Annotated in this window: 52 protein-coding genes; 35 read left to right on the forward strand and 17 right to left on the reverse strand. The window is 75.4% G+C overall.

The window, feature by feature from the left end; translation table 11 throughout:
* Positions 1–170: 170 nt before the first annotated feature.
* The 3 genes from ACFY61_RS31005 (at position 171) to ACFY61_RS31015 (ending at position 2,882) form a co-directional block, all read left to right on the forward strand.
* Positions 171–638: an SRPBCC family protein gene (locus ACFY61_RS31005; RefSeq protein ID WP_389477562.1), complete on the forward strand. Its 468-nt coding sequence runs from the start codon at positions 171–173 to the stop codon at positions 636–638.
* Positions 639–647: 9 nt separating this feature from the next.
* A complete protein-coding gene (locus ACFY61_RS31010) occupies positions 648–2,234 on the forward strand; it encodes a phytoene desaturase family protein (RefSeq protein WP_389477564.1) in 1,587 nt (528 codons plus the stop codon).
* A gap of 228 nt (positions 2,235–2,462) precedes the next feature.
* The gene (locus tag ACFY61_RS31015; RefSeq protein WP_389477728.1) at positions 2,463–2,882 is read left to right on the forward strand and encodes a DUF5133 domain-containing protein; all 420 of its coding nucleotides are present in this window, start codon (positions 2,463–2,465) and stop codon (positions 2,880–2,882) included.
* Positions 2,883–2,904: 22 nt separating this feature from the next.
* On the opposite strand, the gene ACFY61_RS31020 is transcribed toward ACFY61_RS31015, so the two are convergent.
* Positions 2,905–3,312 (reverse strand): ATP-binding protein, encoded by a 408-nt coding sequence (locus tag ACFY61_RS31020; RefSeq protein ID WP_389477566.1) that lies wholly within the window; start codon positions 3,310–3,312, stop codon positions 2,905–2,907.
* Positions 3,313–3,433: 121 nt separating this feature from the next.
* Here ACFY61_RS31020 and ACFY61_RS31025 point away from each other — a divergent pair, with 121 nt between their 5' ends.
* Together ACFY61_RS31025 and ACFY61_RS31030 are read left to right on the forward strand one after the other, a co-directional pair.
* Positions 3,434–3,787 carry an STAS domain-containing protein gene (locus tag ACFY61_RS31025; RefSeq protein ID WP_389477569.1) on the forward strand — a complete coding sequence of 118 codons (354 nt, stop codon included), beginning with the start codon at positions 3,434–3,436 and terminating at the stop codon, positions 3,785–3,787.
* A 45-nt stretch (positions 3,788–3,832) separates the two neighbouring features.
* Positions 3,833–6,232, forward strand: a complete 2,400-nt coding sequence (locus tag ACFY61_RS31030) for a SpoIIE family protein phosphatase (protein ID WP_389477571.1) — start codon at positions 3,833–3,835, stop codon at positions 6,230–6,232.
* On the opposite strand, the gene ACFY61_RS31035 is transcribed toward ACFY61_RS31030, so the two are convergent.
* Positions 6,174–6,635 carry an STAS domain-containing protein gene (locus ACFY61_RS31035; RefSeq protein WP_389477573.1) on the reverse strand — a complete coding sequence of 154 codons (462 nt, stop codon included), beginning with the start codon at positions 6,633–6,635 and terminating at the stop codon, positions 6,174–6,176. The two genes, ACFY61_RS31030 and ACFY61_RS31035, sit on opposite strands and share 59 nt — an antisense overlap.
* Before the next feature lie 138 nt (positions 6,636–6,773).
* Between ACFY61_RS31035 and ACFY61_RS31040 the strand changes: the two genes are divergently transcribed.
* Positions 6,774–7,001: a hypothetical protein gene (locus ACFY61_RS31040; protein WP_389477576.1), complete on the forward strand. Its 228-nt coding sequence runs from the start codon at positions 6,774–6,776 to the stop codon at positions 6,999–7,001.
* A gap of 60 nt (positions 7,002–7,061) precedes the next feature.
* Here the strand turns inward: ACFY61_RS31040 and ACFY61_RS31045 are convergent, their stop codons facing one another.
* Positions 7,062–7,235: a hypothetical protein gene (locus ACFY61_RS31045; protein WP_389477578.1), complete on the reverse strand. Its 174-nt coding sequence runs from the start codon at positions 7,233–7,235 to the stop codon at positions 7,062–7,064.
* A gap of 45 nt (positions 7,236–7,280) precedes the next feature.
* A complete protein-coding gene (locus ACFY61_RS31050) occupies positions 7,281–8,048 on the reverse strand; it encodes an ANTAR domain-containing protein (protein ID WP_389477581.1) in 768 nt (255 codons plus the stop codon).
* A gap of 296 nt (positions 8,049–8,344) precedes the next feature.
* On the opposite strand from ACFY61_RS31050, the gene ACFY61_RS31055 reads away from it, so the two are divergent.
* Genes ACFY61_RS31055 through ACFY61_RS31065 form a run of 3 tightly spaced genes read left to right on the forward strand, consistent with a single transcriptional unit; the run spans position 8,345 to position 11,942 of the window.
* Positions 8,345–10,144, forward strand: coding sequence for a thiamine pyrophosphate-requiring protein (locus tag ACFY61_RS31055; protein ID WP_389477584.1), 1,800 nt, complete (start codon positions 8,345–8,347; stop codon positions 10,142–10,144).
* 7 nt (positions 10,145–10,151) lie between these two features.
* On the forward strand, positions 10,152–11,195 hold the full coding sequence (locus tag ACFY61_RS31060; RefSeq protein WP_389477586.1) for a DNA topoisomerase IB: 1,044 nt from the start codon (positions 10,152–10,154) through the stop codon (positions 11,193–11,195).
* 36 nt (positions 11,196–11,231) lie between these two features.
* Entirely contained in the window at positions 11,232–11,942 is a 711-nt protein-coding gene (locus ACFY61_RS31065; protein ID WP_389477588.1) for a UdgX family uracil-DNA binding protein, read from the forward strand.
* 43 nt (positions 11,943–11,985) lie between these two features.
* Here ACFY61_RS31065 and ACFY61_RS31070 read toward each other — a convergent pair whose 3' ends face one another.
* Positions 11,986–13,080 (reverse strand): amidohydrolase family protein, encoded by a 1,095-nt coding sequence (locus tag ACFY61_RS31070; RefSeq protein ID WP_389477590.1) that lies wholly within the window; start codon positions 13,078–13,080, stop codon positions 11,986–11,988.
* Positions 13,081–13,110: 30 nt separating this feature from the next.
* Positions 13,111–14,433 (reverse strand): cytochrome P450, encoded by a 1,323-nt coding sequence (locus ACFY61_RS31075; RefSeq protein ID WP_389477592.1) that lies wholly within the window; start codon positions 14,431–14,433, stop codon positions 13,111–13,113.
* 231 nt (positions 14,434–14,664) lie between these two features.
* Between ACFY61_RS31075 and ACFY61_RS31080 the strand changes: the two genes are divergently transcribed.
* The 5 genes from ACFY61_RS31080 to ACFY61_RS31100 all read left to right on the forward strand — a co-directional run bounded on the left by ACFY61_RS31080 (position 14,665) and on the right by ACFY61_RS31100 (position 22,742).
* Positions 14,665–15,249: a hypothetical protein gene (locus ACFY61_RS31080; RefSeq protein ID WP_389477594.1), complete on the forward strand. Its 585-nt coding sequence runs from the start codon at positions 14,665–14,667 to the stop codon at positions 15,247–15,249.
* Between the two features lie 126 nt (positions 15,250–15,375).
* Positions 15,376–16,533: a serine hydrolase domain-containing protein gene (locus ACFY61_RS31085; protein WP_389477596.1), complete on the forward strand. Its 1,158-nt coding sequence runs from the start codon at positions 15,376–15,378 to the stop codon at positions 16,531–16,533.
* A gap of 165 nt (positions 16,534–16,698) precedes the next feature.
* The gene (locus tag ACFY61_RS31090) at positions 16,699–19,725 is read left to right on the forward strand and encodes a SpoIIE family protein phosphatase (protein ID WP_389477598.1); all 3,027 of its coding nucleotides are present in this window, start codon (positions 16,699–16,701) and stop codon (positions 19,723–19,725) included.
* Positions 19,722–22,118, forward strand: a complete 2,397-nt coding sequence (locus ACFY61_RS31095) for a SpoIIE family protein phosphatase (RefSeq protein ID WP_389477601.1) — start codon at positions 19,722–19,724, stop codon at positions 22,116–22,118. The genes ACFY61_RS31090 and ACFY61_RS31095 overlap by 4 nt, the downstream gene beginning before the upstream one ends.
* 69 nt (positions 22,119–22,187) lie before the next feature.
* On the forward strand, positions 22,188–22,742 hold the full coding sequence (locus ACFY61_RS31100; protein WP_389477603.1) for a DUF2087 domain-containing protein: 555 nt from the start codon (positions 22,188–22,190) through the stop codon (positions 22,740–22,742).
* 360 nt (positions 22,743–23,102) lie between these two features.
* Here the strand turns inward: ACFY61_RS31100 and ACFY61_RS31105 are convergent, their stop codons facing one another.
* Complete coding sequence (locus tag ACFY61_RS31105) at positions 23,103–24,365, reverse strand: cytochrome P450 (RefSeq protein ID WP_389477606.1); 1,263 nt, start codon at positions 24,363–24,365, stop codon at positions 23,103–23,105.
* A 152-nt stretch (positions 24,366–24,517) separates the two neighbouring features.
* On the opposite strand from ACFY61_RS31105, the gene ACFY61_RS31110 reads away from it, so the two are divergent.
* From ACFY61_RS31110 to ACFY61_RS31140, 7 genes are all read left to right on the forward strand, one after another.
* Positions 24,518–24,901, forward strand: coding sequence for a DUF3040 domain-containing protein (locus ACFY61_RS31110; protein WP_389477608.1), 384 nt, complete (start codon positions 24,518–24,520; stop codon positions 24,899–24,901).
* A 207-nt stretch (positions 24,902–25,108) separates the two neighbouring features.
* Complete coding sequence (locus tag ACFY61_RS31115; RefSeq protein ID WP_389477611.1) at positions 25,109–25,768, forward strand: nucleotidyltransferase family protein; 660 nt, start codon at positions 25,109–25,111, stop codon at positions 25,766–25,768.
* Positions 25,765–26,055, forward strand: a complete 291-nt coding sequence (locus ACFY61_RS31120; protein ID WP_389477613.1) for a hypothetical protein — start codon at positions 25,765–25,767, stop codon at positions 26,053–26,055. Before ACFY61_RS31115 ends, ACFY61_RS31120 begins: the two co-directional genes overlap by 4 nt.
* Entirely contained in the window at positions 26,052–26,804 is a 753-nt protein-coding gene (locus tag ACFY61_RS31125; RefSeq protein WP_389477615.1) for a metallophosphoesterase, read from the forward strand. Before ACFY61_RS31120 ends, ACFY61_RS31125 begins: the two co-directional genes overlap by 4 nt.
* Positions 26,805–26,810: 6 nt before the next feature.
* Entirely contained in the window at positions 26,811–27,344 is a 534-nt protein-coding gene (locus ACFY61_RS31130) for a type 1 glutamine amidotransferase domain-containing protein (protein WP_389477618.1), read from the forward strand.
* Between the two features lie 6 nt (positions 27,345–27,350).
* Positions 27,351–27,833, forward strand: a complete 483-nt coding sequence (locus tag ACFY61_RS31135; RefSeq protein WP_389477620.1) for a hypothetical protein — start codon at positions 27,351–27,353, stop codon at positions 27,831–27,833.
* A gap of 25 nt (positions 27,834–27,858) precedes the next feature.
* Positions 27,859–28,452 carry a DUF6328 family protein gene (locus ACFY61_RS31140; protein ID WP_389477622.1) on the forward strand — a complete coding sequence of 198 codons (594 nt, stop codon included), beginning with the start codon at positions 27,859–27,861 and terminating at the stop codon, positions 28,450–28,452.
* Positions 28,453–28,458: 6 nt separating this feature from the next.
* On the opposite strand, the gene ACFY61_RS31145 is transcribed toward ACFY61_RS31140, so the two are convergent.
* Entirely contained in the window at positions 28,459–28,614 is a 156-nt protein-coding gene (locus tag ACFY61_RS31145; RefSeq protein ID WP_389477624.1) for a hydrophobic protein, read from the reverse strand.
* Between the two features lie 142 nt (positions 28,615–28,756).
* The gene (locus tag ACFY61_RS31150; protein WP_389477627.1) at positions 28,757–29,863 is read right to left on the reverse strand and encodes a glutamate--cysteine ligase; all 1,107 of its coding nucleotides are present in this window, start codon (positions 29,861–29,863) and stop codon (positions 28,757–28,759) included.
* Positions 29,864–30,044: 181 nt separating this feature from the next.
* Between ACFY61_RS31150 and ACFY61_RS31155 the strand changes: the two genes are divergently transcribed.
* Complete coding sequence (locus tag ACFY61_RS31155; RefSeq protein ID WP_389477630.1) at positions 30,045–30,581, forward strand: hypothetical protein; 537 nt, start codon at positions 30,045–30,047, stop codon at positions 30,579–30,581.
* A 6-nt stretch (positions 30,582–30,587) separates the two neighbouring features.
* Positions 30,588–31,205: a hypothetical protein gene (locus ACFY61_RS31160; protein WP_389477632.1), complete on the forward strand. Its 618-nt coding sequence runs from the start codon at positions 30,588–30,590 to the stop codon at positions 31,203–31,205.
* On the opposite strand, the gene ACFY61_RS31165 is transcribed toward ACFY61_RS31160, so the two are convergent.
* On the reverse strand, positions 31,169–32,236 hold the full coding sequence (locus ACFY61_RS31165) for a PHP domain-containing protein (RefSeq protein WP_389477634.1): 1,068 nt from the start codon (positions 32,234–32,236) through the stop codon (positions 31,169–31,171). The genes ACFY61_RS31160 and ACFY61_RS31165 overlap by 37 nt on opposite strands.
* Positions 32,237–32,339: 103 nt before the next feature.
* On the reverse strand, positions 32,340–32,753 hold the full coding sequence (locus tag ACFY61_RS31170; protein ID WP_389477636.1) for a DUF3224 domain-containing protein: 414 nt from the start codon (positions 32,751–32,753) through the stop codon (positions 32,340–32,342).
* Between the two features lie 124 nt (positions 32,754–32,877).
* Between ACFY61_RS31170 and ACFY61_RS31175 the strand changes: the two genes are divergently transcribed.
* The 4 genes from ACFY61_RS31175 (at position 32,878) to ACFY61_RS31190 (ending at position 35,741) form a co-directional block, all read left to right on the forward strand.
* Complete coding sequence (locus tag ACFY61_RS31175; protein WP_389477639.1) at positions 32,878–33,852, forward strand: helix-turn-helix transcriptional regulator; 975 nt, start codon at positions 32,878–32,880, stop codon at positions 33,850–33,852.
* A 98-nt stretch (positions 33,853–33,950) separates the two neighbouring features.
* Complete coding sequence (locus ACFY61_RS31180; protein ID WP_389477641.1) at positions 33,951–34,406, forward strand: LPXTG cell wall anchor domain-containing protein; 456 nt, start codon at positions 33,951–33,953, stop codon at positions 34,404–34,406.
* A 22-nt stretch (positions 34,407–34,428) separates the two neighbouring features.
* The gene (locus tag ACFY61_RS31185; protein ID WP_389477643.1) at positions 34,429–35,160 is read left to right on the forward strand and encodes an RNA polymerase sigma factor; all 732 of its coding nucleotides are present in this window, start codon (positions 34,429–34,431) and stop codon (positions 35,158–35,160) included.
* Positions 35,157–35,741 carry a hypothetical protein gene (locus ACFY61_RS31190; protein ID WP_389477645.1) on the forward strand — a complete coding sequence of 195 codons (585 nt, stop codon included), beginning with the start codon at positions 35,157–35,159 and terminating at the stop codon, positions 35,739–35,741. The genes ACFY61_RS31185 and ACFY61_RS31190 overlap by 4 nt, the downstream gene beginning before the upstream one ends.
* Before the next feature lie 7 nt (positions 35,742–35,748).
* Here the strand turns inward: ACFY61_RS31190 and ACFY61_RS31195 are convergent, their stop codons facing one another.
* Complete coding sequence (locus tag ACFY61_RS31195) at positions 35,749–36,216, reverse strand: MarR family winged helix-turn-helix transcriptional regulator (protein ID WP_389477648.1); 468 nt, start codon at positions 36,214–36,216, stop codon at positions 35,749–35,751.
* A gap of 159 nt (positions 36,217–36,375) precedes the next feature.
* Between ACFY61_RS31195 and ACFY61_RS31200 the strand changes: the two genes are divergently transcribed.
* Positions 36,376–37,590, forward strand: a complete 1,215-nt coding sequence (locus tag ACFY61_RS31200) for an MFS transporter (protein ID WP_389477650.1) — start codon at positions 36,376–36,378, stop codon at positions 37,588–37,590.
* Positions 37,591–37,805: 215 nt separating this feature from the next.
* Complete coding sequence (locus ACFY61_RS31205; RefSeq protein ID WP_389477652.1) at positions 37,806–39,485, forward strand: glycoside hydrolase family 20 protein; 1,680 nt, start codon at positions 37,806–37,808, stop codon at positions 39,483–39,485.
* 30 nt (positions 39,486–39,515) lie between these two features.
* Here ACFY61_RS31205 and ACFY61_RS31210 read toward each other — a convergent pair whose 3' ends face one another.
* Entirely contained in the window at positions 39,516–40,328 is an 813-nt protein-coding gene (locus ACFY61_RS31210) for a glutamate ABC transporter substrate-binding protein (protein ID WP_389477731.1), read from the reverse strand.
* 144 nt (positions 40,329–40,472) lie between these two features.
* On the opposite strand from ACFY61_RS31210, the gene ACFY61_RS31215 reads away from it, so the two are divergent.
* The 4 genes from ACFY61_RS31215 to ACFY61_RS31230 all read left to right on the forward strand — a co-directional run bounded on the left by ACFY61_RS31215 (position 40,473) and on the right by ACFY61_RS31230 (position 45,055).
* Complete coding sequence (locus ACFY61_RS31215) at positions 40,473–41,543, forward strand: hypothetical protein (protein WP_389477655.1); 1,071 nt, start codon at positions 40,473–40,475, stop codon at positions 41,541–41,543.
* Positions 41,544–42,234: 691 nt separating this feature from the next.
* Entirely contained in the window at positions 42,235–43,842 is a 1,608-nt protein-coding gene (locus tag ACFY61_RS31220; RefSeq protein ID WP_389477657.1) for a peptide-N4-asparagine amidase, read from the forward strand.
* Between the two features lie 126 nt (positions 43,843–43,968).
* On the forward strand, positions 43,969–44,466 hold the full coding sequence (rraA, locus tag ACFY61_RS31225) for a ribonuclease E activity regulator RraA (protein ID WP_389477659.1): 498 nt from the start codon (positions 43,969–43,971) through the stop codon (positions 44,464–44,466).
* 55 nt (positions 44,467–44,521) lie between these two features.
* Positions 44,522–45,055: a TerD family protein gene (locus ACFY61_RS31230; protein WP_389477733.1), complete on the forward strand. Its 534-nt coding sequence runs from the start codon at positions 44,522–44,524 to the stop codon at positions 45,053–45,055.
* A gap of 87 nt (positions 45,056–45,142) precedes the next feature.
* On the opposite strand, the gene ACFY61_RS31235 is transcribed toward ACFY61_RS31230, so the two are convergent.
* From ACFY61_RS31235 to ACFY61_RS31250, 4 genes are all read right to left on the reverse strand, one after another.
* Complete coding sequence (locus ACFY61_RS31235) at positions 45,143–45,850, reverse strand: transglycosylase SLT domain-containing protein (protein WP_389477661.1); 708 nt, start codon at positions 45,848–45,850, stop codon at positions 45,143–45,145.
* A 167-nt stretch (positions 45,851–46,017) separates the two neighbouring features.
* Positions 46,018–47,034: a phosphotransferase enzyme family protein gene (locus tag ACFY61_RS31240; RefSeq protein WP_389477663.1), complete on the reverse strand. Its 1,017-nt coding sequence runs from the start codon at positions 47,032–47,034 to the stop codon at positions 46,018–46,020.
* Complete coding sequence (locus tag ACFY61_RS31245) at positions 47,031–48,215, reverse strand: NUDIX domain-containing protein (protein WP_389477665.1); 1,185 nt, start codon at positions 48,213–48,215, stop codon at positions 47,031–47,033. The genes ACFY61_RS31240 and ACFY61_RS31245 overlap by 4 nt, the downstream gene beginning before the upstream one ends.
* A gap of 178 nt (positions 48,216–48,393) precedes the next feature.
* On the reverse strand, positions 48,394–49,311 hold the full coding sequence (locus tag ACFY61_RS31250) for a dihydrodipicolinate synthase family protein (RefSeq protein WP_389477667.1): 918 nt from the start codon (positions 49,309–49,311) through the stop codon (positions 48,394–48,396).
* A 71-nt stretch (positions 49,312–49,382) separates the two neighbouring features.
* Between ACFY61_RS31250 and ACFY61_RS31255 the strand changes: the two genes are divergently transcribed.
* Together ACFY61_RS31255 and ACFY61_RS31260 are read left to right on the forward strand one after the other, a co-directional pair.
* Positions 49,383–50,390, forward strand: coding sequence for a LysR family transcriptional regulator (locus ACFY61_RS31255; RefSeq protein WP_389477669.1), 1,008 nt, complete (start codon positions 49,383–49,385; stop codon positions 50,388–50,390).
* 43 nt (positions 50,391–50,433) lie between these two features.
* Positions 50,434–51,519 carry an S-(hydroxymethyl)mycothiol dehydrogenase gene (locus ACFY61_RS31260; RefSeq protein ID WP_389477671.1) on the forward strand — a complete coding sequence of 362 codons (1,086 nt, stop codon included), beginning with the start codon at positions 50,434–50,436 and terminating at the stop codon, positions 51,517–51,519.
* Positions 51,520–51,624 lie beyond the last annotated feature (105 nt).

Raw genomic sequence — 51,624 nt, forward strand, 5'->3', positions numbered from 1 at the left:
CGCCGCGGGGGGGGGGCGGGCGGGGGGGGGGGGGGGGGGCCGCGCCCCCCCCCCCCCCGGGCCCGCCCCCCGGGGGGGGGGGGGCCCCCCCCCCCCCCGGCGCCCCCACCCCGGGTGGGGGCGCCCGCCCCACCCCCCTCCGACCGTTCCGGCACTCCCCGGGAGGAACCATGGCCGTACGGCACCAGCTGATCCACGCGACCCCGTCCGAGGTGTGGGCCGTCCTGGCGGACGGCACCCGCTACGGCGACTGGGTCGTCGGCACCGCGGAGTCGCACGTGGCCCGCGGACGGTGGCCGGAGCTCGGCTCCGCCATCGAGTACACCGTCCGGCTGGGCCCCTGGGAGGCCTCCGGCCACTCCGTGGTCCGGCGGGTCCGCGCCCCGCACGAGCTCGAACTGGAGATCAAGGCCGGTCCGCTGGGCACCGCCCGGGTGGCCCTGGAGGTCCGGCAGTGGGGCGAGGAGGCCCTGGTGATCGCCGACGAGCATCCGCTGCGCGGCCTGGGCGGAGCCCTGCACAACTCGTTCTTCGACGCCCTGATCCAGCTACGTCACCGCGACATGCTGGCCCGCCTCGCCAAGGTGGTCGAGAGGACCGCCGGCTCGCGGACCGAGCCGGTAGGCCAAGGAGGCTGAGGAGACGTCATGCCCGACGCGGTCGTCATCGGAGCGGGCCCCAACGGCCTCGTCGCCGCCAACCTGCTCGCCGACGCGGGCTGGAGCGTGGAGGTCCTGGAGGCCCAGCCGGAACCGGGCGGTGCCGTGCGCAGCGACCGGGGCGTCCATCCCGACTACGTCAGCGACCTGTTCAGCGCCTTCTACCCGCTGGCCGCGGCCTCGCCGGTCATCGCCGGCCTGCACCTGGAACGGGAGGGGCTGCGCTGGAGCGACGCCCCCCGGGTGCTGGCCCACCCGATGCCCGGCGGGCAGTGCGCCGTACTGGAGCGCCGCCCGGAGGACACCGCTGCCCGGCTGGAGGAGTACGCGGCGGGTGACGGCGAGGCGTGGACGGCGCTGTGCGAGGTCTGGCAGCGGCTCGGCGACGGCATCGTGCGCGCCCTGTTCACCCCGTTCCCGCCGGTCCTGCCCGCGGTCCGGCTGCTGGCCGCCGTCCGGAAGGCGGGCGGCCTGGGCCTGGCCCGTCGCCTGGTCCTGCCCGTACGCCGCCTCGCCGAGGAGGAGTTCCACGGCGGGGCCGCCGGCTTGCTGCTCGCCGGCAACGCCCTGCACGCCGACCTGCCGCCCGAGGCGAGCGGCAGCGGTGGCTACGGCTGGCTCATGACCATGCTGGGCCAGCACCACGGCTTCCCCGTACCGGTGGGCGGCGCGGGCGAGTTGACGGCCGCGCTGGTCCGGCGGCTGGAGCGCCGGGGCGGCGCCGTGCGCTGCTCCACCCCCGCCGTGGAGGTGGTCGTACGGGGCGGGCGGGCGGTCGGGGTGCGCACGGCCGCCGGCGAGGCGGTGCCGGCCCGGCGGGCCGTGGTCGCCGACGTCTCCGCGCCGGCGTTGTACGGCCGGCTCGTCGACGAACGCCACTTGCCCGACCGGCTGTTGCGCGACCTGAGGCGGTTCCAGTGGGACTACGCCACCTTCAAGGTGGACTGGGCGCTGGACTCCCCGGTGCCGTGGACCGCCCGCCCGGCGGCCACCGCCGGCACCGTCCACCTCGCCGACGGCATGGACGGCCTCACCGAGTACGCGGCGCAGCTCGCCATGGGGCTGGTGCCGGCCCGGCCCTTCCTGATCCTGGGCCAGATGACCGCGGCCGACGCCACCCGCTCGCCCGCCGGCACCGAGTCGGCCTGGGCGTACACGCACCTCCCGCACCACGTCCGCGGCGACGCCGGCGGGCAGGGCCTGAGCGGCCGCTGGACCGGCGCCGACGCCGAGGCCATGGCCGACCGGATGGAGGAGGTCGTCGAGCGGCACGCACCGGGGTTCAGGGCCGCCGTGGTCGCCCGTCGCGTGCTGGCCCCGCCGACGATGGAGGCGATGGACGCCAACCTCTACGACGGCGCCATCAACGGGGGCACCGCGGCCCTCCACCAGCAGCTGCTGTTCCGGCCGGTCCCCGGCGCGGGGCGGCCCGAGACCCCGGTCCCCGGGCTCTTCCTCGCCTCCGCCTCGGCCCACCCGGGCGGCGGGGTCCACGGAGCCCCGGGGGCCAACGCGGCGCGGGCGGTCCTGCGCCGCCACCCGCTGCGCCGGTGCCGCGGGAACCGGCGGGGGTGAAGCCGCCAGGAAAACGGCAGTTGGCGCGTGCCGAAGCCAACACGGGCGGGCATACCTTCCATACTGTGCGTCATCGTTTCTCCAGCCTTGCCTTGAGTGGGTGATCCCGTGTTGCCTCCTGCTATTCGTCAGTCCCCTGGACATGCTGATACCCCTGCGCCGGAACCGGAGTCGAGGGCCCGCCGGGCGCCGCTGGCGGGGGACCCCACCGAGGCGCGGGCGGTGGGCATGCTGATGGCGGCCACCCCCTGCTCGGCCCGCCAGGCCCAGCGGATCCTCGCGGTCGCGGCGGCGAAGGCGGGCGTCCCGGTGCCGGAGGCCGCGGCCGCCCTGGTCGCGCGGACCGAGGAGGTGCCGCTGCCGGCGCGCCTGGAGCGGGCCCTGCGGCGGGCGGTGCGGGCGGCCAGGACGCCCGCCGAGCAGGACACCGTGCGCCCCTTCCCGCCGGGCCTGGTGCCCAACCGGGCGCGCACCGAAGAGGTGCTGGCCCGCTTCCGGGTCTGCCGCAAGCGGCTGCAGGGGGCGCCGGGGGACCTCGAGGCCCGCCGGGCGATGGAGGACGCCACGTACACCCTCTGCGTGCTGATGGGCCGCCCCACGGCGACGGAGGCGGTCGCGGCCGCCCAGCGGCTCCTCGGCGCGGCCTGACCCCACGGCCCGCGGCCGCCGCCTAGCCGCGGGAAGCCGGGGCGCTGCCTCCGGCGGGCGCCGTCAGCGACACGGTCGCCGTGATCGCCTTGCCGCCGTCGCCGGGTGTGACCGTCACCCCGGTCGACAGGTGCGCGATGAGCTGGAGTCCGACCTTGCGGAAGGGCTCCACCCGATCCGGGCCGCCGCCGGGGAACGCCGGGCCGGCGTCCCGTACGGTCAGCTCCACCCGGTCCCGCGTCACGCGCAGCGTCAGCCCGGTCACACCGCCGGCGTGCCGCTGAGCGTTGGTCACCAGCTCGGTCACCACCAGCAGCACCGCGTCGGTCACCGCGGTACCGGTCACCCCGGCCCGCCGCAGGCACCGCGCGGCGGCCCGGCGGGCCGCGCCGGCCGACGCCGGCACCAGACGGACCTCCGCTCGCGCCATCCGGACCCTTCCGACCGGCCCGCGCCCGGTGACGGGGCCTCACCGGCATCATCGCCGAAAGAACGCGGGCGGGCCGCCCGTGCGACCATCGAGGAAAGTCCCCGGCACAGGGCGGCGCTTCATGCAAGACGAACCACGGTCGGAGAACCCCCAGGTCAGGGTGTTGCCCGACCGGTCCGGGACCCAGGTGGTCCTGCTTTCGGGAGAGGTCGACGCCGACTCGGTGTCCGAGGTCGCCCGGGTGCTGGCCGACGGCGCCCGCGCCGGCCGCCGCCGCGTGGTCGACATCAGCTCCCTCGAATTCGGCGACTCCGCCCTCCTCCACGTGCTGCTCCGGGCGCACGCCGCCGGGCCCCTGGTCATCGCCGGGCCGGTGCCGTCCGGTTTCGGCCAGATCCTGCACGTCACCGGCGCGGACACGGTGCTGAGGCTGGCCCCCGGCCTGAGCTCGGCCCTGGACGGGTTCGATGGCTGAGACCGCACCGGCTGCGTCCGGGCCGAGTCGTGCCATGCTCGAACCATGAGGAGCGTGCGAGGCGGGGACGAGCAGGCGCCGGAACTCCTGGCGCTGGCCAAGACCGTCTCCAGGCTGCGCGACCGGGTGGCCGAGCTGGAGGACACGGCCGCGGCCGCCGCCGTGCTGGAGCGGGCCAAGGGCGTCCTCATGGCCTCCGGGCGGCTTCCCGCGTCCGCCGCCTACGACGAACTGCTGCGCCGCGCCGACGAGCACGACCGGACGCTCCTGGAGGAGTGCTGGGCCGTCCTGGGCGAGGTCCACCCGCGCGGAGCGCCGCCCGCCCGCCCCGCCGGGCAGCCGGGGCAGGAGCCGCCCGGCTCGGCGTTCCGGGTCCGCACCTACCTGGCCCGCAACGGGCCGGCCCCCCGCGGCCGGGAACCCGACGAGGTCCTGGCCGCGCTCGCCGCCGACCTGGCCGGGGCGCACACCGCCCCGGCCGTCGCCGCCTGCCTCAGGAGACACCTGCGGGACGCGGTGGGCGCGGACGCCGTGATGGTCTACCACCGCACTCCCGGGACCGGCCTGGAACTGTGGGCCGCGGCCGGCATGGAACCCCGGCTCACCGAGCAGTGGCGCCACGTGCCGCCCGTGGCGCGCTTCGCCCCGGCCGAGGCGATGGCCACCGGAACGCCCGTCTGGCTGGAGGACCCGGCGCAGGACGCCGGCCGCTACATGGTCGTCGGCGCCCCCGGCCGGTGGCCGTGCCGCGCCTGGTTCCCCGTACCCGCGGGGCCCGGGGCCACCATGGCCGTCGGTGTGCTGTGCACCGGACACGGCCCCTTCACCGAGGCCGCCCGGGAGCTGCTGGCCCGCGCCGCCGAAGTGTGCGCGGCCGCGCTGCACACCGTGGAGTCCGGGGAACTCCGTGACCGGGACCCCGATCTCGACCTGGTGCGGGACCTGTTCACGGCCCTTCCGGGGTCGGCGGTCCTGCTCACCCCGGTCCGCACCGACGACGGGGCCGTCGAGGACTTCCGGATCGACGCCGCCGCCCCCGACGCCGTGGACCTCTCCGGCCGGCGCGGCAAGGAACTCGTCGGCCTGCGCGTCCTGGAGAGCTACCCCACCATCGTCGACACCCCGCTCTGGCAGGGCTACCTCGACGCCCTGGCCACCGGAACCCCGTACGCCTGCGAGCCCTTCACCTACCAGGGGATCGACTCAGGGGTGCCCGGCACCGCCACGTACTCGGGGCAGGCCGTCCCCTGGCACGGCCGGCTCGTCGCCTCCTGGGTCCGGCACGACGACGAGGCCCGCCAGGAGCACCGCCTCGCCGTCCTCCAGCGCCTGGGCAAGCTCGGCTGGGCGCACTGGAACCTCACCGCCGGAACGGTCGTCTGGTCCGACGAGGTCTACGGCATCTTCCGCCGGGACCCCGCGGCCGGACCCATGCGGCTGGAGGAACTGCCCCTGCACCTCATGCCGGACGACCTGCCGGCCCTGGCGGAGGAGGTCCGGCGGCTGCTCGGCGCGTGCGCACCCATCGACCACACCTTCCGCGTCCTGACCGGTGAGGGGGTGCGGCACGTCCGCATCGTCGCCGAGGCGGACACCGACGCCGACGGGGCGCCCGTCGAGGTGCACGGCTTCTTCCAGGACCTCACCGCCCAGCGGCAGGCCGAGCTCGAACTCGTCGAGAGCGAACGCGCCCGCGTGGTCCAGCAGGGCATGCTCCAGGCCGAACGCAACCTCGCCCGCCGGCTCCAGCACGCGCTGCTGCCGATCGCCGAGCGGTCCATGCGCCTGGCCGGCCTGGACGTCGAGGTCGCCTACCTGCCGGCCGAGGGCAGCGGAGTCAACGTGGGCGGGGACTGGTACAGCGCCATCGAACTCCCCGGCGGGCACGCCCTGTTCGTGGTCGGCGACGTGGCCGGGCACGGCCTGGACGCGGTCGCCACCATGGCGCAGCTCCGGTTCACCGCCAAGGGCATGGTGGTCACCGGCTCGCCGCTGACGGAGGCGCTGCACCGCCTGAACACCCTGCTGCTGCACACCGCGGACAGCCAGTACGGCACGGCCACCCTGATCCTCGCCCGGTACGACCCGGTGGAGCAGCGTCTCTCCTGGGTGCAGGCGGGCCACCCGCCGCCGCTGCTGGTGCGGGACGGCGGGAGCGAGTTCCTCAGCCCGCCGGAGGGCATCCTGCTGGGCGCCACCCGCGAGCCGCGGTACACCGAGGCCCGGCTGCGGCTGCGGGGCGGGGACCATCTCGTGTTCTACACCGACGGCCTGGTGGAGAAGCCGAGCGAGCACCTCGACGCGGGCCTGCAGCGGCTCGCGGAGGCGGCCCGGGCCACGTACGGCGGCCGGGGGACGGGCGGTCTGCCCGCCATGCTGTCCCGGCTCATGCCACACGGCCAGCGGCGGGACGACACCTGCGTACTGGCCCTGCACCTCGCCTGACCACGGTTCCGGCGCCGCGGTCCCGCTGCGCGCCGGCCCGGCCGCTCAGGGTGCGCCGCAGCAGCCGGGAGGCGGCGGTGCGGTCGCCGGCGCGGCCCGGCGGGGGCAGGGGGAGGCGGTCGACGAGCTCCAGCAGGCGGAGCGGCCCGGACTGCCAGTCGTACGTGAAGACGGCCGTGCCGCGGCCCTCCGCGAGGGACTGGAAGTCGAGGAGGTGGCCCAGACCGGCGCAGTCCATGAACGTGACGTGCCGCATGTCCCAGACCACCACCGTGGTACCCGGGACGAGGGCCTCCACGGCGGGGGCGAAGGCCGCGCCCGCCTCGTGGTCGAGCTCCCCGGCCGCCGTCACGTGCACGGTGGGGCCGTAGTTCCGCACCCGGACCCGGAATTCCTGCTCCATGACGACCTCCTCCCCGCCGATGGCGGTGTGCTCGCCTGCGTCTACCCGGGGGGACGGCCCGGCAGCCGGGTTTCGGCCCGCGATCTGCGGGCAGCCGCCGGGAGGCGGGGGGCCAGCCCAGTACGGCGGGAGGTCGCCATGGAGGACCAGGGTGGTGCCGGCGGAGTGCCGCTGGACGACCACGGACAGGACGCGGAGCGCCGCAAGCCGCACGCGGAGCGTGCCGGACGCGCGCGCGGTGCGGAACGCAGGACCCGGGCCGCCGACACGGACGAGGCGAGCCGCCTCGACCGGCCCGAGAAGCGCCCGGACCCGGACGACCCGCGCAAGGACCGCACCGAATGGCACGGCCCCCGGGGCGACTGAGCCCGGGCCGTGGCGGCCGTAGGGCCGTCGCCGCCCCCCGGGGGACGGCGACGGCCCGCGTCACGCCCCGTCCGCCAGTACCGCGCGTTGACCAGCGTGACGCCGGCCGCGTTCCTCCCTGAGCTCCACGCGGTGTCCGACCAGTCGGCGCAGCAGGGTGAGCGGGTCGACGTCGCCGGCCGCGGTGTCGCCGTGGCTGACGAACGCCTCGATGACGGGCTGTTCGCGGTTCATGCCGTGGCACCGTTTCCCCGCTCTGGTCCGGCCGTGGGGGCGGGTCTAGTCACGGAATCTGATCCTGCCGGCGATGACGTCGAGCGCCGCCTCGCTCACGGTCCGGCCGTGGGCGAAGGCGTGGGCGCGCAGACGAGCCAGTGCCTGCTGGGGGTCCACCCCGAGGTGCACCATGATCATTCCAGTGGCCTGGTGGACTTCCTCGTGGTCGGTCTCCGCCTTGTCCAGCCAGCTCGCGGGTTGTCCGCCATCCGGTTCCTCCTGCGCCTGGAGGGCCAGCAGTGCCGTGGTGATCGCGTCGGCGGCGGGGAAGGCGAAGGACTGGTCCCGCTCCGAGAGCGGGCCCGGTGAGTCCCTGTAGAGGTCCAGCGTACCGATGGCGAGACCGCTGCCGCCCAGGGGCAGCGAGAACACGGCGCGCACCCCGAGCTCGACCGCCTGCTGGGCGAAGACCGGCCAACGGCGGGCGTCAGGCCCGCCCGTCAGGTCGGCCGCGAGCACCGGCGCGGCCAGCGCGACCGCGCTCTGGCACGGCCCGTCGTCCAGGGTGTACTGGGTCTCGGCGAGCCGCCCGGCCACCTCGTCGGAGGACCACCACAGCGCACGGGCGTCCTGATCGCCGGCCAGCGAGACCGACGCCCCGGTCACGTCCAGCAGGTCCACACACGCGCGGCACAGCATGGCCGGCACCTCACTGCCCGCGACGCCCGACACCGCGTCGGCGAACGCCTCCGACAGGCCCCGCGGCGCCTCGGCACCGGACTGCGGGGGATCGCCGGGGAAGTGCTCCTCGCCAGGAACCTCGGGGTCCACGGTGCCTCACCTCCGTTCGCGGTGCCCGAACCCATCCTCCACCAGCCCGCTCCCCCCGGGGAACTCCGGCGGCCACCGGCGCAGGGCCTGGCGCCGTGGTCAGCTCCCGGCGCAGGGACGGGCGAACAACCGTGCCCGCCGGATCCCCGCCGCCCGCTGCGTCAGGACCCGGAGCGGACGGTACAGGGCTCGACCATCCCACACCCGGCCCCGGTCGGAGCCGTCCCGGGCGGGGTTTCCGCACGCCGCCCGGGGGCAGGCGCGCGGCACCGACCGCTGCCGAAGGAGACGACGCGATGGCCGCCGCCAAGGTCTCGGACCACGTCCTCGAAAGGCTGCGCGCCTGGGGTGTCGAGCACGTCTTCGGCTACCCCGGCGACGGCGTCAACGGGCTGCTGTCCGCCTGGGAGAGGGCCGGAGACCGGCCGCGCTTCCTCCAGGCCCGGCACGAGGAGACCGCCGCACTGGCCGCCGTCGGATACGCCAAGTTCTCCGGCCGCACCGGCGTGTGCGCCGCCACCTCCGGCCCGGGCGCCGTCCACCTCCTGAACGGCCTCTACGACGCCAAACTCGACCACGTGCCCCTCGTCGCCCTCGTCGGCCAGACCGACCGCAGCGCCATGGGCGGCTCCTACCAGCAGGAAGTCGACCTGCACGCCCTGTTCAAGGACGTCGCCGGCGCCTACCTGGAGACCGTCAACGTCCCCCAGCAGCTGCCCAACGTCCTGGACCGGGCCCTGCGCACCGCCCACGCCCGCAGCGCCCCCACCGCCGTCATCCTCCCCAACGACGTCCAGGACCTCCCGTACGAGCCGCCCGCGCACGCCCACAAGATGGTCCCCTCCAGCCTGGACGCGAGCCCCTGGACGGCGGTCCCCGACGACGACTCGGTCGCCCGCGCCGCGGAGGTCCTCAACGCCGGCGAACGCGTCGCGATCCTGATCGGCCAGGGCGCCTCCCGGGCGGCCGCCGAGGTCGCCCGCACCGCCGAACTCCTCGGCGCGGGCGTGGCCAAGGCGCTGCTCGGCAAGGACGTCCTGTCCGACGAGCTGCCCTACGTCACCGGCGCCATCGGCCTCCTCGGCACCCGGCCCTCCTACGAGCTGATGCGCGACTGCGACACCCTCCTGACCGTAGGCTCCAACTTCCCCTACTCGGAGTTCCTGCCCCCGTACGGGCAGGCCCGGGCCGTGCAGATCGACATAGACCCCCACCTCATCGGCCTGCGCTACCCCTACGAGGTCAACCTGGTCGGCGACGCCGCCGCCACCCTGCGCCGGCTGCTGCCCCTCCTCACCCCCAAGTCCGACGGCCGCTGGCGGGACACCGTCGCCGCGAACAACCGGCGCTGGCGCACGGTCATGGCCCGCCGGGCGGCCCTCGCCGCCGACCCCGTCAACCCCGAGTACGTCGCCCACACGCTCGACCGGCTGCTGCCCGACGACGCCATCGTCACCGCCGACTCCGGCTCGGTGGCCAACTGGTACGCCCGGCACCTGACCATGCGCGGCACCATGCGCGGCAGCCTCTCCGGCACCCTCGCCACCATGGGCTGCGCCGTGCCGTACGCCATCGGCGCCAAGTTCGCCCACCCCGACCGGCCGGCGATCGCCCTCGTCGGCGACGGGGCCATGCAGATGAACGGCATGGCCGAGCTGATCACCGCCGCCAAGTACGCCGACCGTTGGACCGACCCCCGTCTGGTCGTCGCGGTGTGGAACAACGGCGACCTCAACCAGGTCAGCTGGGAGCTGCGGGCCCTCGGCGGCAGCCCGCCGTTCGAGGCCTCCCAGTCCCTCCCCGACATCCCCTACGCCGACTTCGCGCGGTCACTGGGCCTCGACGGGATCCGCGTCACCGACCCCGCCGACGTCGAGGACGCGTGGCGGGCGGCCCTGGCGTCGGACGGCCCCGCCGTCCTCGACTTCCGCACCGACCCCGCCGTGCCGCCGATCCCGCCGCACGCCGAGTGGGACCAGATCGAGGCCACCGCGGCCTCTCTGCTGCGGCGCGGCGGCCGCGACCCCCACCTGGTCAAGCAGGGCCTCAAAGCCAAGGTGCAGGAGATGCTGCCGGACCTCGGCAAGGGACGGTGACCGCCCGATGCGGCTGCGCACGAGCCGCCCCGACCGCCCCGGCTGGACCCGGGTGCGCCACGGGAAGGGCTTCCGCTACCTGGACGCCGCGGGCCGGCCGGTCACCTCGGCGGAGGAGCGGGCCCGGATCCGCGCCCTGGTGATCCCGCCGGCCTGGACCGACGTGTGGATCTGCCCCTGGCCCAACGGGCACATCCAGGCCCTGGGCACCGACGCCGCCGGCCGCCGCCAGTACCTCTACCACCCGGCCTTCCGCCGGAAGCAGGAGGAGGCCAAGCACGAGCACGTCCTCGACGTGGCCGCCCGGCTGCCCGCCCTGCGCGAGGCCGTCGCCGAGGACCTGGCCGGCCGGGGACTGACCCGCGACCGGGTGCTTGCCTGCGCCGCGCGCCTGCTGGACCTCGGCTTCTTCCGGATCGGCGGGGTCTCGTACCGCCGGGACCACCAGGCGTACGGCCTGACCACGCTGCTGCGGGAACACGCCGTCTGCCGCCGCGGCGAGGTGTGCTTCGACTTTCCGGGCAAGTCGGCGCGGCAGCAGACCCGCGCACTCGTCGACCCCGCCACCTACGAGGTCGTACGGGCCCTGCTGCGCCGCCGCGACTCCGGCACGCAGCTGTTCGCGTACTGGGAGGCCGGGGCCTGGCACGACGTCCGGGCCGGGGACCTCAACGAGTACCTGCGCCGCAAGGCCGGCACGGACATCACCGCCAAGGACTTCCGGACCTGGCACGCCACCGTCCTGGCCGCCGTCGCCCTGGCCGTGTCCGAGAAGGCGGCGGACGCCTCCCCGACGCGGCGGCGGGCCGCGGAGGCCCGTGCCGTCAGGGAGGTCAGCACCTACCTCGGCAACACCCCGGCGGTGTGCCGCGGCTCCTACATCAACCCGGCCGTCGTGGAGCGGTTCGAGGCCGGGGTCACCATCAGGCGGGCCCTGGACCGGCTGGGCGAGGACGCCGACTACGGGCATCCGGCCACCCACGGAGAGGTGGAGGACGCCGTACGCCGGCTCCTGCTCGACGGGAGGACTGCGGCCGCCCGCGCGGGGTAGCCGCCGGACACGGGTGCGGCGGAGGAAGGTGATCCCATGGACGGCTCCGACGGCTCGGGCTACGACGCCGGCCCCTACCTGCCGGACACCGGGGGACTGGACGCCCTGCGCCGCGCCGCGGCCGGCTGCCGCGGCTGCCCCCTCTTCGCGGCCGCCACCCAGACGGTGTTCGGCGAGGGCCCGCCACGGGCCCGGCTGGTCCTCGTCGGCGAACAGCCCGGCGACCAGGAGGACCGCCGCGGCGCCCCCTTCGTCGGCCCGGCGGGGAACCTCCTGCACAAGGCCCTGGACGAGGCCGGGCTCGCCGACGAGCCCCTCTACCTCACCAACGCCGTCAAGCACTTCAAGTACCTGCGCGAGGAGGGCGGCAAGCGCCGCATCCACAAGCCCCCCAGCCTGCGCGAGATGAAGGCCTGCCGTCCCTGGCTGGCGGCGGAGCTCGCCGTCATCGAACCCGACCTGGTCGTCGCGCTCGGCGCGACCGCCGGCCGGGCCCTGCTCGGCGGCTCCTTCCGGGTCGGCGAGCACCGCGGCGTGCTCCGCCCGATGCCCGCCTACGACGCCCTGGGCACCGACCCCGCGGCCGGCGACGGTGCCGGCGGCGGTGACGGAGACGGCGGCGCGGACGGGCACGGGCGGCTGCTGGCCACCGTGCACCCCTCCGCCGTGCTGCGCGCCAGGGACCGCGAGGAGGCCTACCAGGGCCTCCTCGCCGACCTGCGGACCGCCGCGACCGCGCTGGGCTGAACCCCGCCGGCCCGGCCCGGCCGAGTCCGGCCGGGCCGTGCCGTCAGACGGTCGCCAACTGGGGGATCAGCCGCAGCGCGTTGTCGTGGTAGATGCCCTGCAGCTGCTGCGGGGTGAACGCCGGATCGCCGTCCAGCGCCGGGAACGCCACGTCCACCACCGTGTCGGCCGGAGCGGCCGGCCAGTCCGTCCCGAACAGCACGTGGTCGGCGGGCACGTGCGCCAGCAGCGTCGACGCCGGGGCCATCGGACCGGCCGTGTCGTAGTAGAACCGCCCCAGGTGGTCGCGGACCGCGGCCGGGTCGACCGGCGGGTCGCAGAACCGGCCCAGCGCCTGGAGCCGGTTGGCGATGTACGGCAGGAACCCGCCGGCGTGCGGCAGGATCACCGAGAGGTTCGGGAACCGGTCCAGCGTCCGCTTGCTGATCATGTTGACCGCGGCCCGCGTGGTGTCCAGCAGGAAGTCGCACAGGAAGTTCGGGACACCCGGCACCGTCGCCGCCCCCGGCCTGCCGCCGGGCAGGTTGTGCGGATGCGTGTCCACCACCGCCGCGTGCTCGTCCAGTTCGTGGAACAGCCGGTCGTACGAGGAGTCCCCGAGGTAGACGCCGCCGTAGTTGGCCGTCACGTTCACGCCGACCGCGCCGAGCTGGCCCAGCCCCCGCCGCACGGCCCAGGACGAGGCGTCCGGATCGTCCAGGAACAGCGGGACGTAGAAGGCGAACCGCCCCGGATGCGCCTGCGCCGTCGCCGTCATCGACTGCAGGGTGATGTTGACGGCCTCGCGCAGCTGCGCCGTGGAGTGGTAGCGGGCCGGCAGCATCGGCTTCAGCACGGCGGTCGCGATGCCCGCCCGGTCCATGAACGCCACCGCGGCGTCCGTGTCCAGCCGCGACCACGGCGGCAGCTTCGCGGGGTCGACCAGGCCGAGCCGCTCCGCCCACTCCCGCCACTCCGGCGCGCAGTAGTGGTGGTGCATGTCGATCTTCCGGTGGGCCGCGTGCGCCTCCTCCGCGGCCGGCGCGTGACCGTCGCGGGCCACGCGCACGAACTCCACCGTGCCCACCGGGGAGATCCGCAGTTCCGTCTCCGGCGCTCCCGCGAGACGCGGTCCGGAGCTACTCGGGAAGTTCGGCATGCCAGGTGCACCGCCCGTCGGGGTTGGGGATCAGCGTTCTGAGGCCACGGAGGCCAGGTCGGGGCCGGCGGCCGGACCGCCCGCGCGGGACGCCGGGGCCGGCTCCAGGACGAGGTCCAGCCGCTCCAGGCCCCGGAACGCCGCCACCGGCCCCTTGAGCCAGGCGGCTTCGCTCCGCTCCGGGTCCGCCAGCCGCATCTCCGGGAAGTCCCGCAGCAGGCAGGTCAGCGCGACCTCCAGTTCGAGCCGGGCCAGCGGCGCGCCCAGGCAGTAGTGCGTTCCGTGGCCGAAGCCCAGGTGGGTGCCCTGGATCCCGTCCCGGGTCACGTCCAGCACGTCGGGGGAGTCGAACCGCTCCGGGTCCCGGTTCGCCGAGGAGATGGCGATCTGGACCAGGGAACCCTTGGGGATCAGGGTGCCCCGGACCTCGGCGTCCTCGGCCGCGTAACGGAACGTGGACGACTCCACCGACCCCTCGAAGCGGACCATCTCCTCCACCGCGCCCGGGATCAGCGCCGGCTCCTGCCGCAGCCTCGCCAGCTGGCCGGGGTCGAGCAGCAGGTCCAGGACGCAGTTGCCGATCTGGTACGCGGTCGTCTTGTGACCGGCGAAGAAGATCACCCACAGCGAGGAGACCAGCTCCGCGTCGTCGAGGCCGTCCTCCGCCCGGACGAGGTCCCCGAGGAAGGAGTCGGAGGGGTTCCGGCGGGTCTGCGCGATCAGCCGGGCCAGCCGGTCCTGGAGCCACTCCTCGGCGGCCGCCAGCTCCGCCCGCTTCGACGGGTCGAACCGGGACCTCGTCACCACCGAGAACTGGGCGAGGATCTCCGGCCGGTCGCCCTCCGGGATGCCGATCAGGTCGCACAGGACGGTGATCGGCAGCGGGAACGCGAGCGCGGTCATCAGGTCGACCGTGCCCGCCCCACGACAGGCGCCCAGCAGCCGCTCGGTGACCTCGGTGATCCGGGGCCGCATCCCCTCCACCCGGCGCGGCGCGAAGGCGGTCCGCAGGGCCCGGCGCAGCCGGGTGTGCCGGGGCGGGTCGGAGAACAGCACGTTGTCGTCGAGGGCGTCGAAGAAGCTGCCGTACACCGCGTGGTAGGTGTCGAGGGCGCCGTGCATGTCCTTGCTGAACCGCGGGTCGGACAGGGCGTCACGCGCGTCGTCGTACCGCGTGATCAGGTACGTGTCGATGCCGTGCGGCGGGGTCAGCCGGCACACCGGCGCCCGCTCCCGCAGCGCGGCGTAGACCGGGTGCGGGCACTGCCGGTACTCCGGAGCCCCCCGGGAGACCGCCGCCACCATCTCGTGCAGCTCCCCGCCAACCTCCGCCGCCGCGTCACCCGTCGACATGATCTCCGCACCTCCGTGCCCTGGCCTCGCCGTACGCAGGACACACAGGTTCCCGGCGGCGCCCGGCCGCGAAACTCCCCTGGCCCGTTCGGCCGTCCGCCGACCGGTGGGCCCCCGGGCGGCGGTCCGCCGACCGGCGGTCAGCCGTCCGGCCCGGCCGCCTGGCGGCCGCCGCGGACGCCGGGACAGGCTGCTGGCACAGCCGGCCCGTTCCCGAAGAGGAGTTCCCGCATGCACCGACGCCTTCCCCTCGTCCTCAGTACGGCCCTCTCCCTCGCCCTGGGCGCGCTCGCCGCACCCACCGCCGCGTCCGCCGCGTCCCCCGCGTCCGGCTCCGAGACCGGGCGGGCCCTCGCCGAACGCTCCCGCACCTACCGGGCCACCGCCCCCTACCTGCTGCACGCCAACGCCGTGAAGGCGGGTTACGTTCCGGACAAGTACTGCGTCTACGACCGGACGGCGGGCACCGGCGCCCTCGGCTACCCCCACTTCAACCACAAGCTCGACGGTTCCACGGACCCCGCCAAGCCGACCGCGTTGTTCTACGAGGACGACAAGCGGGGCGGAAAGCGCCTGGTCGGAGTGCAGTGGGTGGTCTTCGACCGGGACCAGGACCCCACCACCACCGACGACCGCCCCTCCCTCTTCGGCACCCCCTTCAAGGGCCCCCTCAAGGGCAACTTCCCCGGCCAGCCGCTCCACTACGCCCTGCACCTGTGGCTGTGGAAGAAGAACCCCAAGGGCGAGTTCACCACCTTCAACCCGGCCGTGACCTGCCTCCCCGGCACCACGCGGCCGCCGAACCCGGCCGCCTGACCCCACCCCGCCCGGGTGGCCGGAAAACGCCCCTGCACCGCAGCCGTGATCAACCCCGCGCCCCCGCCCCCGGTCCTCATCCCCGACCGGGGGAACCCGCCCCCGGCGGGCGACAAGGAGACGCACATGGCAGGTCGTACGACGCGCCGGATCACACGGGGAGCGCTGGCGGTGGCCGCGGCCGCCGCGGTGGCGGTCACCGGGCTCACCGGCGGCGCGTACGCGGCACCGGCGGACGGCGGCCACCGGGCCACCCGGCAGGCACTGGAGGAAGCCGTCGCGGCGGGAGCACCCGGCGCGCTCGCGGTGGCCGAACGCGGCCGGCACACCTGGGCGGCCGCGGCCGGCGCCGGCGACCTGGACACCGGCGAACGACGGCGCCCCCACGACCGGTTCAGGGCCGGCTCCATAACCAAGACCTTCGTGGCCACCGTCCTGCTCCAGCTCCAGGCCGAGGGCCGGCTCCGCCTCGACGACAGCGTCGAGCGCTGGCTCCCCGGAGTGCTCAAGGGCAACGGGCACGACGGACGGACCGTCACCCTGCGCCAACTCCTCAACCACACCAGCGGGGTGTACGACTACACCTCCGACCCCGGCTTCGCCCGCCAGGTCTTCGGCGACGGGTTCCTGCGCCACCGCTACGACACCTGGCAGCCCGAGCAGCTCGTGCGCGTGGCCACGGCCCACCCCCCGTACTTCGCCCCCGGCACCGACTGGCGCTACTCCAACACCAACTACGTCCTGGCCGGCATGGTCATCGAGAAGGCCACCGGCCACACCTACCAGAAGGAGGTGGAGCGGCGGATCCTGCGCCCCCTCCGCCTCGACGCCACCCAGCTGCCCGGAACCCGCGCGCGGATGCCCGAACCCTCGGCGCGGGCCTACTCCAGGCTGAACCCGGAGGGCACCGGCCCCACCCACGACGTCACCGAACTCAACCCCTCGATCGCCTGGGCCGCCGGCGAGATCGTCACCGACGCCCGCGACCTGAACGACTTCTACCGGGCCCTGCTCTCCGGCCGCCTGCTCGGGCCGCGGCAGCTGCGCGAGATGACCACCACCGTGCCCGTCCCCGGCGCGCCGGAGGCCCGCTACGGGCTGGGCATCATGAGCGTCCGGCTGTCCTGCGGCACCGAGGTGTGGGGCCACGGCGGCGGCATCCACGGATCGGCCTCCCAGGCCGTCTCCACCCGTGACGCCCGGCACTCCCTCGCCCTCAACCTCAACGGCGACTGGGCCGGCGACCCGCAGAAGGTCGTCGAGGCCGAGTTCTGCGGCAAGTAGCCGCCCCGCCCCACCCGCCCCGCAGCGCGCCCCCGGGTCCACGTCATCCACGTGTCCGGGGGCGCTTCGGCGCCGTCACCGTCGCCCCGCTTCCCGTACGGCCTCCGTGCGGATGCGGCGCCCGCACGGACAGGCGCATCCTGGCTGTGTGACCGGGAGAGAGGTGTGACCGGGAGGCCGGACGACGGCGGACGGGTTCCGGACGAGTTGGCCCTGGTGCTCGCCCAGGCCACGGTGGGCGCGATCGGCGCCGTCGGCGGCTACGCCGGCGGGGTGTACCTGCGCTCCGGCACGGGCGGACTGCTGCGGCTGGCCGTCATCGCCGGCCTGCCCGGACCCCTGTTCCGCCCCTGGTGGCGCATGCACGCCAACCGGCCCTTCCCGGTGGCCGACGCGCACCGCTCGGGCCAGGCCGTCCACCTCGCCGACCCGGAGGAGGCCATGCGGCGCTACCCCCAGCTGATGGCCGGGCTGCCCTACCCCTTCGGCTCCCTGTACGCGCCCGTGGCCGCCGCGTCCGAGCGCTACGGCGTGCTGATGGTGCTGCGCGCCGCCACCCCGGGCGCCGTCGTCAGCGGCGCCGACCGCCGCCGGCTGTCGGAGGCCGCCGACGGGCTGGCCGGACGGCTCGCCGCCCTCGCCGCCGACGGCTCCCCGGTCGTCTGGGAGGACGAACCGGTCGGCGTCACCCTGCCCGCGCCGGCCGCCGCGCCCCTGCGCACCGGACGCTTCCGCTGGGACCTCGACACCGGCGAGGTCACCGGCGATCCCGGCCCGGACGCCGCGGGCCTGGACCCCGCCTCGCTCTCCGGCGACGCGGCAGCGCTGACCGCCGACTGGTGCCCCGAGGACCGGTACGGCCTGTGGGCCCTCGCCCGCGAACTCACCGAACCCGGCGGGCCCCCCGCCCGCCGCCTGACCCTCTCCCACACCGGCGGCCGCCGCCTGGTCCTCGACCTCACCCCCCTCCCCGCCCCGTCACCCCGCACCCCGACCGCCCCGCCGGCCCCCGAACCGCCCCCGGCCGGCGGCCCCTCCGACGCCTCCCGGGCACCCGCCGGTACGAACCCCGCCGGCCCGGCCCCGGACGGCACGACGCCCGCCGGCAGGAAACCGGGAGACGCGACACCGAGCGGTCAGCCACCCGCCGGTCCGCCCCGGGAGGACACGACCCCGGCCGGGGCCACGCCCGGCGGTACCGAACCCGGCGACACGGCGCCGGACGCCACCGCACGGGCCGGGGACACCCCCGGCGCCGCGCCGCCCAGCGGCAGCGCACCGGCCGGCCAGGCCGCGGCCGGCCCGGCCGCGGCCGGCCCGGCCGCGGCCGGTACGAGGCGCGCGGGCCCGGCCCCGGGCGGCCCGGCCCCGGCCGGGGACACTGCCGGCGGCCCGACGGCGCACGGCGGCACGGGAGCGGGCGGCACGGGAGCGGGCGGCACCGCGGCCGGTGGCACCGCGGCCGAAGGCACCGCAGCCGGTGATACCGCAGCCGGGGGCACCGCGGCCGGCGGCTCCGGGCCCGGGGGTGGGCGGGCGCGGCTGGTGGCCGGGCTGGTCCTCGACCTCGGTGCCGACCCGCTCACCGCGCAGGCCGCCGACCACCTCCCGCAGGCCGTCCTCGCCCTCGACCGGCTCGGCCGCGTCACCTACGTCAACAGCGGCGTCCACGCCCTCCTCGGCCAAGGCCACAGCCGGCCCGAACTCGTCGGCCGGGTGCTCTGGGAAGTCCTGCCCTGGCTCGGCCACCCCGCCTACGAGGACTACTTCCGGGCCGCCCTCATGGGCAGCGACCCGGTCCGCTTCCTCGCCCGCCGCTCCCCCCACGACTGGCTCTCCGTCGCCCTCCACCCCGGCCCCCACGGCGTCACCGTCACCCTCGACGCCGAACGCCGCCCCGCCTACGCCACCGGCTCCCCCGTCCCGCCCGGCCCCGGCCCCGACCCCGGCGTCACCCCCGCCGACCGGACCACGGCCCTCTACCGCCCGGTCGCCCTCGCCATCGCCCTCACCGAGGCGGTCACCGCCCGCCAGGTCTCGGCCGTCGTGACGGAGGAACTCCTGCCCGCCTTCGGCGGCCGCCAGCTCGCCATCTACCTGCTCAACGAACGCCACCTCTACCTCGCCTGGGAGACCGGCTTCCCCCAGGGCTTCCTCGACCGCTTCGACGGCGTCTCCCTGGAAGCCCGGATCCCCGGCGTGGAGACCCTCACCACCGGCCGCCCCATCTTCTTCGAATCGATGCAGCACCTCGCCGCCGCCTACCCCGGCATCGCCCTCGACGCCCACACCGGCGCCCGCGCCTTCCTCCCCCTCATCGCCTCCGGACGGCCCGTCGGCTCCTGCATCCTCGGTTTCGACCAGCCCCGCGGCTTCAGCGCCGAGGAACGCACCGTGCTCACCGCCCTGGCCGGCCTGATCGCCCAGGCCCTCGAACGCGCCCAGCGCTACGACTCCGAGGCCGCCCTCGCCCGCGGCCTCCAGGACGCCCTCCTCCCGCACCGCCTCCCCGTCCTCGCCCACGTCGAGACCCACGGCCGCTACCTCCCCGGCACCGCCGGCATGGAGGTCGGCGGCGACTGGTACGACGTCATCGAGACAGGCGCCGGCACCCTCGCCCTGGTCATCGGAGACGTCCAGGGACACGGCGTACCGGCCGCCGCCACCATGGGCCAGCTGCGCAGCGCCGTACGGGCGTTCGCCCTCATCGGCAACGCCCCCGACGAGGTCGTCAGCGGCACCAACCGGCTGCTGATCGACCTCGACCCCGGCCAGTTCGCCAGCTGCTGCTACGTCCTCCTCGACCCCGAGACCGGCGCCGCCCGGGCGGTCCGCGCCGGGCACCCGCAGCCCCTGCTCCGCCACGCGGACGGCCGCACCGTGGTCCTCGACCTGCCCGGGGGAGTGGTCCTCGGCGTCGACGGCGACGCGGTCTACCCCGTCACCGAACTGTCCCTCGAACCGGGCGACGTACTCGCCCTCTACACCGACGGACTGGTCGAACAGGCCGGAACCGACATCGACGTGGGCGTCGAGCGGGTCCGCTCCGCGCTGGCCGGCGCCGCCCCCGCCGGCCTGACCGAGCTGGCCGACCGCCTCGTCCGCGCCGCCGGCGAGGCCGGCGGCCGCCCCGACGACATCGCCCTGCTGCTCGCGGCGCGCTGGGACACCGACGGGAGGCGGGCCCCATGAGCGCGGTCCCCGGATTCGGCCGGCCGCACGGCCCCCTCGACGTCTCCCGGGCGGCCATGGCCGTACTCGACGGCCACGGCCGGGTGGTGGGCTGGAGCCCGGCCGCCGCGGAACTGCTCGGCTACCCCGCCGGCGAGGTCCTCGGCCGCGCCTTCGCCGGACTCGTCGCCGACACCGCCGAACCCGAACTCCCGCCCGGCCTGCGGCGCGTGCTCCGGCTGCGCCGCCGCGACGGACGCACCTGCCGGATCGCCGCCGCCGTACTCGCCCTGACCGCCGGGGACCGCGACGGCGAGGACGACCGCGACCTCCTCGGCCACGACCCCAGGGCCCTCCGCCCCACCGGACCCGGCCGCCTCGTCGCCATGGCCGACGCCGCCGAGACCGAGCAGTGGGAAGCCCTCCAGTCCATGCTGAACGGACTCGCCACCCAGTCGCCCGTGGGCCTCGCCATCTACGACACCCACCTGCGCGTGGTCTGGACGAACGCCGCCCTCTACAAGGAGATGGGCCCCGCCCAGTACGAGGGAGTCGGCCCCGACGACATGGTGACCCACGGCCTCGTCCTCACCCCCGGCATGCCCCCCACCCTGGAGGAGGTGATGGCCGGAGTGCTGCGCACCGCGGAACCCGTGATCGAACTGCACTACCGCGGCCGGCCGCCCTCCGCCCCCGACCGCGACCACGTCTGGTCCTGCTCCTACTACCGACTGGAGGACTCCGAGGGCACCCCGCTCGGCGTCTGCGAGGAAACAGTCGACATCACCGCCCGCTACCTCGCCCAGCAGCGGCTCGACCTGCTGGTCCGGGCCGGCCGCAGCGTCGGCACCACCCTCGACATCGCCCGCACCGCCGGGGAGTTCGCGGCCGTCACCACCCCCCACTTCGCCGACTCCGTCACCGTCGACCTGCTGGAGACCGTCCTCGACGGCGACCGCCCGGCATCCGGCCCGGCCGCCGGCCAGGGCCCCGACGGCCGCATGGTCCGGATCTGGCCCCCCGACGGCCGCACCGTCGTGCACGACCCCCGCTCCGTACGCGGCCGGGCCCTGGACACCTCCCGCCCGGTCCGCGCACCCGGCCTGCTCGCCGTACGCCTGCGCGCCGAGGGCGCCAGCCTCGGCATCGCCGCCTTCTCCTGGGACCACCGCAGCGACCCCTTCGACGCCGGCGAGATCGCCGTCGCCGACGAACTCGCGGCCCGCCTCGCCGTGTGCATCGACAACGCCCGCCGCTACGCCCGCGAACACGCCGCCGCCCTCACCCTGCAGCGCAGCCTGCTGCCCCGGCTGCTGCCGCGGCTCTCCGCCGTCGACCTCGCCTGCCGCTACCTGCCCGCGGACCCCCGGGCCGGGGTCGGCGGCGACTGGTTCGACGTCATCGCCCTGTCCGGCACCCGCGTCGGTCTCGTCGTCGGCGACGTGGTCGGCCACGGCCTCGCCGCCGCCGCCACCATGGGCCGGCTGCGCACCAGCGTGCGCGTGCTGGCCCGGATGGACCTCGCTCCCGACGAACTCCTCGCCCGCCTGGACGACCTCGTCACCCAGGGCGCCGACAACCGCGCCGGAGCGCGCGGCGCCGGCCCGGAAGCGCCCGAGGACGAGGCCCTCGGCGTCACCTGCCTCTACGCCGTGTACGACCCGGTGACCGGCACCTGCACCATGGCCCGCGCCGGGCACCCGCTGCCCGCCGTCGTCGACCCGGCCACCGGGACGGTCACCTTCCCCGAACTGCCGTCCGGCCCCCCGCTGGGCCTCGGCGGCCTCCCGTTCGAATCCGCCGAACTGACCCTCACCCCGGGCAGCCTCATCGCCCTCTTCACCGACGGCCTCGTCCAACACCGCGACCTGGACCTGGACGAGCGGCTCGACACCCTGCGCACCGTCCTGGCCCGCCCCGGCCGGCCCCTGGAGGACCTCGCCGACGACGCGGTCGCCGCCCTGCTGCCCGGACCGGCCGACGACGACGCGGCCCTGCTGCTGGTCCGCACCCGGGTCCTCGGCGGACACCAGGTCGCCGTGTGGGAGCTGACCCCCGACCCGCGGGCCGTCGGCCGGGCCCGCGCGCAGGCGGCCGAACAGGTCCGCGCCTGGGGCTTGGAGGAACTCGTCTTCACCACCGAACTGGTCGTCAGCGAACTCGTCACCAACGCCATCCGGCACGCCGCCGCGGGCCCCGTCCAGCTCCGCCTGATCCGCGACCAGACCCTCATCTGCGAGGTCTCCGACTCCGGCCACACCTCCCCCCACCTGCGCCACGCCGCGGGCGACGACGAGGGCGGCCGCGGCCTGTTCCTGGTGGCCCAGACCACCCAGCAGTGGGGCACCCGCTACACCTCCACCGGCAAGACGATCTGGGCCGAACAGGCCCTGCCCGGCCCGGAAACCGATTGACGCCGACGGCGGGCCCCGCGCAGCATCGGAGCGCCCACGAACACCCCACCCACAGGAGACGGAACCCCCATGAGCCCGGAAGCCGCGCTGGCCCTGCTCGCCGAACCCACCCGCCTCCGGCTGCTCTCCGCCGTCGTCCTCGGCGCCACCACCCTGCCGGAGGCCGCCGCGGCGGCCGGGACGACCCCGCGGGAGGCAGCCGCGGCCCTGCGGCGCCTGCGCGCGGGTGGCCTGGTCACCGAGACGGACGGCCGGCTCACCGCCGACAGCGGACGGTTCCGGGAAGTCCTGCGGTCGAACCGCACCCGCCACGAGCCCGAACACCACGGCTACGCCGACGAGCGCGTCGAGACCCTGCTGCGCACCTTCGTCCGCGACGGCCGGCTGCTCGCGCTCCCCGCCCAGTGGAGCCGCCGCCGCGTTGTCCTCCAGCACCTGACGCACCGTACGTTCGCGGAGGGCGCGAGCTATGACGAGCGCACGGTGAACGAGAAGCTCGAGCACTGGTGCGAGGGCGGCGGCACGGACCACGTGACGGTCCGCCGCTACCTGGTCGACCTGTGCCTCCTGGGCCGCGAGGCCGGCCGCTACTGGCTCCGCACGGACATCCAACCGGCCCTCTAGCCCGCCCCGGCCCCTGCCGGCCAGCCGATCGTTCCCGCCCGGCGTGGGTTCGCAGGGCCAGTTCCGCGTGGGCCCTCTCGAGCCCGAGCGGCGTTTGAGCGGGTCCGGCGGGGGTTCCGCCCGGCCTCGCGGGGCGCTGCCCCGCACCCCGCGCCTCAATCGCCGGCGGGGCTGGTTTTCCCCGCCCGGCGCCGGCCTGGCAATGCCAGTTCTGCGCGGGCGGGGCCGGGCGGGTTTCTGCGCCCTGCGCGGGTTCGCAGGGCCAGTTCCGCGTGGGCCCTCTCGAGCCCGAGCGGCGTTTGAGCGGGTCCGGCGGGGGCTCCGCCCGGCCTCGCGGGGCGCTGCCCCGCACCCCGCGCCTCAATCCCTGGCGGGGGCTGACGTGTCGACCGAGAGGACGAAGCCGCTGCGGGGGCGGGTCGGGATGCGGTGGAGGGGGATCCGCAGGTCCTGCGGGGGCACCGTGTACTCCAGCCGCGCCAGCTCCGTGCTCAGCGCGCCCAGCACGGAGACGGCGATGTCCTCGCCCGGGCAGCGGTGCCCGGCGCGGGCGTCGCCGCCGCCCTGGGGCACCAGCTCGTCTCGGCCCGGGCGGCGGCCCGTGAACCGGCCCGGGTCGAAGCGGTACGGCTCGTGCCACAGCTCCGGGTCGTGGTTCTGCCCGTACAGGTCCAGCAGGACCATGCTGTCCCCGGCGATCCGTTCCCCGTGCCAGGTCAGGTCCCGCGCGGCCAGGCCGCCCGTGAACGGGGCGAACGGGTAGAACCGCCGCACCTCGTGCGCGAACGCCGTCTCGTACCCGGGCCCGTCCGCCGCCCGCAGCTCCAGCCGCAGCTCCGGATGCCGGTGCAGGGCGTGCGCGGCGAACGTCACGAACCAGGCCAGGGCCACCGTGGGCCGCACCACGTTCAGCAGTTCCACCGCCGCCGTGTGCGGCTCCAGCAGGTGCCCGTCGGCGTCCCGGTGCCTGGCCACCCGCTCCAGGACGGTGCCGCCGTCGGGCACCCGGCCGGCCCCGGCCCCCGCCCGGGCCCGCGCCCGTACGACCGTGCGCGCCAGCTGCCGTTCCTGCCGGGCGCGGGCCCGGCGGGCCCGCCAGTGCCGGGGCCCGGCCGTCGCGAAGCCGTCGACCATGGCCACGCAGTCCCGCGCGGTACGCCGGGCCGCCCGCCCCGCCCGCGGCAGGCCCGCCCACTCGCACACGGCCCCGGCGAGGACCACCGCCGCCTCGTCGAACAGCACCACGCGGCCGCCGCGCGGCCAGCCGGCGACGGCCCGCCGCCAGTGCCGCAGCACCACCGCCGTCAGTTCCGCCACCGCCTCCGGGTCCATCAGCGCGCCCGTGAACAGCGCCTTGCGCGCCCGGTGCAGCTCCCCGTCGAGGGTGTGCACCGCCCCCCGCCCGAACAGGGTGTCCAGCACCGGGCCGGGCAGCGCCCCCGCACGCCGCACATGGCTCTCGTCGTAGAAGAAGGCGACCGCCGCCGGCCCGCTCAGGAACACCGCGGGCCGTCCCATGAGCCGGGCCCGGACCAGCGGCCCGGAACCGCGTCGGCGCCGCGCCGGCAGCCACGTGTAGCCCCGGACCAGCAGCGGAAGGGTGCTGTCGCGCAGTGGGATCATGCCGCGCGGTTACCCGTCGCGCCGGCCGGCCATGCCCGGGTACTACCCGGTGGGTCAACGGGTAGGCGCAGGTCCCCACCTCCGCACGTCCCCACGTCCCCGCACCGCACCCCACCGCACCGCATCCACGCCGAGCCCCCCAGGAGGCAGCCATGAGCGGCGACGGCCTCTCCCCGCGCGAGCGGACGATTCTGAGCGAGATCGAACAGGACCTGCGCGGGGACGCCGTACTGGCGCGCCGGCTGCGCACGATGCGGCGCGGGCCGCGGCCCTGGACCGGCCGGCCCGGGGACCTGCGGCACCACCGGACCGTGCTGGCCGCCGTCCTGCTGGGCGGCCTGTCCTGCGCCCTGTTCGGGCCCGCCGTGACCACCTCCCAGCCCGCCCTGGTCGGCGCCTTCGCCCTGACCTGGACGGGCACCCTGGCCTGTGCGGTCACCCTGCTGTGCCGCTGGTGCGGGAGGATGTCGCGGGCCCTGGAGGCCCGGCCGCCCGGGCCCGGCCCCCGGCAGCCGGAGGGGAGGGACGGCGCCTGACCGCCGCCCGGCCGGACACCGTCCGGAGCCCCTCCGACGGCCGGGAGCCGCCGCCGGGTGCACAGTGGAAGGTGACCGGTGCGCGGCGCACCCGGCGCGGGCCACGCGCACCCGGTTTGCCCCGCAGCCTTCGGGGCAGGCGCTCGGGGTCCCACCGGCTGCCCACCGGGCCCGCCGGGTCCACCGGGAGCGATGAGGAGGCGTGCCGTGCAGGAAGATGAGGCGCCTGCGGTCAGGGTCGGAACCAGGACCGGAGCCAGGACCGGCAGCAAGCCGCTCCCGCACGACCACACCCAAGCCATCCTGGAGACCACCAAACGGGTGGCGGCCCTGCTGAAGGGTTCGGGCCGGCCCTTCGCGCTCGCCGGCAGCGTCGCCGCGTTCGCCCACGGCGTGCCGGCCCGGTTCCAGCACGACACCGACTTCTGCGTGCGCCGCGAGGACGCCGACGCCGTGATCGAGGCCCTCCAGGAGGGCGGCGTGGAGATGCGCGACCCCGCCGAGGACTGGCTGATCAAGGGCCGGGACGACGGCGAGGAGATCGACCTGATCTTCGAACTGGCCCGCCGCCCCGTCAGCGCCGAACTGCTCGACCGTTCCGAGGTCCGCTCCGTCGACTCCGTCTACATGCCGGTCCTCGCTCCCACCGACCTCATGGACAGCCGCCTCGCCGCCCTCACCGAGCACTACTGCGACTTCGGCGACCTGCTCCCCATGGCGCGGGTGCTGCGCGAACGCATCGACTGGCGGCGCCTGGACCGGGCCCACCGCGACTCCCCGCTCGCCGACGCCTTCCTGTACCTCCTCGAACGCCTGGACGTCATCGAGCCCCGCACCCGGCACGGTCAGGAGGAACCCGCGGCATGACCGGACACGAAGGCATGACCGGACACGAAGGCAGGACGACCGAGCTCGTCACCTACCGGATCGAGCACCTGCGCGACCGGCTGGCCCACGAGGACGTGGCGGAACTGGGCGTGCAGATCGACCTGCACGGCGGGGTCCCCGTCCTCACCGGCACCGTCACCACCACGGGCTGCCGCGACACCGTCCTGCGGATCGCCGGCGAGGTCCTGGCCGGCCTGCCCTGGCGGCACGACGTCCAGGTCTTCCGCCTGTCGCCACCGGACGTACGGGGGGAGGAGGTGTCATGATCCGCGTCGCGGCGGTCGGCGACATCCACCTGGCCCCAGGCAGCGAAGGCCTGCTGCGGCCCGCCTTCGACACCCTCGGCGACCACGCCGACCTGCTGCTCCTCGCCGGGGACCTGACCCGGCACGGCACCGAGGACGAGGCCCGGGTCGTCGCCCGGGAGGTCGAGGGGCTCCCCGTCCCGGTGGTAGCCGTCCTCGGCAACCACGACTACCAGAGCGACTGCCAGGACCAGGTGACCCGGGTCCTCACCGACTCCGGCGTCACCGTCCTCGAAGGCTCCGCCGCCCAGGTGCGGGTCGACGGCACCGCCGTCGGCGTCGCCGGCGCCAAGGGCTTCTGCGGCGGCTTCGCCGGCCGCTGCGCCAGCGACTTCGGCGAGCCCGAGATGAAGGCCTTCATCCGCACCACCCGGGAATCCGCCGACGGACTGCGCCGCTCCCTGGCCGGCCTGGCCGAGGACGGCTGCGACGTACGCATCGCCCTCACCCACTTCTCGCCCGTCCCGGACACCCTGGCCGGCGAACCCCTGGAGATCTACCCGTTCCTCGGCAGCTACCTGCTGGCGGAGGCGGTCGACGATGCGGGCGCGGACCTGGCCGTGCACGGCCACGCCCACCACGGCACCGAACACGGGATGACCGCCGGCGGGGTCCGGGTACGCAACGTCGCCATGCCCGTCATCGGCCGGGCGTTCGCCGTCTACCACCTCGACACGAAACCCCCAGGCACCGCGGCGGAGAGGAAGTGAGGGCTCATGCGGGTCGCATTCCTGACGGCGCCCGAGGGCGTCGAACAAGTCGAACTGGAGAGGCCCTGGCAGGCGGTCAAGGACGAGGGCTGGGAACCGCGGCTGGTGTCCACCGGGCGCGGACCCGTCCAGGCCTTCCACCACCTCGACAAGGGCGACACGTTCTCCGTGGACGAACTGGTCGCCGAGAGCAGCGCCGAGGACTTCGACGCCCTCGTCCTGCCCGGCGGGGTCGCCAACCCCGACGCGCTGCGCATGGACGAGAAGGCCGTGGCGTTCACCCGGCACTTCTTCGGGCTGGCCCGGCCGGTCGCGGCGATCTGCCACGGGCCGTGGACGCTGGTCGAGGCCGACGTGGTCCGCGGCCGGACCCTGACCTCCTGGCCGAGCCTGGCGACCGACATCCGCAACGCGGGCGGCACCTGGGTCGACGAGGAGGTCAAGGTCTGCCACGACGCGCCCGGCACGCTGGTCACCAGCCGCAAACCCGCGGACCTGGACGCCTTCTGCGCCGCCCTGGTCCAGGAATTCAGGAGGTGAGCTGCCGTGCAGACGGTCGGACCGGAGAGCGGTACGAGAGACACGGCGGCCGGCGGCGGGGGCGAGGACGATCACGCCGGTGGGTTCGAACTGCTGGACGTGGCCCTCGTCTCGGACGAGATCGGCCGCCTCACCGTCCCGCTGGACGGCAGGGAACAGGGGCCCTTCGAGCTGCCCGAGGGAGCGGTGGTGAGCGTGGCCCTGACCTTCCGGCTCGGGCGGGACATCGACGGACTCGTCTTCACCGACACCCGGCTGCGCGACGGCTACGTCGTGTCGGCCACCCAGATCCCGCTGGGCAGTTACCGGGCCGGCGGCCCGTACGAGGTCCAGCTCTCCGCGGAACGGCTGCCGGTGGGCCGGCACGAGTGCGCGACGTACGAGGTGACCGGGAGCTTCTCGGACGCCCTGCGCCGGGTGCTGTGCACCGAGAGCCACCGCTTCCGGATCGTCCATCAGCCGAGGGCGGTCCACCCGCACATGACGTGAGCGACGTGACGAACCTGGAGGCCACATGGACGAGAGAACGACGTCGGGCGACGGCCGGCCCGCCCGAATAGGCGAGGACCGCACGGGCGGTGACCCCCGGCGGAACGAGCCGAACGAGCGCGAACGCGACCAGCGCGACGAGGGCGACCAGCGCCGCGACGAGCGGAACGAGAACGACCTGGAGCGCGCCGACCGGCGCTGGAACGAACTGCTCCAGGAACTGCGGGTGGCGCAGACCGGGGTGCAGATCCTGTTCGGCTTCCTGCTGGCCGTCGTCTTCCAGCCCCGGTTCGCCGAACTGGGGGAGCTGGACCAGGCCATCTACGTGACGACGGTGGTCCTCGGGGCCGCCACCGTCGGGGCCCTGGTGGGCCCGGTCTCCTTCCACCGCCTCGTCTCCGGGCGGCGGATCAAGCCCGAGATGGTGGCCTGGGCCTCCCGGCTCACCATCGTCGGGCTGGTGTTGCTCTACTGCACGATGGCTTCCACCTTCCTGCTGATCCTCCGGGTGGTACTGCACGACGCCCTGGCCCTCTGGCTCGTCGTGCTCATGGCCCTCTGGTTCGCGCTGTGGTGGTTCGTCATCCCGCTGTGGGCCCGCAGCCGTACGAGCGACTGACCGAGGTCACCAGCGGTACCAGCGGCCCTCGCCGCTGCGCATCGCGAAGCCCAGGAGCCACAGCACGAGCAGGGCCAGGGCGATCCACCACAGCACCTCGACCGCGAAACCGGCGCCGAACAGGACCAGGATGACCAGGAGCACGAGAAGAAGCGGAACCATGACGGCACCTCCGTAGGGGCCGGGCGCGGAAGTCCTGCGCTCCGTGGCAGGGACGCCCGGTGCCGGGCGGCTGCCCCGCTTCACGCGGTTCATGCCTGTGCCGCCCGGTGTGCCGCCCGGCCCCGCGCCGTCCCTCGTGCCGTCAGCCGTCCCGGCAGGTCGCCGCCGCCAGCGCGTTGACCACGTTCCGCAGGTCCCCGCGGCGCCGGTACACCGCCCGCTGCCGGGCCGCCCCGCCGCCCTCCGTCCGCAGCCTGCGCACCAGTTCCTCCGCGAGCTCGAGGTCCCCGGCCGCCTCCAGGCCCGGTGCGGCCCGGTCGAGCAGCCGGTCCACCAGCCGCAGGACCGGGACCTCCTCGCCGGTCAGCGGGTCCAGGCCGGTGCCGGCCAGTCCGTGCGCGGCCGCCCACGCGTGGGCCTGCCGCATGTCCCGGTCCGGCACCTCAGGGGGCGGGTCACCACGCTCGGCCTCCGGCAGCAGGGTCATGCCGAGGCCGCGCACCAGCGCGGCGAGCAGCACCACGGTGTCCACGTCCGCGTTGACGTCCGCGACGCGGATCTCCAGCGTGGGGACGTGCTCCGACGGCCGGGCGTACCAGTAGATCATCTTCCGGTCGAGCAGGACGCCGGCGTCCACGAGCCGGTCCGCGTAGCGTTCGTACGTGGCTTCCGACCGCAGCATCGGGGCCGGCCCCACCTGCGGCCAGCGGGCGAACTCCACCGACCGCCAGCTGGAGTACCCGGTGTCCCGGCCCTGTGCGAAGGGCGAGTTCCCCGCCATCGCCTGGAGGGTCGGCAGCCAGGGACGCATGTGGTCGGCGAGCACCACGGCGGTCGCCCGGTCCAGCGTTCCCAGGTGCACGTGGCAGCCGCAGACCATGCCGTCGTACCGGCCGACCGCCCGCGGGTAGAGCCGGACCATCCGCTGGTAGCGCGCCGAGTCGACGACCCTGAGCGGCCGGTCCGGCGGCAGCAGCGGCGTACCGGTGGCGGCGATCCGGCAGCCGGCCTCCCCGGCGACCCCTGCGAGGGTCCGCCGCAGCCGGACGAGTTCCGCCCGAAGGTCGGCGGTGCGGGACGCGGGTTCGGTGCCCACCTCGATCTGGGAGGTGAAGAACTCGGCCTGGACCTGGTCGCCGAGCTCCCGACGGGCGGCCCGCAGGACCGCGGGGCCTCGCTCCACCGGAGTCCCGTCCCTGCGGTCGACCAGAAGGAACTCCTCCTCGACGCCCATCGTCAGTGCTCTCACGGCGTCCTCCTAGCGGTGTGCCGTGCGGATACCCGGCGGACCGGGTCCGATGCACTCTCCAGCATGCCCTCCCGCGCCCGGATACGCCGTCGGGCCGCTCGAACGTTTGGGCGGGTGAGAGGCGGGCACACGCGTAGTTCGTCAAGGATGTCCGCGCCGTACGGCGCGCGTGGAGGCCCTCATGTCCACCAGCACACTTCTCGCCATCTTGATCCCCGTCGCGGTCGTCGTGCTCCTCGCCGCGATGGCCGGCTGGATGCTCCAGCGCAGGCGCCGCCTCCAGGAACGCTTCGGCCCGGAGTACGAGCGGACCGTGGAACGCGAGGGCAGCAAGCGCGCCGCCGACGCCGAGCTGCGCGCCCGGGAGGCCCGGCACGACGACCTCGACATCCGGGAGCTGCCACCGGAGCGGCGGCACGAGTACGCCGACGCCTGGTTCGGCGTCCAGCAGCGCTTCGTCGACCGCCCCGAGGGAGCGGTCGCCCAGGCCGACGAACTCGTCACCCGCCTGATGCGGGAACGCGGCTACCCGACGGAGGGCTACGAACAGCAGCTGAGCGCACTGTCCGTGGAACACGGCCGGACGCTGGAGCACTACAGGTCGGCGCACGAGGTCAACGTGCGCAGCGCCGACGGCAAGGCGACCACCGAGGAGCTACGGGGCGCCATGGTGCACTACCGGGCCCTCTTCGACGAACTCATCGGAAGCACGAGGTGAGCCCAGATGCGACACGAAGACGAGGGCCTGACCACCGACCGGCTGGCCCACCCGGGCGGCGAGGGACCGCCCGCCTACCCCGGCGAGGCCACAGGCGGCCTGGGCGGCGGGACGGAAGCCGGCGTCGGCCGCGACTTCGCGGCCCCCGACCGGGAGGAGATGCGGCGCGAGGCCGACACCACCGACGCCGTCGAAGCCGAGGCGGGAGCCGATGACGGAGCCGGCGCCGGCGCGGGCACCGGTGAGGCGGCCGCGGACACCACGGCCGAGGACCGCCAGGCCGCCGGCACTGACACCGGCACCGGCACCGACACGATCGCCGCCACGGCCACCGGCGGCGACGAGGAGGAAGGGGAACCCCAGCTCCTCTCCGACGACCAGGCCCAGGGCTTCCGCACCACCTGGGGCGAGATCCAGGGCCGGTTCGTCGACGACCCGCAGGGCGCGGTGAAGGACGCCGACAAGCTCGTCGCCGAGGTCATGCAGACCCTGGCCGGTACCTTCTCCACCCACAAGCGGGAACTGGAAGGCCAGTGGCAGCAGGGCCAGGACGTGGCCACCGAGGAGCTCCGCCTGGCGCTGCGCCGCTACCGGTCCTTCTTCGACCGGCTGCTGCGCACCTGACCGCCGGGCCGCGCGCCGGCCGAACCGGTCCACTCCAGGAACCGTTCCAGCGGCCAGGTGTTGACCACGCGTTCGGCCGGCACCCCGCACTCCTCGGCCCGGGCGCAGCCGAAGATCTGCCAGCTCAGCTGGCCCGGTGCGTGCGCGTCGGTGTCCACCGAGAACAGCACGCCCGCCTCCACGGCCTGCCGCAGCAGCCTGCGCGGCGGGTCGAGGCGCTCCGGCCGGCTGTTGATCTCCACGGCCGTCCCGGCCTCCGCGCAGGCCGCGAACACCTCCGCCGCGTCGAACTCCGACTCCGGGCGCCCGCGTCCCGTCACCAGCCGCCCCGTGCAGTGCCCCAGCACGTCCGCGTGCGGATCGCGGACCGCGGCCACCATGCGGCGGGTCATCGCCCGCTTCTCCATCCGCAGCTTCGAGTGCACCGACACCACCACCACGTCGAGCCGGTCCAGCAGCTCCGGTTCCTGGTCCAGAGAACCGTCGTCGAGGATGTCGCACTCGATACCGGTCAGCAGCCGGAACGGCGCCCACCGCGTGTTGAGCTCCGCCACCACGTCCAGCTGCTCGCGCAGCCGCTCCGGCGACAGCCCCCGGGCCACGGTCAGCCGCGGCGAGTGGTCGGTCAGCGCCGCCCACTCGTGGCCCAGCGCGGCGGCCTCGCGGCCCATCTCCTCGATGCCGCTGCCGCCGTCCGACCAGTCCGAGTGCAGGTGGCAGTCCCCGCGCAGGGCAGCCCGCAGGGCCTCGCCCACCCCGTCGGCGCGCAGCGGTACGGAGGCCTCCTCCTCAAGCCGCTCCAGGTAGGCGGGGACCCGTCCGGCGAGCGCCTCGCCGATCACCCCGGCCGTCTTCGGCCCGATGCCGCGCACCTGCTCCAGGCTGCCCGCGGCGGCGCGCGCCGCGAGTTCGCCGTCCGCCATCTCCTGCGCCCGCGCCGCCGCGGTGCGGAACGCCTGCACGCGGTACGTGGGTGCCTGGGCGCGCTCCAGCAGGAAAGCGATCCGCCGCAGCGCGGCCACCGGATCCATCTGCCTGCCCTTCGGTGGACGACGGGGCTGGGCGGGCCGGCCGCCCCCCTCAGCATCGCACCGGCGGCCCGCTGCCGCAGGACGGTCCCGCCGGTCCCCGCCGCTACCCCCGCGGGAGCTCGTAGTCGAAGACGTACGCCACCGACTCCGGGTGGTGCGGGGAGAAGAAGCGGCCGCTGCCGCGCAGCCCGGCGAGCCGCCCGGTGCCGGATCCCGGCACCACCTCGAACGTGCAGTGCGTGCCCTCCGCGTCGAAGGTGCCGCTCTCCGCGAGGACGAAGCTGCCCTCCCGGCCGTCCACGCTGCCGGTGAGCAGCTCCAGGCCGGTGAAGGTGCCGACGTCCCCGCCCAGGTACGCGACGGTGTACCGGCAGAGGGTGCCGGCGGCCTCGATGCCGCCGGAGAAGGTGTTGCTGACCGAGGCGTCGGCGAGCCGGGGCAGGGCGTCGGCCGCGCCCGCGGGCCGCTCGGTCCAGTCGGTGAACCGGAAGCTGCCGGTGGTGTGCGTGCTGGTCACAGGGGTGTCCTTCCTGACGGGTGCCGCCCGGCCGGGCCGGCGGGACCAGCCTCGCGGCCGTACCTGACACCTCCTGTCAGGTACGCCCTGTCAGGTACGCCGGCCGACGCGGCGACAATGGGGCATGCGCGCCGACCGCCTCCTCACCCTCCTGCTGCTGCTCCAGAACCGCGGCCGGATGACGGCCCGCCAACTGGCCGCCGAGCTGGAGGTGTCGGTGCGTACGGTGCACCGGGACGTCGAGGCGCTGGGGGCGGCCGGAGTCCCGGTGTGCGCGGACCGGGGACCGGCGGGCGGGTACCGGCTGCTGGAGGGCTACCGGACCCGGCTGACCGGCCTGACCGGGACGGAGGCGGACTCCCTGCTGTTCGCCGCGGCGCCGGGCCCGGCCGCGGAGCTGGGTCTCGGCGCGGACCTGGTCACGGCCCGGCTGAAGCTGGAGGCCGCGCTGCCGGCCGAACTGGCGGGCCGGGTACGGCGGATGCGGGACCGGTTCCACCTCGACGCCCCGGCCTGGTTCCGGGACGCCGACCCGGTCCCGCACCTGGCGCCGATCGCGCGTGCGGTCTGGGAACAGCGCGTGGTCCTGGCGGACTACCGCAAGTGGAGAGGCGAGGTACGGCGCGAACTGCACCCCCTCGGGCTGGTGTTGAAGGGGGGCATCTGGTACCTGGTCGCCGGGGCCGAAGGGAAGCCGGACCCCCGCACCTACCGGGTGTCCCGGTTCGAGACCGCGCGGGTCGGCGCGGAAACCTTCGACCGGCCGCCCGGGTTCGACCTGGCGGAGTACTGGGAGCGGTCCGCGCGGCGGATGGAGACCGCCCGCCTGCACCAGACGGCACGGCTGAGGCTGTCCCCGCGCGCGGTGGCGCTGCTGCCCATGCTGTTCGGCTCGGCCGGCGCCGCGGCGGTGGCCGGGGCCACGGGGCCCGACGCGGAGGGGCGGGTGGAGGTGGACCTGCCCGTCGAGCCGGACGCGGTCGCCGTCGGGGACCTGCTGCGGCTCGGCCCGCACGCCGAGGTCCTCGCCCCTCCGCACCTGCGCGCCGCCGTCCATGCCGCCGCCACCGCCGTCGCGGCCCTCCACGCACCGGACTGAAAAAAGTTCCGGAACGGCGGCAACCTCCCGGCGGGTCGGGCGTCGTGCGGGGTGGAGGGTGCATCCGGCGCCCTCGTACCCCGAACCGGGAGCTACACGTGCACAACCTCAAGCGCGCGGCCCTCACTGCCGCAGCCGCCACCGCACTGGCCGCCGCCCTCGCCGTGCCCGCCACGGCCGCGACCCCGCCGAGCGCCACCCCGTCGGCGGCTCCCTCGCCCGTGCCCAGCGTGCCGCCGACCGCCGTCCCCTCGCTGCCGCCGAAGCCGGTGCCCAGCGTGCCGCCCACCGCCGTGCCGTCCTCGCCGCCGGAGCCGGTGGTCAGCACCGTGCCCACCGCCGCCCCCTCCGCGGTGCCCACCTCCGCGCCCTCCGCCGCCCCCAGCCTGCCGCCGGGCGCCACCCCCACCTCCCCCTCCGCGTCCGGTGACGCCGAGCTCGCGCATACTGGGGGCGACAACGCCACCAACGCCGCCATAGGGGCCGGGGCCGCCGGGCTGATCGCGCTCGGTGGCGGGACCCTGTACGCCGTGCGGCGGCGCGCCCTGCGCTGACGTGTTCGTCCCGAGGAACCCCGTGCCGCACCTCGCCCTGCCGTTCCGCCCCGCCGTGCCCGGATTCCCCCGGGCCCGGCCGGGCGGCGGCCGGGGCGTGCGTGCGGCCCTGGCCCGCGCCCTGCGCGCCGGCCCGCGCACCCCGCTGCTGATGGCGCTGCGCCCGGACCGGTCCGCCCCGCTCGCGGACCGGTCCCCGGCCGCGCCCCCGGTCACGTCCCCGGCCGCGTCCCCGTACGGGTACGACGGCGGCCCCGGCGGCGGGCGGCCGCCCACCGTGACCGACCTGTACCACGCCCACCGCCTGGGCATGGTGCGCCTCGCGGTGCTCCTCGTCGACGACCTCGCGACCGCCGAGGACGTCGTACAGGACGCCTTCACCGCCCTGTACCGGCGGCACGGCGAGCACATCGCCGAGGTGGACAACGCCCTCGGCTACCTGAGGACCGCCGTCGTCAACACCTCCCGTTCGGTGCTGCGCCGCCGCCGGACCGCCCGCGCCTGGACCCCGCCGGCCCCGGTCGACGTGCCGTCCGCCGAGGACCACGTCGTCGTCGACGAGGCGCACCGCGAGCTGCTGGCCGCGCTCGGCCGGCTCACCCCGCGCCGCCGCCAGGTCCTGGTCCTGCGCTACTGGGCCGACCTCAGCGAGGCGGAGATCGCAGAGACGCTGGGCATCAGCCGGGGAGCGGTCAAGTCCAACGCCAGCCGTGCCCTGGACGCGCTGGAACGCACCCTGGAGGGACGGATATGACGGCCGACGGCGACCGCTCCGCGGAACGCCCCGTGGAGCACGCGCTGCGGCGGGCCCTCCAGGCCCGCGCCGAGTCGGTGACCGCGCGCGACCTGCGTCCGGCGGCGCCGCCGCGTGCCGTCGCGCGGCCCGGCCTGCTGCACCGGTGGGGTCCGCTGCGCCGGCCGGGCCGTACGGGTACGGCCTGGGCCGCGGGACTCGCGGCGGCGGCCGTGGCGGTCGTCGCCTACCTCGCGTTCGCTCCGGAACCCCCGTCCCCGCGGCCCGTCCCGCCCGCCGACCCGCCGGTGACGTCCGTCCCGTCGGTACCGTCGCCGACGCCTCCGGGCCCGTCCCCGTCCTTCCCCCCGTCCTCGCCGTCCCCCGGACCGGGCCCGGTCCGGAGCACCGAGGGCACCGCGGGTCCGGGCTCGGGCAGGCCGAGTCCGCCCGTCACGGCCTCCGCGGACCCGTCGTCCCCGCCGCGCACGGTTCCGACCGGGCTCCCGGGCGGCGGCCGGAGCACGGCTCCCGTCCCCGTACCGAGCGGCAGCGGGGCCGGTACGCCCACTCCGACGGCGAGCTCCGCTCCCGGCCGCTGAGCGGCCGCTACCGGCCCGCCGGCCGCCCGCCCAGCCGTTCCACGGCGTCGACCAGCGGCGCCAGTTCCGGATTGCGGGCCGCCTCGTCGAGGGCCTCGCGCAGGGCCGCGTCGTTGGTGGGACGGGCGGCGGCGAGCAGCGCCAGGCCCTGCTCGCTCACGTCGGTGTAGATGCCCCGGCGGTCGGTGGGGCAGAGGTAGCGGGACAGCAGGCCGCGGTCCTCCAGGCGGGTCACCAGCCGGGTGGTGGCGCTCTGGCTGAGCACCACCGCGTCCGCCACCTGCTTCATCTGGAGGTGGCCGCCGGGGCCGTCGTGCTGCCGGCTCAGCACGTCCAGGAGCGAGTACTCGCGCACGCTCAGCCCGTGGCCCGCCTGCAGGGCGCGCTCGATGTGCGCCTCGATCCTGCCGTGCAGCAGGGAGAGGGCGCACCAGCCCTGGGAGAGGGCGGTGAGTGCGCTGTCCGTGGCCGTCATGGCTCCTCCTTCTTCCGCGCGCCCGTGGGCGGCCCCTCAAGGATAGGTCAGCGACGCAATAGCCCGCGCTTGTGACTATCCCGCGTGTGCAATTAATGTGTACGCATGCAATCGGCGGCGGCAAGCTCCGCGCCGTGCCCCCTCCCAAGGACACCCCACATGCCCCTCGCACTCCTCGCCCTCGCCATCGGCGCCTTCGGCATCGGCACCACCGAGTTCGTGATCATGGGCTTGCTGCCCCAGGTCGCCGCCGACTACGGCGTCTCCATCCCGCTCGCCGGCTACCTCGTCACCGGCTACGCCCTCGGCGTGGTCCTCGGCGCCCCGCTGATGACCGTGCTCGGCACCCGCGTCCCGCGCAAGCGGATGCTGATGCTCCTCATGGGCCTCTTCATCGCCGGAAACCTGCTCTCCGCCCTCGCCCCCGCCTTCGGCCTCATGCTGGCAGGCCGGGTCGTCGCCTCCCTCGCCCACGGCGCCTTCTTCGGCATCGGCGCGGTCGTCGCCGCCGAACTCGTCGCCCCCGAGAAGAAGGCCGGCGCCATCGCCATGATGTTCACCGGCCTCACCGTCGCCAACGTGGTCGGCGTCCCCCTCGGCACCCTCGTCGGCCAGACCGCCGGCTGGCGGGTCACCTTCCTGCTCGTCGCCGCCCTCGGCGTGCTCGGCCTGGCCGGCATCGCCCGCCTCGTACCCGACCTGCCTTCCCGCCGCGGCGGCGTCCGGATCCGCCACGAGCTCGCCGCGTTCCGCAACGTCCAGGTGCTGCTCGCCATGGCGATGACCGTCCTCGGCTTCGGCGGCGTCTTCGCCGCCGTCACCTACATCACGCCGATGATGACCCACGCCGCCGGCTTCGCCGACACCTCCGTGACCTGGCTGCTCGTCCTCTTCGGCCTCGGCATGGTGGGCGGCAACCTGATCGGCGGCCGGTACGCCGACCGCGCGCTGATGCCGATGCTCTACGCCTCCCTCGGCGCCCTCGCCGTGGTCCTCGCCCTGTTCACGCTCACCGCGCACCACAAGGCGGCCGCCGCCGTCACCCTCACCCTGATCGGCGCCCTCGGCTTCGCCACCGTGCCGCCCCTGCAGAAGCGGGTCCTCGACCAGGCGGCCGGTGCCCCCACCCTGGCCTCCGCCGTGAACATCGGCGCGTTCAACCTCGGCAACGCCCTGGCCGCCTGGCTCGGCGGCCTGGTCATCGCCGCCGGTCTCGGCTGGACCGCCCCGAACTGGGTCGGTGCCGCCCTCGCTGCCTCCGCCCTCGGACTCGCCGTGCTCTCCGGAGCCCTGGAACGCCGCACACCCGCCCGCCCGCCCCGAGTCGTAGCCGCCCACACCCCGACCCCGACCCCGGCCCCCACCCGGCACTGACCACCACGCCGACCCCGTCCGGATACCCGGGAAACCGCGCCCCCAGCCACGCCCGGCCCGCAGGCCAAGGCGCTGCCAGGCGTAGGGGCACCCCGCCCGGACCGGCGGGGGCGCGGGCCGCCACCCGGCGCCGTGACGGAGCCCCGTCCACGCCGGACCGGGTCGCGCCGCCCGGCCCGGCGTGCGACGTTGGTTGAGGGGAATACGGGAACGCGATGCACCAGTCAGCCCAGCACGCCGCACACGGCGTCCACCACCGCATCGCGACGGCGACCGCCGCCGCGCTGCTCGTCCTCGCCGTGCCCGGATGCGCCGGCGCCGCCCCCGACGACGGCCGTACCCCGGCCGCCCCGGCCACCAGCCCGCAGGGCAGAGCACCCACCGGCCCCGGGACCGGCCCGGGCACCGCGCCCGCCCCGCCGGCCCCGACCCCGACCACCTCGTACCCGCTGTCCACCGCCCCCACCACCGTCCCCGCCGTACGCGAGCACACCGCCGCCCGCGGCCCCGGCTGGAAACCGGCGCCCGGCGCCCGCGTCGTCGTCGCCGCGGGCAGCCCCGGCCTGGCGGACGAAGGGCGGCTGCTCGCCGGCGAACTGGGCCTGGGCTTCGCCCAGGGGGCCGGCGCGGGCCCCGGCGACGTCGAACTCGCCCTCACCGCCGCCGGCACGGGCACGGGCACGGCCACCCCCGAGTCGTACACGCTGACCGTGCGCGACGGACGGGCCACCGTCACGGGACCCGACGAGGCCGGCGTCTTCTACGGCACGCGCACCCTCAAACAGGCCGTCCGCACCGCCGGTTCCATCGGCGAGGGCACCGTGGCGGACCGCCCCGCCAAACCCCACCGCGGACTCAACCTGGACATCGCGCGCAAACACTTCACCGCCGGATGGATCGAGGACCGGCTCCGGCAGATGGCGGACCTCAAGCTCAACCGGCTCGGCCTGCACTTCTCCGACGACCAGGCCTTCCGCATCGAGTCGACCGGCCACCCGGAGATCGTCTCCACCCCGCACCTCACCAAGGCCGAACTCCGCCGGATCACCGACCTCGCCGCCCGCCTGCACATCGAGGTCGTCCCGGAGATCGACTCGCCCGGCCACCTCGGCGCGGTGCTGCGCGCCCACCCGCAGCTCCAGCTGCGCGACGTCAACGGCCGCGCCGTCAAGGGCGCGGTGGACATCTCGAACCCCGCGGCCGCCCGCCTCGTGGACGAACTCCTCCGCGAGTACCTCCCGCTGTTCCCGGGCAAGTCCTGGCACCTGGGTGCCGACGAGTACCAGGCCCTGGTCGTCCGCGACCCCGAGGCGTCCTTCCCGCAGCTCGCCCGCGCCGCCCGTGAACGCTACGGCGCCGGGGCGCGCGTCCAGGACCTCGCGACGGGCTGGCTGAACGACCGCGCCGCCGTCGTCCGCCCGGCAGGCCGGCAGCCCAGCGCCTGGAACGACGGCTTCTTCACCGGCGGCGTCACCGCTCCCGCACGCGACATCCACGTCGAGTACTGGACCGGCAAGGAGATAGGTGCCCGCCCCCCGCTGCCGTACCTCCAGGAAGGCCGCAAGGTCATCAACCTCAACGACGAGTACCTGTACTACGTCCTCGGCGAACCCAACGAGTTCACCTACCCCACCGGCGAACGGATCTACGAGGAGTGGACCCCGCTGGTGCTGCGCGGCAGCACCCCGGTGCCGGCCCGCTACCAGCCGCAGGTCCTCGGCGCCCGGTTCGCCGTCTGGTGCGACCTGGCCGGATCGCAGACCCAGGACCAGGTGGCCGCCGGCATCCGGCTGCCGCTGGCGGCACTCGCCCAGAAGGTCTGGGACGAGCGGCCGCCGGTGCCGTCCTGGAGCCGGTTCACCGCCCTCGTCGACAAGGCCGCACCGGGCCGCTGACGGCCGGGCGCGCGCCGCCGGCCCGCCGGCTCAGCTGCCCTCGGAGATCGGCGGGGCCGCCTGGGGCTTGTAGCCGGCCGCACCGAAGTTGGCCTGCACGAACCGGTCCCAGGAGCCGTCCTGCACCATCTTGCGCAGCGCGGCGTTGATCTTGGTGCGGAGCTCCTCGTCGCCCTTCTTGACGCCGATGCCGTACTTCTCGTCGCTCAGCTTCAGGCCGGCGAGCTTGAACTTGCCCTGGTTGCCCGCCTGCGCGGCGAAACCGGCCAGGATGGCGTCGTCCGTGGTGATCGCGTCCAGCGTGCTGTCCTTCAGCGCGAACACGCACTCCGAGTAACCACCGAGCTCCAGGATCCCGGCCTTCGGGGCCAGCTTGCTCCGGACGTTCTCCGCGGAGGTGGAACCCGTCACCGAGCACAGGGTCTTGGAGTTCAGGTCCTCGGGCTTGTTGATGCCGGTCTCGGAGGCGCGCATCATCAGGTCCTGGTGGGCGGTGAAGTACGGGCCCGCGAAATCGACCTGCGCCTTGCGCTTCTCGTTGATCGAATAGCTGGCGACGACGAACTCGACCTCGTTGTACTGGAGCATCACCTCCCGGTCGGAGCTGTAGACCTGCTTGAATTCGATCCGGTCCGGCTCGTATCCGAGCTCCTTGGCGACGTACCGGGCCACGTCGACGTCGAACCCGGAGAACTTGCCGCCCGATTCCCGCAGGCCGAGGCCGGGCTGGTCGAACTTGATGCCGATGGTCAGCTTCGGCTTCTCGGAATCGCCTGCACAGCCGGAGGCGGCCAGCACGAGCAGGGTCACTGCGGCGACCGCACCGGCCTTGGGAACCTTCATCATGGACTCTCTTCGAACGAAACGTGGCTCGGAAGGAAGCTAGAAGGGTTGTCAACGCAGCGTCACTAGATCTGAGGAAGACTTGAGGATAACGATCCGGTTCTGCGGAAATCCTCCGGCGGCGGCCGGGCGGGGGCGAAAGGGGTGGCTGTGACGAGTTCTGTCCGAATCGACGGAAATGCTCTGCTGCTGGGGGGAGGGGTCCGGGTCCGGTTCGTCCGGACGCTGCGACTGCCCGAATCGGGCACCCATCCGCTGCCGCCGGGCATCGGCGAGTTCCCGCTGCGGAGGGTGGAGGACCACCCCGACACGGTCCCCGCGGAGTGGCGCGAGCGCGGCGGGGTCATCCTGCCGGTGTACCTGCGGGAGGCGATGTGGCTGAGCTTCACCGGCACGCGGGAGCCGGCCGCGCTCCAGGTGGGCGTCGGCAAGGTCTGCGCGGTGTCGGGGGAGCGGTGGACCGGCAGGCTGGCCCGCGATCCACAGAACTACCTGGTGCTGCCCCGGCAGCCGTGGCTGGACGGCATCAACTCCGGAAAGGGCACGGTGCGGCAGTTCGTCGCGGTGCCGCTGGGGATGGGTGCGACCGTGGAGGGCCAGGTCACGGGTGAGGAGACCACCGGCGGGGTGCAGCTGCAGGCCTTCCCGCTGGCCGGGCCGCGGCTCGCCGCGTGGCGGGAGGAGCAGGCGCGGCTCGCCGAGGCACGGGCACGGAGCCTGGCCCCCGGCGCCCGGCCCGGGCCCCCCGCGCCGGCCCCCGCCCCCGGCGGCTTCGGCGGGCCGGTGCCCCCGCCCGCCCCGATGGCCGCGCCGGCGGCACCCGCGGCGCCGGCCGCGCCCGCGGCCATGGGCCTCGGCGTGGGCGGCTCCCTCACGCAGGAGGTCTACCAGGACGAACGCCCGCTGACCGACTGGTCCGAGGAGTCGGCGGGCCGGGTCTTCGTCCACCTCGTCAGCCCGCCGGAGTGGAGCCGGATCACGGGCGAGCCGGCACCGCCCTCCCCGGTGGACCGGGCCGCGTACACCCGGGCCGGGCTGCCCTGGTTCGACTACTACGACGCGGACGCCACGGACCTGCCGCCCACCGGCACGCTGGGCGCGGTCAAGCCGGTCGGCGACTGGCTCGGCGAGGACCACACCCCCTGGGTCCCGCCCCTCCCCGGCCAAGTCCTCCCCCTGGGCGACCCCAAACCCATCACCGACGGCAACTGGTAACCCACCGGCCCGCCCCTCCGCCACCCGTGCCCGGCCCCGCGATCCCCCCCGGGGCCGGGGCGGCCCCGCTCAACCGCCGCCCGGGCGGGCGCCGCCCGCTCAATCGCCGCTCGGGCTTGGTCTGCGGGGCGGTGCGTGGTCCTGCGGGCCGGTGCCGGGTGGGCACTTCCAGCCCCTCCGGCGTTTGAGGAGCGGGGTGCGGGGCGGAGCCCCGTGTGCCCGGGCGGAGCGTTGGCTGCGCGGCCTTGGCTCCGCCGGGGCCCGCTCAAGCGCCGCTCGGGCTTGGTCGGCCGGGCGGGGCATGATCCTGCGGGCCGGTTCCGGGTGGGGAAATCCAGCCCCTCCGGCGTTTGAGGAGCGGGGTATGGGGCGGAGCCCTGTGTGCTCGGGCGGAGCGTTGGCTGCGCGGCTGTGGCTCCGCCGGGGCCCGCTCAATCGCCGCTCGGGCTTGGGGGGCCCGCCGGGGTGTGGTCCTGCGGGCCGGGGCCGGGTGGGCACTTCCAGCCCCTCCGGCGTTTGAGGCGCAGGGTAGTGGACGGCTCCCCGTGGGGTCGGGCGGAGCTCGGCAGCTTGGCTTCGCGTGCCGCCGGGCAGGGGCGTGCCGCCTCGCCGGAGGCCGGCGGCGGGAACCGGCCGGGCGCGGCCGCGGGGCCTGGCGGGGCGGGGCCCGGCCCCGGTTCACTGCCGGGCCATGACACGACACCGGCTCCGCACCCTGCTCGGCGCCCTGCTGCTGGCCACCGCACTCGGCACCGCCGCCACGCCCGCCGCCGCAACCCCCACCCCACCCCCCGAGTTCGGCAGCGACTGGCACGACCCGCTCACCGCCGCCCCACCCGTCGACCGCCCCTCCACCCCCTCCTGCACGCTCACCCTCGCCGAAGCGCAGTTCCGCGACTTCACCCCCTACCGCGGCAGCTACACGCCGCCGGCCGACTGCGGCACCCGCTGGGCCAAGGTGGTGCTCCGCCTCGACGGCAAGGTCAAGGGCCGCCAGTACGACCGGCTCGGCAACCTCACCCTCGGCGGCGTCGAGATCCTCCGTACCTCCACCCCCCAGCCCTCCCCGGACGGCATCACCTGGTCCGTGGAGAAGGACGTCACCCACTACCGCGACACCCTCAGCCGCGAACAGCCCGTCGAGATGCTCATCGGCAACGTGGTGAACGACACCTACACCGGCGTCATCGACGTCAAGGTCACGCTCACCTTCCACGCCGCCGAAGGCACCCCCGCCGGAGCGGCCCGCACCCCCGACCGCGTCCTCCCGGTCACCGGGCAGCCCGTCACCCTGCCCCGCAACTCCGAACGCGTCCTCGCCGAGGTGTACGCCACCGGCTCCGGCGGCGGCTGCGAGGAGTACTGGTACCTGACCGTCCCCGACCCCGCGCCGTACTCCTGCACCGCGCCCGCCGGCCCCCACCGCGAGGTGCGGATCAGCGTGGACGGCCGCCTCGCCGGCATCGCCGCGCCCTTCCCCACCGTATGGACCGGCGGCTGGTCCAACCCGTTCCTCTGGTACGTGACCCCCGCCCCCCGCGCCTTCGACGTGCAGCCCGTCGTCTACGACCTCACCCCCTTCGCCGCCCTCCTCAACGACGGCCGCCCGCACCGCGTCGAGGTGTCCGTGGCCGGAGTGCCCGAGGGGCGGCCGGGCTGGAGCGCCCCCGTCAACCTGCTGCTGTGGCTGGACGCCGGCCGGAGCGTGGTCACCGGCGCGCTGACCCGGCACGAGGAGGGTGATCCGGCCAATTCCAGCCGCCACACCCCGCCTTCCTCCACCGGCGGCGAGCACCGCGTGGACAGCGCTGCCGGGCACCGGCTGACCGTCGCCGGCCACCTCGACACCTCGCACGGCCGGATCACCACCACCGTCACCCGGTCCGTGAGCCACAGCTCCGCGCACCGCTGGACCGAGGGCGAGGACCGGGACGCCTTCACCGGCACCTGGACCGACCACGAGACCGTCGCCCACGGCGGCCGCACCACCCGCACCCACCGCACGTACACCATGGACGGCACCACGACCGTCGGCGCCGACGCCCGCCTGCGCACCGTGATCGGCCTCGCCGACCGGGCGCACGTCCTCACCCTGCGGGACGGCGCCGCGCCCACCGTCTCGCAGCTCGACCACACCTACACCGGCGACGCCACGTACACCACGGGGGTGCCGCGCGACCAGAGGCACGCGGTGGGCACCAGCTCGGAGCGCTACCGCCTGACGGGTACCGCCGGCTGCTACGACCGGACGGTCGCCACCGCACAGGGCACCGTCACCGAGGACCGTCGCCGGTGCTGAGCCGCTGAGCGCTGAGCGCTGGGCCGCTGAGCCGCTGAGCGGGTGAGCGGGGACGGGAGGCGCGCAGGGGGGCGTGCGAGGATGGCCGGAGATCACCGGAACAGCACTTCAGAGAGGGCCGCCGAGATGCCGGACGCCGCCGCCGTCGCCCCCCTGCCCACCGCCGACGCCTACGACGAGTACGGCGAGCGGCTGGCCATCTGCGAGACGAGGTTCAGCCAGGCCGGCGGGCGCCGCGTGTTCGCCGGCCGGATCCGGACGCTGGAGTGCCACGAGGACAACGCGTTGCTGCGCGAGCTGGTGAACTCGCCCGGCGAGGGCGCGGTGCTGGTGGTGGACGGCGGCGGCTCGCTGCGGACGGCCCTGGTCGGCGACCTCATCGCCGGAGCGGCCGAGCGCAACGGCTGGGCCGGGCTGGTCATCCACGGCGCGGTCCGGGACAGCGTGGCCCTCGGCGGGCTCGACCTGGGAATCAAGGTGCTCGGCACAGTGCCGCGGAAGAGCGGCAAGACCGGCGCGGGCACGGTCGACACGCCGGTCACGTTCGGCGGGGTCACCTTCCGCCCCGGGGACACCCTGTTCGCGGACGACGACGGCGTCGTGGTGCTGCCCGCCGAGGGGTAGGGTTGAACTCCCGGTCGTCGAGGGGGAGTCGAGTCCGATGAGTTCGATGAATCCGCTGAGTGGTGTCAGCAAGGGGCTGCGCAAGGTCGAGGTCGCGCTGAAGTGGGACCCGAGCCCGCTCGGTGCCGCGCCGCACGACCTGGACATCGTCGCCGCCGTCTACGGGGCGGACGACCCGCACGGAACCCCGGTCCACCTGGTGCACTTCGGCAACCGGGCGCCGGACGGCACCATCACCCTGGACCGGGACAGCCGCACCGGCCAGGGATTCGGCTTCGACGAGGTGATGACCCTCGAACTCGACCGCATGGCACCGGCGTTGCGCCGGGTCGTGGTCGGTGTGGTCGTCCAGCGGGAGGCGGGGGAGGAGAAGGGGAAGACCTTCCGCGACGTTCCCGGGACCGTCGTCAGGATCCGCGAGGGCCACCGGGACCTGATGCTCGGGGATTTCCGGTCCGCCGCAGACGCGTCAGCGGCCACCGTCGCAGAATTCGCCCGCGATTCCTCGGATTCCTGGCAGCCGAACCTCCGGGTCCGCGGTTTCGCCGTGGACCCGGAGGAATTCGTCCGGGTGATGGGCCGGGCTTAGTTTCCGACCTGCCCCCCGGAGCCCGGAACCGGAACCGGACCCGGACTTCGGCCGCCGGGCCGGCCCCGGGCCGGATATGCCGGTCCGTCAGTAAGGGCCGTTCACATTGTCGATGGAGCCGTAGCGGTCGGCCGCGTAGTTGCTCGCCGCGACGATGTTGGCGACCGGGTCGTACTGGTCGAACTTGGTGCCCGCCACGTGGTAGGCCTTGAACGTCGGGTAGATGACCTGGAGCAGGCCCTTGCTCGGGACACCGTTCTGGGCGTTGATGTCCCAGTTGTTGATCGCCCGCGGGTTGCCGGAGGACTCGCGCATGATGTTGCGGTGGATCCCCTCGTAACTGCCGGGGATTCCTTCCTTCTTCATGATGGCGAGGGACTGCCGGATCCATCCGTCCAGGTTGTTCGCGTACGTGGCCGGCGCCGTACGGGCGGCCGAGCGGTCGGCGCGGGCGGGAGCGGCGGCCCGGTCGGCCGTGGCGGCGCCGCCGCCGAGCTTGAGCTTCAGGCCCGGGCGGATCAGCGACGGGTCGGACCCGATGGCCGCGCGGTTGTCCTCGTAGATCTTCTTCCAGCCGCCGGCCACCGAATGCTTTTCCGCGATCTTCGAAAGCGTGTCGCCGGCGGCCACGGAATACGTCGTGGTGGCGGCGGTGGCCTTGGCCGGCGCGGCGGCGGCCGCGCCGCCCGCGCTGATCAGCGGCAGGGTGAGTGCGGCGCCGCCGGTACCGGCAAGCATGAATCCGCGGGAGAGCGGGTTGTTCTTGGGGCGGCGGTGCTTGCCTTTTCCGGCCATGCGCAATTCCTTAGGCGGGGGGAGGACCCATCGGGATTGCGGTGACCGTAGAACAGCGGAGATGACCGGAACAAGGCCTGAATTGGCGAATATGATTCCTCTCACTGATCAATTCCCGTAATGCCCGATTCGCCACCCGCGCGAAGGGATGAACCGGACATCTCCCATTAAATAATTGCTTTCCGCACCGCCAATTCGGCCTCCGGAAGGCGCTCCAGCAGGATCCCCAGGGCCCGGTCCCGGTGCAGCGCGTACGTCCGCAGCGACCGGGTCACCGCCCCCGGCCGGTCGAGCGGCACGTCCAGCGGGTGGACCGACTCCGCCAGCGCGCACAGTGCCACCCGCGGCACGGCCGCCAGCTCCTCGGCCGGAAGCCCCGGACGCCCCTCCCGGTACGCCGCGATCAGCCGCGCCAGCCCGTCCGGCCAGTCCTCCCGCGTCACCACCGTCCGCGGATCGCAGCCGATCCGCGCGATCTCCCACACCGCCGCCCGCGGCCGCGGCGGACGGAAGTCCACCAGCGCCGCGACCTCTGCCCCGCGCAGCAGCAGGTTCGGCGCTGCCAGGTCCCCGTGCACCACCTGCACCGTCAGCCGGGCCGGCAGCGCCCCCGCCAGCGCGGCGACCCGTGGCAGCAGCCCCAGCCGCTCCCGGGCCACGGCCAGCGCCCAGCCCTCGAAGCCCTCCCGCGGCCGTTCCCCGTACCGGCCGATCAGCCCGCGCAGCCTGCGGGCGCTGCGCCCCGCCTCGAAGACCTCCGCCCGGGGCGCGGCGCGCGGTCCGCCCACCGGGTGCCGGGCCAGGGCCGTGTGCAGCCGCGCCAGGGCCGTGCCGACCGCCGCCCAGCGGCCGCCGTGCAACCCGCCCTCCGCGGTCTCCGCGTCCCCGACGTACGAGGAGACCGACACCGCGGCCCCCGGACCCCGGACCACCGGCCGGCCGTCGGGCCCGGCCCGCACCAGCGGCACGGGGACCCCCGCCCGGGCCGCGAACCGGCCCAGCTCCAGGGCCCGTTCCTCGGCCCCCAGGTCGGCGTGCGGCGGGTAGCACTTCACGAACCACCGGCCGCCGTCGGCCCCGGTCACCACGTGGTTCACCGTCTCCGTACCCGCCGGCGCGGGCTCGGCCGACCGCGCGTCCAGCCCGTACGCCTCCGCCAGCAGCAGCGCCACCGCCGGGTTCACCGCGCCTCCCCGCCGGAGCCGGTGCTGCTGCCGGTGCCGGTGCCGGAGCCGGGGCCGGTGCGGGAGCCGCCCGCCGGCGTCCACGGCCGCCCGCCGTACAGTTCCAGTGGCCCGGTGCCCTCCCGCAGGGCCTGCAGGCAGGCCTCGATCCGCCGCCGCAGCTTCGGTTTCACCAGACCCGGGAGTTCCTCCGCGGCGGCCGTGCGCCACTGCCGCAGCTCGGCCGGGGGCAACCGGACGGCCGCCAGCGCCGCCTCGTCCAGCACCCCGCCGTCGTAGGCGAACGCCACCCGCGCCGGATACGGGGCGTGGCCCGTCCAGTTCACGGCGAGCAGCCGCCCCGGCTCCACGTCCAGCCCGAGCTCCTCGCGGCACTCCCGCCGCGCACCCTCGCGCGGGGTCTCCCCGCTCTCGCTCTCCACCCCTCCGCCCGGCAACTGCCAACGCCCGTCGGCCCGGTAGGCCGGCTGAACCAGCAGGACCCGGCCGGCCGCGTCGGTGAACAGCATGTGCGCGGCCGTGAACGCCTTGGGCCGGCTGGCACGGTGGCTCGCCCGGTCGAACGCGCCGGCGTGCTCCAGCTCCGCCCGCCGCGCCGCGTCCAGCGCGGCCGGGGACCCCGGCTGCGGCACGCCGTCCACCAGGTGCGCGACGGACCCGGCGTACAGGGCGGCCAGCCCGGCCCGCAGCCGCGGCGCGATCCGCGCGGGCAGCAGTCCGCCGGCCTCCTCCGGCAGCCGCCACTGCGTCGCGGTCACCTCCCCGTCCGCGAACGAGATCCCGGCGGCCTGCTCCCGGGACAGCGGCCCCACCAGGTACACGTGCACCACCAGGGCCCGGCCCAGCCCGGCGGGGCCCCGCGAATCCACCGCGAGCAGCCGCCCGACCGGAAGGTCCAGCCCCAGTTCCTCCCGCAACTCGCGGGCAAGCCCCTGCTCGGGGGTCTCGTCGTCCTCGACGGTGCCGCCGGGCAGCTCCAGCCCCTCCTTGTAGGACGGGGTCAGCAGCAGCACCCGCCCGGCGCCGTCCAGGACGATCCCGGTGGCCGCGACGAGCGGAGCCGGCTGCGCGGCGTAGTACGCCCGCACCTCCTCCGGGGTGCGGCGGAACCCACTGGCCGGCCCCTGGCCGGCGGCGCCGGAGCCGCCCCCGCCCGGACCGGGCACTTCGGACCCGGACACCCGCGGACGGGATCCTCCGGGATCGGGCCCTCCGGGACCGGGCCCTCCGCGACCGGGGGCGTTCGGATCGGGCTCGTTCGTACCGGGCGGCGTGTGCACGGGCGGCTCCTCGTGGACGGGGCGACACCGCTCCAACGCCCGCGGCACCGGTCCTGACACGGCCCCGACCGGCCCGACCTCATCCGGTCGCCGCGAGCTCCGCCACCCGGCCCAGCGCCACGGCCACGGTGTCCGGCCCGGCCGGCAGCAGCGGCAGCCGTACGTACGGACTCGGGATCCGGCCCTGCGCGTGCAGCACCCCCTTCACCACCGCCGGGTTGGGCTCGGCGAACGCCGCCGACGCCAGCCGCGCCAGCCGGTGGCCCAGCCCGCGCGCCCGCGCCACGTCGCCGTCCCGCCACAGCCGCGCCAGCTCCACGAACCGGCCCGTCGCCAGGTGGGCGGAGGCGAGGATGCCGCCGGCCGCGCCCAGCGCCAGCATGGGGGACAGGTACGCGTCGTCGCCCGCCAGCACGGCGAACCCCGGCGGCAGGTCCCCGAGCAGCTCCACCGTGTCCGGGCCGATGCCCCCGCCCGCGTACTTGACCCCGGTGACCCCGGGCAGCTCCGCGATCGCCCGCAGCGTCGCCGCGTCCAGCGCCAGTCCGGTCCGGTACGGGATGTGGTAGACGACCAGCGGCACGGGCGAGGCCGCGGCCAGCCGCTCGAAGTGCGCGACCACACCGGCCGGCGAGGGCCGTACGAAGGCCGGCACCGTCACCAGCGCCGCCCGGACCTGCGGCCACCGGCCGAGCCGGGCCAGCGCCGCCTCCCCGGACCGGGTGTCGCTCCCGCCCGCGCCCACCGTCAGCGGGACGCCGCGCTGCCCGCAGACGCGGGCGCAGACGTCGACGACCAGATCGCGTTCGGCCGGGTCGAGGGCGGCGGCCTCGCCGGTGGTGCCGAGCGCCACCAGGCCGGTGGCTCCCGCGTCGAGCACCTCGTGCGCGAGCGACTCCAATGCGCCGGGGGCCACCTCGCCGGAGTCGGTGAACGGGGTGACGAGCGGGACGTGGATCCCGCCCGGAAAGAAGGGTGCGTCGATGTCCTGTGCCATGCGGACGAGCTTGCCCCGGGCGGACCGCCGAATCCAGTTCGCGTTCCTTACCGGAACCGTAAGCTGAGCCGATGCTCGACGTACGACGCCTGCGCCTGCTGCGCGAACTCGCCCGCCGCGGCACCATTGCCGCCGTGGCCGAAGCCCTCGCGTTCAGCCCATCGGCCGTGTCCCAGCAACTCGGCGTGCTGGAACGCGAGGCCGGACTCCCGCTGCTGGAACGCACCGGCCGCCGGGTCCGGCTCACCCCGGCCGGCGAGAACCTGGTCCGGCACGCCGAGGCCGTACTGGAACGGCTGGAACAGGCCGAAGCGGAACTGGCCGAAGCGCGCGGCGGGCTGGCCGGAGTACTGCGGATCGGGGCGTTCCCCACCGCCACCCGGGCCATCGTGCCCGCCGCCCTGGTCACGCTGGCCCGCCACCACCCCCGGCTGGAACCCATGGTCAGCGAGACCGACCCGGCGGGCGTGGCGCACGCCCTGCGGGCCGGGGACCTGGACGTCGCCCTGGTCCACGCCTACGACTTCGTCCCCGCTCCGGACGAACCGGGCCTGACCACGCGGCCCTTGTACGCCGAATCGATGTACCTGGCGGTCCCGGCGCCCGACCCCGCGCGGGAACCGGGGGAGCGGGGCGAGCGGCCGGAACCGGGGGAGCCGGGGGAACTGGGGGAGCGGCCGGAACCGGGGGAGCCGGCGGACCCGGACGCCGTACCCGGCCAGTCCGAGGTCCTCGCGCCCTGGAGCGGAGCCCCCTGGATCACCGCCACCCCGGGCACCCTCTGCCACGCCATGACCGTACGGGCCTGCCAGGCGGCCGGGTTCGCGCCCCGGATCCGCCACCAGGCCGACGAGTTCGCCACCGTCCTGGCCCTCGTCGCCGCCGGCCAGGGCGTGGCCGTGGTCCCGCAACTGGGCATCCCGGCCGCGCACGCGGATCCCGCCGTCCGGCTCACCCGGCTGGCGATGCAGCGCCGCACCCTGATCGCGTTCCGCAGCGGCTCCGGCGGCCACCCGGCGGTGGCCGCTTTCGGCGCCGCGCTGCGCGAGGCCGTACCGCCCGAACTCCTGCGGGGGTAACGTGCCGACGGCCGGGACACAACCGAGAAGAACGGGGCAGGACGTGGCACATCGCGTACGAGGGGTCATCGCGCGGGGCAAGGGCGCACCGGTGGAGACGACGACGATCCTGGTGCCCGACCCGGGGCCGGGCGAGGCCTTGGTCGACGTGCAGGCCTGCGGGGTCTGCCACACCGACCTGCACTACCGGGAGGGCGGCATCAACGACGAGTTCCCGTTCCTGCTCGGCCACGAGGCGGCGGGGGTGGTCTCGGCGGTCGGCCCCGACGTCACCTCGGTCGCGCCGGGGGACTTCGTGATCCTCAACTGGCGTGCGGTGTGCGGGGATTGCCGGGCCTGTCGGCGCGGCCGGCCCTGGTACTGCTTCGCCACGCACAACGCGACGCAGCCCATGACCCTGGAGGACGGCACCCCGCTGTCCCCGGCGCTCGGCATCGGCGCCTTCGCCGAGAAGACGCTGGTCGCCGCCGGCCAGTGCACCAAGGTGGACCCGGCCGCGTCACCGGCCGCCGCCGGCCTGCTCGGCTGCGGGGTGATGGCCGGCCTGGGCGCCGCCCTCAACACGGGCGGGGTGGGGCGGGGCGACTCGGTCGCCGTCATCGGCTGCGGGGGAGTGGGCAACGCGGCGGTCGCCGGAGCCCGGCTCGCGGGCGCCTCGAAGATCATCGCGGTCGACCTCGACGAACGGAAACTCGACTGGGCGAAGGGCCTGGGCGCCACCCACACCGTCAACGGCCGTACCGAAGACGTGGTCAAAGCGGTCCAGGCGCTCACCGACGGCCACGGCGCGGACGTGGTCATCGACGCGGTCGGCCGCCCCGAGACCTACGAGCAGGCCTTCTACGCGAGGGACCTGGCCGGCACGGTCGTCCTGGTGGGCGTACCCACCCCCGACATGCGCCTCGACCTCCCCCTCCTCGACGTCTTCGGCCGCGGCGGCGCCCTGAAGTCCTCCTGGTACGGCGACTGCCTCCCGGAACGCGACTTCCCGGTCCTGATCGACCTCTACCTCCAGGGCCGCCTCGACCTGGACGCCTTCGTCTCCGAACGCATCCCCCTGGACGCGGTGGAAGAGGCCTTCACCCGCATGTCCCGGGGCGAAGTCCTCCGCTCGGTGGTCGAACTCTGACCGGGGGGCCCCGGGGCCCCGCCCGGCCCCCGGCCCCCCCCCCCCGCCCCCCCCCCCCGGGGGGGGCCCCCCCCGGAACCCCCCCCCCCCCCCCCCCCCCCACCC

Source organism: Streptomyces sp. NPDC012888 (assembly GCF_042900645.1).
In the GTDB taxonomy this organism is placed as follows: Bacteria; Actinomycetota; Actinomycetes; order Streptomycetales; family Streptomycetaceae; genus Streptomyces.

Coding starts and splice junctions, on each gene's coding strand:
- ACFY61_RS31005 (WP_389477562.1), top strand. CDS start 171: ATGGCCGTACGGCACCAGCTGATCCACGCGACCCCGTCCGAGGTGTGG.
- ACFY61_RS31010 (WP_389477564.1), top strand. CDS start 648: ATGCCCGACGCGGTCGTCATCGGAGCGGGCCCCAACGGCCTCGTCGCC.
- ACFY61_RS31015 (WP_389477728.1), top strand. CDS start 2,463: ATGCTGATGGCGGCCACCCCCTGCTCGGCCCGCCAGGCCCAGCGGATC.
- ACFY61_RS31020 (WP_389477566.1), bottom strand. CDS start 3,312: ATGGCGCGAGCGGAGGTCCGTCTGGTGCCGGCGTCGGCCGGCGCGGCC.
- ACFY61_RS31025 (WP_389477569.1), top strand. CDS start 3,434: ATGCAAGACGAACCACGGTCGGAGAACCCCCAGGTCAGGGTGTTGCCC.
- ACFY61_RS31030 (WP_389477571.1), top strand. CDS start 3,833: ATGAGGAGCGTGCGAGGCGGGGACGAGCAGGCGCCGGAACTCCTGGCG.
- ACFY61_RS31035 (WP_389477573.1), bottom strand. CDS start 6,635: ATGGAGCAGGAATTCCGGGTCCGGGTGCGGAACTACGGCCCCACCGTG.
- ACFY61_RS31040 (WP_389477576.1), top strand. CDS start 6,774: ATGGAGGACCAGGGTGGTGCCGGCGGAGTGCCGCTGGACGACCACGGA.
- ACFY61_RS31045 (WP_389477578.1), bottom strand. CDS start 7,235: ATGAACCGCGAACAGCCCGTCATCGAGGCGTTCGTCAGCCACGGCGAC.
- ACFY61_RS31055 (WP_389477584.1), top strand. CDS start 8,345: ATGGCCGCCGCCAAGGTCTCGGACCACGTCCTCGAAAGGCTGCGCGCC.
- ACFY61_RS31060 (WP_389477586.1), top strand. CDS start 10,152: ATGCGGCTGCGCACGAGCCGCCCCGACCGCCCCGGCTGGACCCGGGTG.
- ACFY61_RS31065 (WP_389477588.1), top strand. CDS start 11,232: ATGGACGGCTCCGACGGCTCGGGCTACGACGCCGGCCCCTACCTGCCG.
- ACFY61_RS31070 (WP_389477590.1), bottom strand. CDS start 13,080: ATGCCGAACTTCCCGAGTAGCTCCGGACCGCGTCTCGCGGGAGCGCCG.
- ACFY61_RS31075 (WP_389477592.1), bottom strand. CDS start 14,433: ATGTCGACGGGTGACGCGGCGGCGGAGGTTGGCGGGGAGCTGCACGAG.
- ACFY61_RS31080 (WP_389477594.1), top strand. CDS start 14,665: ATGCACCGACGCCTTCCCCTCGTCCTCAGTACGGCCCTCTCCCTCGCC.
- ACFY61_RS31085 (WP_389477596.1), top strand. CDS start 15,376: ATGGCAGGTCGTACGACGCGCCGGATCACACGGGGAGCGCTGGCGGTG.
- ACFY61_RS31095 (WP_389477601.1), top strand. CDS start 19,722: ATGAGCGCGGTCCCCGGATTCGGCCGGCCGCACGGCCCCCTCGACGTC.
- ACFY61_RS31100 (WP_389477603.1), top strand. CDS start 22,188: ATGAGCCCGGAAGCCGCGCTGGCCCTGCTCGCCGAACCCACCCGCCTC.
- ACFY61_RS31105 (WP_389477606.1), bottom strand. CDS start 24,365: ATGATCCCACTGCGCGACAGCACCCTTCCGCTGCTGGTCCGGGGCTAC.
- ACFY61_RS31110 (WP_389477608.1), top strand. CDS start 24,518: ATGAGCGGCGACGGCCTCTCCCCGCGCGAGCGGACGATTCTGAGCGAG.
- ACFY61_RS31120 (WP_389477613.1), top strand. CDS start 25,765: ATGACCGGACACGAAGGCATGACCGGACACGAAGGCAGGACGACCGAG.
- ACFY61_RS31125 (WP_389477615.1), top strand. CDS start 26,052: ATGATCCGCGTCGCGGCGGTCGGCGACATCCACCTGGCCCCAGGCAGC.
- ACFY61_RS31130 (WP_389477618.1), top strand. CDS start 26,811: ATGCGGGTCGCATTCCTGACGGCGCCCGAGGGCGTCGAACAAGTCGAA.
- ACFY61_RS31140 (WP_389477622.1), top strand. CDS start 27,859: ATGGACGAGAGAACGACGTCGGGCGACGGCCGGCCCGCCCGAATAGGC.
- ACFY61_RS31145 (WP_389477624.1), bottom strand. CDS start 28,614: ATGGTTCCGCTTCTTCTCGTGCTCCTGGTCATCCTGGTCCTGTTCGGC.
- ACFY61_RS31155 (WP_389477630.1), top strand. CDS start 30,045: ATGTCCACCAGCACACTTCTCGCCATCTTGATCCCCGTCGCGGTCGTC.
- ACFY61_RS31160 (WP_389477632.1), top strand. CDS start 30,588: ATGCGACACGAAGACGAGGGCCTGACCACCGACCGGCTGGCCCACCCG.
- ACFY61_RS31165 (WP_389477634.1), bottom strand. CDS start 32,236: ATGGATCCGGTGGCCGCGCTGCGGCGGATCGCTTTCCTGCTGGAGCGC.
- ACFY61_RS31175 (WP_389477639.1), top strand. CDS start 32,878: ATGCGCGCCGACCGCCTCCTCACCCTCCTGCTGCTGCTCCAGAACCGC.
- ACFY61_RS31190 (WP_389477645.1), top strand. CDS start 35,157: ATGACGGCCGACGGCGACCGCTCCGCGGAACGCCCCGTGGAGCACGCG.
- ACFY61_RS31195 (WP_389477648.1), bottom strand. CDS start 36,216: ATGACGGCCACGGACAGCGCACTCACCGCCCTCTCCCAGGGCTGGTGC.
- ACFY61_RS31200 (WP_389477650.1), top strand. CDS start 36,376: ATGCCCCTCGCACTCCTCGCCCTCGCCATCGGCGCCTTCGGCATCGGC.
- ACFY61_RS31205 (WP_389477652.1), top strand. CDS start 37,806: ATGCACCAGTCAGCCCAGCACGCCGCACACGGCGTCCACCACCGCATC.
- ACFY61_RS31210 (WP_389477731.1), bottom strand. CDS start 40,328: ATGAAGGTTCCCAAGGCCGGTGCGGTCGCCGCAGTGACCCTGCTCGTG.
- ACFY61_RS31220 (WP_389477657.1), top strand. CDS start 42,235: ATGACACGACACCGGCTCCGCACCCTGCTCGGCGCCCTGCTGCTGGCC.
- rraA (WP_389477659.1), top strand. CDS start 43,969: ATGCCGGACGCCGCCGCCGTCGCCCCCCTGCCCACCGCCGACGCCTAC.
- ACFY61_RS31235 (WP_389477661.1), bottom strand. CDS start 45,850: ATGGCCGGAAAAGGCAAGCACCGCCGCCCCAAGAACAACCCGCTCTCC.
- ACFY61_RS31250 (WP_389477667.1), bottom strand. CDS start 49,311: ATGGCACAGGACATCGACGCACCCTTCTTTCCGGGCGGGATCCACGTC.
- ACFY61_RS31255 (WP_389477669.1), top strand. CDS start 49,383: ATGCTCGACGTACGACGCCTGCGCCTGCTGCGCGAACTCGCCCGCCGC.